Origin of the sequence: Taibaiella soli, from assembly GCF_003236175.1 — a bacterium.
In the GTDB taxonomy this organism is placed as follows: Bacteria; Bacteroidota; Bacteroidia; order Chitinophagales; family Chitinophagaceae; genus QKTW01.
On record NZ_QKTW01000016.1, the window covers coordinates 297,167 to 345,130 of the forward strand.

The following is a 47,964-nucleotide window of genomic DNA, read 5'->3' on the forward strand; positions in this document are numbered from 1 at the left end:
TGCTGCAGGAGCTGAGGAAGACGCACAAGGTTGCTGCAATTAAAAGCAGGCTTCCGGTGATTCGAGTCATTTTCATAAAAGGATTGTTTTTGTTTTCCTATAAAGTGCAACGCCCCATTTGAGTAAATGGGGCGATTGACACATGAGGTTTATGATTTTATCTTCAAGAGAAAATTTTAGAATGGCAGGTCGTCTACGCTTTCTGGAGACGGATTGTAGAAATTGCCGTTACCGCCATTGTTGCCGGCATTTTGATTCATGCCCTGGTTGTAGTTGCCACCGTTGTTATAACCGCCGCCGTTGTTGTTGTAGCCGCCGTTATTGCCGTTGTAACCATTGTTCATTGGCTGAGACTGCTGTTGCATTCCGCCGTTGTTCATGCCTGCTGCAGCTGGCTCAATGCGCCATGCATCCAGATTGGTGATGAAGTTTACTTTACCATCTTTTTCCCAACGGTTGCCTTTGATATTAAAGCTTACTTTGATTGGGTCACCTTCATTAAAACGGTCCAGGATATCACATTTATTTTGTACCAACTGCATTTTGGCGTAGTTGGTGTAAACATTTCCGTTGATTTCTTCAGAAAGCTCCATCACAAACTCGCGCTTACGGAAACGGTCGTTAACCTGCTGTGCATCATACTTAACGTGGAGCTTACCAATAACTTCTAAACTCATTTTAATAACTTTTAATAATGAAACTTAATTTTAATTGTCACAAAGATATTGAATATAAACACAGAATATGATTTACGGAAATCGGGAAGAGATTTTTTTAAGAGAAGGGATAAAAAAGAAAAAGCTGCCCGTTTTGCAGGCAGCTTTTGAAGACGTTTGGGAGATAAATGGGGGTCGAACCCACGACCTTCGGAACCACAATCCGACGCTCTAACCAACTGAGCTATTACCTCCGTCTGTTTTTCAGGAAGGCAAATGTACGATAAAAGTCCAGAAACAAAAGCTTCTTGAATAAATTTTTATAAAACAGGACATATTTTTATTTTGTAAAATCGTGAAAGGGAATAGATAGTGACATAGAAACGAAAACATTTTAACAATTTTTCCATCAGGTTGCTATTATATTTGCGCACTAATTTTTCTTTATGAAGAAATGCTTTGCCTTATTGGCCTTGCTTATTGTGCAGACAGCACATGTTTTTGCACAAGACACGGATGGCCCTAACAAGCAAACCGAAATACAAAAGCCGTCTCGCGACTTCGTGATGCTGCAGTTTACCTATAATGGCTGGGCTGGAAAGCCGGATAGCATTAAAACCGGTGGCTTTAGCAGAGGTTTCAACGGATATGTATGTTATGATTTTCCGCTCGGTAAGAAAAAATCAAACTTCAGCTTTGCCGCCGGAATTGGTATCAGTACCGCAAGCATCTATCTGGACAATCAGCAAATTAACTTTACCGACACAGGAACGAAAGGTGATCAGGTAAGTTTTTCAGCAGAAAGTAAAGACTACAACAAATATAAAATCACTACAGCGTATCTGACTGCGCCGTTTGAGCTCCGTTATTTCGCCAATAAAAATAACCGTAACAAGGGCTTTAAAGCGGCAATTGGTATGACGGTAGGAACATTGGTAGGAGCGCACACGAAAGGTGTGTATAAAGTGGATGGCACGAAAGTGGCAGACAAGGTAAATACTAAACGCTACATTCAGCCTTGGTCTTTTGCCGGTACAGCACGCATTGGCTGGGGCAACTTTTCTATTTTCGGAACGTACAACTTCACAACCTTATTTAAAGAAGGGCAAGGGCCGGACGTGACGCCTTATGCAGTGGGGCTGTGTGTTACCGGGCTGTAAGTCAAAAAATATTCTAGTATACAAAAAGCGTTTGTCTCGATGAGGCAAACGCTTTTTTATTTCAAGATAAAAAGTCAAACTGTGAGTTGTGAACTGGCAACTTACCACTCACAAAATCTATCATTAGATCTCATACGCGACCCCTTCCTGCGTCACCAGCACATTCGGAAAAATAGCGGCAGCTTCCTCGCGGAACTGGTCGAGTTCTTTGTATTTCGAAGAGAAATGACCGAGCAGCAATTGTTTGGCATTTGCCTTCAGGGCTACTTCGGCAGCTTCCATTGAAGTGCTGTGGAAGCGGGCATGGGCTTTTTCAACCTCAGCGTGTACATAAGTACATTCATGATAGATTGTGTCGGCGTCCATGATGTATGGAAGGTAGGATTCGGAATACCTTGTGTCGGCGCAAAATGCGTACTTTCTCGGAGAAGGCCCGTCTTCTGTCACCCATTCGTTTTTAACCACAGACCCATCTTTTTGGGTATAATCTTCCCCGGCTTTTAGGCGGTCATAGAAGTAAGCAGGAATTTCGTATTCTCTGCAGCGTTCCGGATCTATTTTGCGACCACGGGTTTTGCGTTCTATGAGAAAGCCGTGGCAGGGAATGCGATGCTCTACCGGGAAACAGCTTACTTTGAAGAACTCATTTTCAGTAAGTAGTGCGGCGCCTTCTGGCAATGGATGAAAGTAATAAGGGAAAGCAAGTACGGTTTCCGCCACATCGAAAATCTGTTGCATGATCGATTCCAGCCCTGCGGGGCCAAAAACGTGGAGCGGGGCAGTTCGCCCAAGTAAGCTCATACTGTTTACCAGGCCCGGAAGCCCGAAGTAATGATCGCCGTGTAAGTGACTGATAAAGATGTTTTCCAGTTTGCGCCAGCGAAAACCAAAGCGTTGCATTTGTATCTGAGCGCCTTCGCCACAATCCAGCATGATCAGTCCGCCACTAATAGAGACGATCTGACAAGTGGGGTGGCGGCCAAACGCCGGCAAAGCCGAATTATTACCGAGTATCGTTACTTTCATCTATTCTTCATTAAACAAATCTCGTTCCAGTATTTCCATATTCACAATATCTACAGCTTCAATCAATGTTGGTGCGATATTGAGTGTAAGGTGCAGCTGTTCCTGTTTCATTTTTTGCATCACATTGTCTTGTACATGAATGAAAACCAGCGACTGGCCGGAAGTATATGCGTGTTCATACAGATCAAGGAGCTTTGGGAAGCATGCCGTATCGGCATCTTTGCAGGCCTGTAAGTCAATAATGAAATTGGCGGCAGAACTTTCCTGCAGTTTTTGGCACTCGTCCGTTATCTGGTCTGCTAAATTGGCATTTAAAAGCGGTTCGACCGGCGTTATTAGCGTATAATTACTCTTGGTATCAATTTTGAAATCCATAAATAAGGGACCGTGTTTTTAAAATGGCAGTGCGGTAAAAATTGATCTTAAAAATAGCATTTCTATACAATAGTTTCTTTCGTACATTTAAGTTAGAGACTTGCAGCAAAGCTACATAAGAACAATACAGTTATAGCTAAGTCCAATAGAAAAACAACATCCCTTATCGTTAACTTTATTAAAACAAGGACCTGATTCATGGATTCTAATTTCTCACCAAAGGTTAAAGAAATCATTTCTTACAGCAGAGAGGAAGCACTCCGGTTGGGCAATGATTTTATTGGCACAGAGCATCTGTTGCTCGGTCTGATTCGCGAAGGCGACGGACTTGCCGTAAGGGTTCTCCAAAGTATGCAGGTAGACCTGTATGATTTGCGAAAAGAGCTAGAGATGGCCATAAAGGATAAGAACAATAAACCAATGGCCAATATCAATAGCCTGCCGCTTACCAAACAAGCCGAAAAGGTGATTCGTATTACGGTGCTTGAAGCAAAAGCGCTGAAAAGCCCGACGGTTGAAACGGAGCACTTAATGTTGTCTATTCTTAAGAACAAGGAAAACGTAGCCACTCAAATATTGCATCAATATGATGTTGACTATGACCGGTTCAAGAATGAACTGAGCATCTTGCAAGGCCATGCGCCAACCGCTGATTATGGCAGCGACCCGGGATCTGAAGAGTTTGAAGAAGATGATGAACGTCGCCAGTTTCAGCAGCGCAGACCAGCAGGTAATGCGAAGTCTAAGACGCCTGTGCTCGACAATTTTGGCCGCGACATCACTAAGCTCGCAGAAATGGGCAACCTCGATCCCATTGTTGGTCGTGAAGAAGAGATCGAACGCGTATCTCAGATTCTTTCACGCCGCAAGAAAAACAATCCGATTCTCATTGGGGAACCGGGCGTAGGTAAAACAGCGATTGTAGAAGGGCTCGCACTTCGTATCGTACAGCGCAAAGTATCGCGCGTATTGTTCGATAAACGTGTGATCAGCCTCGATCTTGCAGCGCTGGTAGCCGGTACCAAATATCGTGGCCAGTTCGAAGAACGCATGAAAGCAATCATGAACGAGCTGGAAAAAAACCGCGATGTAATTCTGTTCATTGACGAAATCCATACCATTGTAGGTGCGGGTGGTGCTTCCGGTTCGCTGGACGCTTCCAACATCTTCAAGCCGGCACTGGCTCGGGGAGATCTCCAATGTATCGGTGCTTCGACGCTGGATGAGTATCGTATGTACATCGAAAAAGATGGCGCACTCGATCGTCGTTTCCAGAAAGTAATGGTAGATCCGCCAAGTGTGGATGAAACGATTACGATTTTGAACAACATCCGCTCTAAGTACGAAGAGTTTCACAACGTTTCCTACGATCAGGAAGCAATTGAAGCCTGCGTAAAGCTCAGCGACCGTTACATGACCGACCGCCTGCTGCCAGACAAAGCCATTGATGTAATGGACGAAGTTGGCGCACGCGTTCACCTTAAGAACATCAACGTACCTCAAAATATCCTTGAGCTCGAAAAGAAAATCGAGGATATCAAACAGGAAAAAAACAAGGTTGTAAAAAGCCAGCGTTTCGAAGAGGCTGCTGCGCTTCGTGATAAGGAAAAAAGACTGGGCGAAGAGCTTGAAAAAGCTAAAGCAGACTGGGAAGAAGAAGCAAAGAATAAACGTTATCCGATTCACGAAGAAGATATCGCTGAAGTTGTAAGCATGATGACTGGCATTCCGGTAATGCGCATGGTGGAAGCTGAAAGTGCGAAACTGCGCCGCATGGGTGAAGATTTGAAAGGTGCTGTAGTCGGTCAGGACGAAGCGATCTCTAAAGTAGTAAAAGCTATTCAGCGTAACCGCGTAGGTCTGAAAGATCCACGCAAGCCGATCGGTTCCTTTATCTTCCTCGGTCCTACCGGTGTTGGTAAAACAGAACTGGCGCGCGCTCTGGCCCGTTACATGTTCGACAGTGAAGATGCATTGATCCGTGTAGACATGAGTGAGTATATGGAAAAATTCTCCCTCAGTCGCTTGATTGGCGCGCCTCCAGGATATGTTGGTTACGAAGAAGGTGGTCAGCTGACAGAAAAAGTACGTCGTAAACCATACTCTGTAGTGTTGCTCGATGAAATCGAAAAAGCACACCCGGATATCTTCAACATCATGTTGCAAGTATTGGACGACGGACAATTGACAGATGGCTTAGGTCGTAAAGTGGATTTCAAAAACACGCTGATCATTATGACGTCAAACATTGGTGTTCGCCAATTGAAAGACTTCGGTGATGGTGTTGGTTTCGCAACCTCTGCAAAAGCAGTGGCAGCAGAAGATTCAACACGCGGTGTAATTGAGAAAGCACTAAAACGTACCTTCTCTCCAGAGTTCTTGAATCGCATTGATGATGTCGTTATCTTCAATTCACTGGATCAGGGCCATATCAACCAGATCATTGACATCATTATGAAAGATGTAATGAAACGTTTGAACACGCTCGGATTCGGTTTGGAACTTACTGACGGTGCTAAAAAGTATATTGCTGAAAAAGGCTATGACCAGGCATTTGGTGCAAGACCACTGCACAGAGCCATTCAGAAATATCTGGAAGATCCGTTGGCCGAAGAGATCCTCAATCACCGGATTAAAGAAGGTGATGCTGTGATTGCAGATTATGATGAAGAAGAAAAGAAAATTGTATTTACAATTGACCATACCCCTGCGAAGAAAGAAACAACTTCAACGCAAGAGTAGTATAAAAAGGATTTAGATAAATATGAGCGCGTCATCTAACGGTGACGCGCTTTTTTTGTGCAAAAGTGAAATTTCACGGAACTTGCGCCCGATTATGAAGAGAACCAGAACCCTGGCCAGCGCTGCTCTTATCGCGCTGTTGTCAATTATTTTGCCGTTAAGTGTATTCGGAAAAGCCGATAAAAAAATAAAATTCATAAGCCTTCGAAGCACGCAATTAGATACCGCATCCCGGTTCGCCGGAATAAAAATTCTGAATTTTACTGCTCGCAAAGACACTATTGGTGAAGGCAACTTTGGTTTCAACGGAAGATCGACAATTTGTTTTGAACAGGCCGAAGAGTTGAATTCTTATCTATCGAAGCACCTTGTTTTCAATCCGTCAGCAAGTGATACCCTGGTTATTGCCTTATATGCTTATTGTTTCGAAATCGATCTGACAGGTGCTGGTATAAATGCCTTTCATTTTGATGCGGATTGCTATATCGGCAGTAATGGGAAATACCGATCTGCCGGCCCGATGCGATTCTGTCGTGAAGTAAAAGATCGTAGCAAAGTAGAGGAATATATTTCGGCTGTTACAGATAGTGTTGTGGTAAAGAGAATGCTCACCAGAGGCACCGTTGATGAGCAGGTAGTTGATGAACATTTTATTCGGAATGGCAGGGCTGCCGAGATTGCGAAGATTCCGGTTTATAACGAAACAGTAAAGAGCGGGCTGTATCGCACCGCTAAAGATTTTTTCAATAATACTCCTTCGGAAACCGGTGAGATCAGATGGGTTGGCTCAGACATGATGTCGTTTAATCTGACCACAGAGGACGGCTCAAAAACCCGGATGAAGGCTAAAGAGTTCTTTGCCATCTGCGACAAAGGAACTTTGTATAAAGCTTCTGGTAAAGGTCTCGTAAAAGTGAAGTTTGTGAACAGCAACTTTTATTTTCCTGTATTGCTGAATGGTGTTTCAGATCTCACTGCATATGACAAATATGGTGCGGGCATGGGACTTGGCAGCCTTGTATTGCTCCTGGAAAATCCGGCCAAAGAAACCAAGGCGTACAACTGCAAAATTGATTTCAGAACCGGAGCGTATTATCCGGTTTTAGCATCAGAAATGGCTTGGGAAACAACTTTGACCAAACAATAATATATAGTAATGCTGGGCGTTTCCTTAATAATTGGCACGCGAATTGATCTTTGGAAATCATGCAAAAAATTAAAACTCTATTTAGCGCGTTGTTAAAAGCGTTGCTATTAATTATTCTGCCATTAAGTGCATTTGGCAAGTTGAATAAAGAAGTAAAATACATCGGCCTGCCGCCAGCTCAGTTGCAGACTATAGATCGATTTGCGGCTATAAGAATCGTAGACTTCAGATCAAACAAAGATACCATTGGCGTTGGGCATTGTGGTTTGGGAAGGCCGGCGGCGATATCATTTTATCGTCCGAAAACTTTGAATTCTTACTTGTTAGAACGGATCGCCTTCAAAACATCTAAAATGGGCACGGTGCCAAAAGATACATTGGTGATTGCACTCTATGCTTACAACTTCGCAATCGATTTGCTTGGTCACGGGATTAAAGCCTTTCATTTTGATGCGGACTGTTATATCGGAGGCAATGGGAAATATAAATCTGCAGGGCCTATCAGAATTTATCACGAGGCAAGAGATTATAAAATAAGCACGGAAAATTATGTTGCCTGGATGACGGATAGTGTTATCAAAAAGGCATCACTTGCATGTTATGCATCTGACGAAAAAGACGTAGATGAGCAGTTTATCGTAAACGGGAGAGCTGCTGAATTTGCAAAAGTTCCGGTCTATAATGAAAAGATCAAAGATGGGCTGTATCGAACTGTAAAAGATTACCTAAATAACACACCTTCAGAAACGGGAGAGATCAAATGGATTCTTTCAGATAAACTGGATTTTAATCTTATTTCTGAAAATGGATCGAAGAGGCGAATGAAGTCTAAAGATTTTTTTCTTATCTGCGATAAAGGTCATTTGTACAAAGCCGATGGCAGTATAAATATTGCAACGGTGCTTCGGAAAGGGAATGAATATTATTTCCCGAGACGCTTTGAGGGTCCATCTACAAGAACGATAACCGAAAAATACGGGTCAATGGGGCTTTTGGGAATGGCGATGGGAAGTGCAATAGACGGTGACACAGAAATGAAACGCTACTACTGTAAGATTGACCCCAGGACGGGAGAATACTATCAGATTTTGGAGTTGGATTCTTTGTATTAAAAGAATTTAAAAATCCCGGCTTACACAGCCGGGATTTTCTTTTATGAAATAAGCGTCAGGAAAGGCTCGGCGAGCATTGCATAAGAGTCTTCGTGTGCAACGGCGACTTGCGCTCCGGGATATTTAAAATAATACGGTTTGCCCGTGATCACACCTTTTAAGATCAGCAGATCGGGGCCGGTGTATTCAAACAATCTTTTGGCTTTCGGTGTTTTTGCAGAAACGGTAGTCTCTGTACTGGTGTAGGTCGATGCATTTATTTCCTGCATCCAATCGATTTGTTTTTTACCGTAATGGCTCATGGCGTAGAAAAGTTATGTGGTGCTTAAATATTCAATTGCAAATTTTAATTGCAGATTAATTAAAGAACGTGGGTCTACCTTCAATCATAAATCTCCAATTTTAAAACGTTATTTGTTTCGGGTTAATGTGGTGACTTTGGTTCTGCTTGTAGCATCGGATGTACATTTGCTTTTCGCGATTTCGTTGATCTGTCCCGCGGGTGGAATATCATTTTGCGGCAGAGCAATATCGATTCGCTGCAGATTTGAGACATTGTGATAAGGAGTGGTTTCATAAGTGACATTGTAAGGGGATAGGTAATTCTTTAAAGTGAAAATAATATCCGGCAGTTTCACGGTCATAATATCGCCGGGGCTTTGGGCGAATGCTTCAGATAATTGATTCCAGCCAGTAAAGCGGAAAATATAATTGCCGTTCATGTCGGTTGTTGTAGCGCCTATAGATTGCCTGGCGCCTTTGCCGGTGTAGATGCCTGCCATTTTTTCTGGCGAAGTGCGTTCATAAGTTTCGAATGAAAGTGTTGTGAAAGAGGCAGGAACCGATGTTCCGTTATTACGATTTTTAGACAGATTTGTAGCGGCAACAGCTGCGTTTACGGGAAAGCTGTTCCGTGCTGAAACATTTGTCTTTAGCGTTTTTAAAAGATCGAAATGTTCTAGCTGTAAATCGCCATCCATTTCCAGACGTGCATTGTCTGAAATATGCATAAATGAATGCCCCGTGCGATCTGCAATTCTTTTGTACAGTAGTTGTACCTGTGAAGGGGCTAGCTCGTCGCTGAGATAGAGTACAATGGGGCGGAACGAAACAATCGTATCTGGAATAATACGGTCAGGATAATAGCGAACGATAAAATCTTTCAGCGCTTCATTTTTCATTGCCTCCTGCAAGCCGCGGGTTGTGTCAATCACAAATTGTCCTTTATGGCCAGGATTGAAAATATGATTTTTTGAATACGCTGAAGCATGTCCGTAAATAAGAAAATCGTGGATGGTAATGGGAGTAGAACAAGATAACGTCAACGTTTCATTGCCGCCAGTGGAAGATCGAATGTCAAATTCATAATGGAAATCATTTTTGACAGGAAACTTGATATGTGTTTCCGATTCCTGAAATCCATTTCCTGAGTCATGCTGGATAGAAAGAGTCCATTGCTTGCCGGTAACAGTCAGTGGAGTCATGTGGTCGATTACTGGATAAGTTCCATTGCCGGAGTTGGCCCCGGAAACAATAAAGCGCGATCGCAGCGCCGCATACAGAGACCTTACTTGTAAGGTCCATGTACCTTGCAGGGTGACTAACATGTGTGTGTGGTTTTGGCGGTGGACAATGAATTTTATTCCCGTGTTTCTACGGGAGAGCTTCCGTTTTTCAACTGAAACAAATATTCTATTTTTTGACTCGCCAAAAAATTATTTAAAGGAGCTTGATTCTGTAATCATTATCCGACACACGAAGACATTTGTTGATTTTTCTAATTCATAATCAACAAAATAAAAGGCTTTTTCGACAGGTGAAGTCTGAAATCGGGAAATCTTAGCCGTTGGCTAATAAATTGGAAATATGGTCTACTTCTGATTGCAACCCCTGGCTGTATTTCAGTTGCTTGGTTGCTTCCAGATATTTGGCTGCTTTTTCTGTTTGCCCTAGGCTATAAAAAATGCTGGCGAGGTTCAGCATCGCAATGGCTTTATCATTTTCAGTGCGCAGTCCGCTTCTGAGCGCCGTTTCAAACGCATTCGCCGCAGGCTGCAGATTTTCTTTATTAGCTTCAATACATCCGGTAATAAACCAGTAGTAAGCTTTTTGCGTACGGCCCAAGTATTTTGGGTGTTTCGTCATTTTTAATAATTCCTCTGCACGATCAAAATCGTTTTTGCCCAGTTTACGAAAAGCCAGATATACAGCGCCGTTAAGAAAATAGCCCAGTCCCATTAGTACTATGAAAGCGATAGCCGCGCCCATTTGCAGCCACAGACCTACTGTGCCGAAGAAAATAGCCACCAAAGCAGCGATCGAAATAAGGACAATGCGAACTGTATTTGAATACATTTAGTTAATTATGGGTGCAAGTTCTGTAAAAATCAATAATTCAATGCCACCGGCGCTTAATTTTATATTATTAATATAATCAGAATGAACAGGGAAACGGAAAGAAGCCGGGATGTGGCGCGGCATGTATTCTCGGGATCAACCACTATGATCGGCGTTTGTATTACCATTATCGCGTTGTTTCGCGTTATGAAAATTGGCATGAGAACTTATGCAGATGAGGTGTTGGGTCTTGATAACTTTATATTTATCGCTGCCGCTCTGTGTGCGTATTCGGCGATCCGGAAAGACAATAACATCCGTATGGAACGCGCCGCAGATTTGCTATTTTTTGCAGGAATGGCCGTAATGCTGGTTGTTGGGCTGATCATTGTTTTTTCAACCTATTAGATAAAAATCAAATTTTAACAAATAACCAACGTACCTTCATCTAACCACTGTCTTTATAAATCCTAAATATATCTTACTACATGAAGCTAAAAGCCCTGCTGATCATTTATCTTGGTCTTTTGTGCTTTTCCCGGTCCGCGGCGCAAAATCTTGTGCTGAACCCGGGCTTTGAACAATATAACAGTTGCCCTATCGGTTTGTCTGGCTTTGCATATGCGGCCGGCTACAATAATTTCCCTACGGCGTCAAACTGGGCCAATCCCGTACAACAAGCATCACCCGATTATTTTAATGTATGCAGTGCCGCCCCGGGCATTAAGGTCCCGAATTGCGTTTTTGGTTATCAGGATGCGCACGGTGGTTATGCGTACGCAGGTATGATTGCCTGGGAAGGGCAGTATTCCGGCAATACATTGCAAGTCGATTATCGCGAGTATTTGCAAACCCGGCTTGCTCATCCGTTAGCGGCAGGACGTAATTATTGTGTTTCTTTCTTTGTAAGTCCTACGATAGGCGTTTCGGGATTTAACTACGTAGCAATCGAAAGCTTTGGGATTAATCTTTCTAATACACAGGCGCTGCTGCCCAACGGTAATGGTAATGGTTATGTCTTATCTCTGCCTTATAATGTGCAGAATAGCCAGGGCAACTATCTTACGGATACTGCCAAATGGTATAAAATAACTGGTATATATACTGCTACGGGTGGTGAGGAATGGCTCACAATGGGTTGTTTCAAACAAGCGGTTCCTTCTTTTGTACAACAGTGGCCGGCGACGGCTGTGAATGGGCAGAATTACCGCAGTTATATTTATGTAGACGATATTTCCGTCGAGGAAATCACCGCGACCGATACAGTTAAAACGTATACTGATACAGTAGTTTGCTCTTTGAATAATCTTAACTATACTGTTTTTGCGCCTTCTGGATCCGCACATACCTGGAATACTGGTGCCACCACACAGCAGCTTACCATCCACGATACGGGCGTGTATTGGTGCAAAACTCCCGTTGAATGTATTTATCATGTCGATACATTCCGGATAAAATATCAGCCTTTTCGTAAGCTGAGTCTGGGTAGTGATTCCATAAATTGTAATAACACGCCGATAGTGCTAAAGGCTTCTTACCCGTATAAAAACTACATGTGGAATAATGGAAGCTCCGCAGATTCGCTGGTGGCGAGTGTTTCGGGGGTTTATATGCTCACCGTGTCCGATGCCTGCGGTGTGCAGCATGATACTGTTTCGGTAGCAATACAGCCGGCAACACCAGCACCAGTGGTTTCCGATACAACTATTTGCCAGTTTTCAAATCCGCCGCAGATCGCCGTTCAGGGAAATAATATTAAATGGTATGCGTATGTTTCTGATCCGCTCGGCATGACTACGCAGCCGTTTGTGCCAACTGGTACCCCGGGTACGCAAAAAATATATGTGACACAGACTTCAGGAAAATGCGAAAGTGACAAGACGCCGGTAACGATTACTGTAAAATACAAGCCTCAGGCTAAATTGGATAAATTCCTAAATATGTGTAAACAGGATACAACGACGATCGGCCATTCCTACCCGGATGTCAATTATGCCTGGAGTACCGGACAAGATGTTTGCTGCATTCATCCAGATCACAGCGGCATGTATTACCTCTCGGTTTACAACGATTGCGGTTTGTCAAGGGACACTGTGGACGTTGACATTGACCCATGCGATGATTGCTTAATTATACCAAATGCATTCACTCCGAATAATGACGGTAAAAATGATCAGTATCGTATTATTGCCCGTTGTCCGGTAAGTGGATATTCTCTTCAGATTTTCAATAAATGGGGTGAAGCGGTCTTTTCTTCTCATGATCCAAATGAGGCCTGGAGAGGAACAAGCCATGGTGTTATAGCCGAATCCGGTGTTTTTGTCTATGTGTTGGAATATGTAACCAAAGATTCTGGTCGCAGGCATTTTCTTAGGGGAAATATTACCTTGCTCCGGTAAGGGTTAATTAGTCAAAAAGTTAATTGGTTAACCGTTGCTATCTTTCAAACGGAAGAAGACGAACACAGTTCCTTCCATTTGAGTATTTGCATTTATAGGTTGATGTGTGACTGACCATTCAGCATTGACCTTTCACGCTTTGTTTTCATTTTCGGGAAAAAAATTGTCTCTTTCGGCAAAAAGCTCACTGGTTAGCCCGTTTATACCTCAGCCTTCTGCAAATCAGCCATCAGAAGTCGTACCTTTGCGGCCTGTTTCATGAAGCATCCGTATAAAATCGCACTCGTCGGAAATCCCAATAGCGGAAAAAGTTCCTTGTTCAATGTCCTGACTGGACTGAACCAGAAGGTGGGCAATTTTCCGGGTGTAACGGTTGATAAGAAAACGGGAACGGCTAAGATCTCGGAAAAACTTACGGCAAGTATTATTGATTTGCCCGGTACATATAGCCTTTATCCTAAAAGTGCTGATGAACAGGTGACTTACGAAGTGCTGCTTAATCGCAATAATCCCGATCGGCCGGACATGATTGTGGTAATAGCAGATGCTTCCAACCTGAAACGGAATCTGCTTTTTTGTTCTCAGATCATGGATTTGAAGATTCCCGTTGTGATTGCTTTGTCTATGATGGACATTGCGAAACAAAAAGGAATTACCATTGATCAGGAGGGGCTGGAACGAATGATGGGCGTGCCAATCGTGGCGATCAATCCGCGAAAGAATAAAGGCATTGCGCAACTTAAAAAAACGATTTCAGACGTACAACAGCAGGGAAGTAAATGGGTGCTGCAGCCAGATTTTATAGACACCGAAAAACTAGTAGGTATCTGGCTGGAGGATATTAAAATATTATGCGGACTGGAAAGTAACTACAGTGCACTCCACGTGGCTTGTAATTACCAGGAGCTTGGTTACCTCAATGCGGCGCAGCGCATCCGGATTGCAGCATTGCTGGATGAAATGTCATTCCAGAAATCAAAAATTCAGGCCGCGGAGATCATGGCCCGCTATCAGCGCATCGGAACGATCATGCAGCAATGTGTGGTAGAAGAGAGTCCGCTGAAACGGATGGTGATCAGTGACCGCATCGATAAAGTATTGTTACATCCGTTGTGGGGCAATGTCATTTTGCTGGCGGTACTATTTATTTTATTCCAAAGTATTTTCTGGCTGGCGGCATATCCGATGGATTGGGTAGAACAGGGATTTAGTGCCGTTAGTGGCTGGTTCGGCAGCATTTTGCCCGATAGTTTCCTTAAAGATTTATTCATCAACGGGATTCTTGCCGGTATCAGTGGTATCGCGGTTTTCATTCCGCAAATCATGATCCTGTTCGGATTTATTACTATCCTCGAAGACAGCGGTTATATGGCGCGGATTAGTTTCCTGACCGACCGGCTAATGCGAAGTGCCGGATTAAACGGACGGTCTGTAATGCCATTGATTAGCGGTATGGCTTGCGCCGTGCCGGCAATTATGGCTACGCGTACTATTCAGAATCGAAAAGAAAGGCTGATCACTATTCTGGTGACGCCACTCATGAGTTGCTCCGCCCGCTTGCCTGTTTATACGATCCTCATCGGACTTGTGATACCGGATAAAAAATTCCTGGGCTTCTTCAATTTGCAGGGGCTTGTCCTTATGGGACTTTATTTACTGGGCTTCTTTATGGCATTGATCGTTTCCAAAGTGCTCAACTTTATCGTCAAGTCAACCGACCGGACATTCTTCCTGATGGAGCTTCCTGTGTATCGTGCTCCGCGTTGGAAGAACGTAGGCATTACGATGATTGAGAAAGCAAAAATTTTCGTTTCTGACGCTGGTAAAGTAATTATGGTTATTTCGCTGCTGCTCTGGGCTCTGGCTACCTATGGCCCGCCGTCCAGAATGGAGGCAGTAAAGCAAGAATATAGCAAACGCGAAGCGCGGGCTGCATCCAATCCAGAATTGCTCAGCGAGATACAGAAAGAACATGCAACCGCCAAGCTCGAAAATTCATTTGCAGGGATTATGGGGCATGCTATTGAGCCAGGTATTAAGCCGCTGGGTTATGATTGGAAAATCGGCATTGCATTGATTACATCGTTTGCCGCCCGGGAAGTTTTTGTAGGGACAATGGCCACACTTTATAGCGTTGGCGATGATCAGGCCGCAAAAGAAACACTCCGGGATAAAATGAAAGCTGCGCGACGTAGTGACGGCACACCGGTTTATACATTGGCTGCCGGGTTATCCTTGCTGGTATTTTATGTATTTGCAATGCAGTGTATGAGCACGCTCGCCATTGTGAAACGTGAAACCCGCAGCTGGAAATATCCAGCCGTGCAATTTACTTACATGCTGTTTTTAGCATATTTCAGTGCGCTGATTGTTTATCAGCTATTCAGTTAAGGATCTCAGAAAATCAAGGGCAAAGACTGCAACAACCCTTCCAATTGCCTGTTCTGGGCGGTAAGTTCGTCTACCAGTGTTTTCAGTTTGTTGCGCATTTCCATGTCGGCAGTGACATCTTGCACAACGCCCAGGATCTTTGTGGTTTTCCCTTTGCTGATTTCCGGTTTCAGAATGATATGTGCCCAAACTTTGGTCTCGGCAGTAGTGATAAGTGGCAAGGTGAAATCGCTCGATATACCTTTCCCTGTTACTTCGTCTAATGCCTGCTCAAAACGGTTGCGCGATATATCGTCTTCACAGAAACGCAATAATGTTTCCTTTGTCGGGATATAGTCGTAATGCAATTCGTAGATGTCATAGATGGCTTTTGACCAAAGTAATTCGCCGTTGGTCACATCATATTCCCACGATCCGATTTTGGCAATGGAACCCACCTGATTAAAGAGTTTCTCCTTTTGTGCCAGTCCTTCTTTAATCTCTACTTCAATCGTAATGTCTTTCGAAATAGAAAAGAAACTTACCACATTTCCTGCTTCATCTCTGATGGGAAGGATTTTGCTCTTTAGCCAGATGTACTCATTGTTTTTATTGCGGAATCTGAATTCGATCTGGACGGTTTCCTTTCCCTCCAAAACGGGGAAGTGCGCGCAGTTTTGAATTCGTTCATGGTCGTCTGGATGAAAATAGTCATACGGGTTTTTGCCGATCAACTCTACCATTTCAAATCCGGTTACATTTTTGCAAGACTCACCCACATGCAAGTAGGTACCGTTTGCTTCATGTAAACAGATAAGGTTGTTGTCATGGCTCTTACTGTATGTTTCAAAATCAATTAATGCTTGCTCAAGGCACATAATTTATTAAAAATGAAGATGTTTAAAGAACACGATTTTAGAGGGTAAAGCAAATGTAGCTTTAAGTACTCCAATCTGCAAATGGCTCAAAGACGCTAACAGCAAAAAAATGATGCCATAGATATTTATAATAATGTATAAATAAAGACTTAGTGAAATAAAACGCTATGCGTAGCCAAGTAATGATTTACTAAAATTTAACTTTTGATATAAATAGGGAGTGTTTTAAATCCAAATAAAAAAATAATGTGTGGTATGTTTTTGGCATAATTCGTATTAATTCCACAATTTTGCCGCCCATGAGATATGTTTTCCCTTTCGTTTTGTTCTTTGTTTTGTTCTTTTCTGAGAGTATGGCTCAGCGAAAATTTACGCTTAATGGATATCTCGCAGTGCGGGGAGGCGAATCATATCATTACCGTCTGGTGTTTACTGATACCGGAGAGATTTTAAAAGGATACTCTCTTACTTACGACGACGAAAACAAAGACACGAAAGCACTGATAGAAGGACGTATTGACCGCAAGGCCAGAATGCTCAGTTTCCATGAAACAGAGATTACTTACAACCACGGCTTTGAAAGCAATGTTACCATTTGTCTTGTTGATGCTACATTGAAATATGATGCGGCAAATAACGCACTCGCCGGAAAGCTCTCCAGTAAAGACATTGGTAATGCATCTTGTGGCAGCGGTTCCATCAATTTTATCAACGAGCAAGAATTGAAACAACTCTTTTCGGAAGAGCAAACAAAGAAAGATACCGTGGTAAAGTCCGTGCCAGTTCAGGCTGCAGCAGTGCCAAAGAAAAAAATGACGATCATTTATGACACTGTCCGGACCGTAAAACCTGCTGTTGCTGCGGTGTCTGTGCCGGATAAAATTACGGTTGGCGTAGAAAAAGAATACGAATGGATAAGCGATACATTGAAGCTTGATGTCTGGGATGGTGGCAAAATCGATGGAGACATCATCTCTATTATGATCGATGACAAACCGTTACTGACACATCACACATTGACACAGTCAAAGAAGCGGATTGAAGTTCCGGTTCCTGGCAGTGATAAGAAGTATACGATTACTATCATCGCACTGAATGAGGGAAATGAAGCACCCAATACCGCGGATATTTTATTAATTGACGGAGAAAAATCGTATCATGTGATTGCATATAATGAGGTCGGCAGAAAAGCTGTAATCCGCTTACGCAAACCATAATTTGGTTTATTCTTCTTTAGTTACTTCCACGGGATATTTCGGTTGCAAACACCGTATAAAAACGGAGAAAAAATAATTTTATTCAAAAAAATTATTGAAATTTTTCGTTTTAAAAATAGCGCTTCCGTTTGTTGATCATTTCGATATATATTAATAGATTCTCTTTCAGTTTTTTACCTGTAGTTATTTTCGTATAGTGCCCATAGATTCGCCTCAGTTTATATGAAATAATGAATTTCAAGAGGGAACTTAATATTCCCTATCACCATGAAACGGCCGCCTGCTCTCCAACCAGGCGGCTTTCTTTGTAGGTATCGCCTGATTTTTTTACCATTTCTTTTTCTTCACAAATCGGGCTTATACAGTCAAAAATCTGATATTTGTATTGTTGTTAGCATTTTAAAACGGATCGTTATGAAGATGAAAATGCAAATTCAGCAGCAGATCGCGAAACCTGTACATGAGGTTTTTAACGCGATTGTGGATCAGACACAGTTATCGGGCTATTTTACGATCGATGGCAAAGGGAAAATGGAAGAAGGTAAAACGATTACCTGGCGTTGGGAAGATTACGACGGTTCCATTGATATCCATGTAAAACGTGTAGAAACAGACAAATTCATTTCTTTCAACTGGAGTGGCAGCGGCTCCGAAACCACCGTAGAAATACATTTTGAAGAGCATGACGGCATCACTACAGCCAAAATCAGAGAGTACGGCTGGGACAAAGATGACAATGGTATTGCGCGCCTGGTAGAACAGACACAAGGCTGGACGCAAATGCTTTGTTGCCTGAAAGCATATCTGGAATATGACATTAATTTAAGAACGATAAAACACAAGGAAAACGCCTGATTTTAATGCTTGTCAGCCATTGTCTAGCTCCATAGGAAAAAGGAGTCCGGGTACCGGAAGTGAGTTTTTACCAAGCAGAAAGGCTTCAGTAACCAATTGCTGAAGTTCGGTATACAAACCATTATTGTGAAGTGGGCTCGCCAGTCGCGAAAAGGCCTGTCTGACCAGTTTTTCCAAAAGAAAAACAGTTTCTTCGTTATCAGCATTCACTAGCGATATTTTTGCGATTTCGGCGGTGTTCATAATAAAAAGTTTGTAGAAGAAATACAATAAAACATCGTGCCAGACACGGCAAACTTTAGATCTTCATTCAATCGCTAATTCCTAACTTTGCCGCCATGCAACTAACAGCACCGGCACAAATTTCAAACTATATCGGCGGCGCATTTAAAGCACCGGCGGAAGGTAAATATATAGAAAATATTAATCCTGCAACAGGGGAAGTTTACAGTCAAATTCCAGATAGTACAATCGAGGATGTAAACCAGGCAGTTGCTGCTGCACAGGCTGCTTTTCCTAAATGGAGCACTACGCCGGCAGAAGAAAAATTTAAAATTCTGAACCGCATAGCGGAATTAATTGATCAGAATCTGGATGCTTTGGCACTGGCCGAAACAAATGATAATGGTAAACCGCTTTGGTTGAGCAAAAAGGTAGATATTCCGCGTGCATCAAGCAACTTCCGTTTTTTTGCAACCGGATTGATGCATTTTGCCACAGAAAGCCACAATATGGAAGACAAGGCAATCAACTACACATTGCGTCAACCTGTAGGTGTAGTGGGTTGTATTTCTCCGTGGAATCTGCCATTGTATCTTTTTACCTGGAAAATAGCACCGGCTTTAGCTGCAGGTAACTGCGTGGTGTCAAAACCAAGTGAAGTAACCCCGATGACCGGTTATTTGCTGAGCGTAATCTGTAAAGAAGCGGGTCTGCCCGACGGCGTACTGAATATCGTACATGGTAATGGTCCGAATTGTGGTGCTGCAATCGTTTCACATCCGCAGATCAAAGCAATTTCATTTACCGGAAGTACGCGCGCGGGCAAAGAAATCGCAGCTACAGCGGCTCCGATGTTTAAGAAAATATCGCTCGAGCTCGGTGGTAAAAACCCGAATATCATTTTTGCTGATTGTGATTGGGAAAAAATGATGCGTACAACTATCCAGTCTTCATTTGCTAATCAGGGACAGATTTGTCTTTGTGGCAGCCGCATTCTGGTTGAAGAAAGTATTTACGAGAAATTCAAAACTGAGTTTATAGAACGAGTTAAAAAGTTAACTGTAGGCGATCCGCTGGATGAAAACAGCAAACAGGGGGCAATCGTCAGCAAGATGCATTTTGACAAAGTTTTAGGTTGTATAGAGCTGGCAAAACAAGAAGGTGGCAGGATTCTTCTTGGTGGGAATGTGGTGAAACCAGAAGGCCGCTGTGCCAACGGTTATTTCATTGAGCCGACAATCATCGAAGGCCTTGGCCCGGATTGTCGCACAAATATGGAAGAAATATTTGGGCCGGTAGTGACGCTGCAATCCTTCAAAACAGAAGAAGAAGCACTGACTTTGGCGAATACAAGCGATTACGGTTTGGCGGCTACTATCTGGACGCAGGACGTAACCAGGGCAAACCGTGTAGCTGCAAAAGTAGGCAGTGGTATTATTTGGGTAAACTGTTGGCTGCTGCGCGATCTGCGTACGCCATTCGGTGGTTTTAAAAGTTCTGGTGTGGGCCGCGAAGGTGGTTGGGACGCAATGCGTTTCTTCACGGAGCCAAAGAATGTTTGTATCGAATTATAATCGCTGATTTCTTGATCGCTGATTTGTGATGATGAATCAGACATAAAATATAAAAGCCAGTTTGCTGAAATTAGTTTCGGCAAACTGGCTTTTTTAGTAATTGCAGCTTTATACTTAGTACTTAACGATTGATTGATTCAACAACGTATTCCCTGAATTGTCTGCAATGCTGATCCAGTAAACGCCTGCCTGCAGATTGGCCATTGATAAGTTTTCTATTGTTTGTCTCCAGCCGAAAGATTCTGAATGGACGGTTTGACCGGCGGCATTTATAATACGGATAGAAACCGGTGTGCCAGCTTTAAAATTATCCCAGCGGATGTTTAGCATATCTGTTGATGGATTTGGATAAACGTTGATGTTTGCAGTGGCTTTTGGAATATTATTTACTGCGAGATCATCGTAATCTTCGTAATAATAGTTCGTAATATAAGTGTTTGTATCTACCATATCCTGTTCCAGGATTGGGTTGTTGCTGGAGTTGTATGTGAAAACTTGCGAACCGCTTTCTCCCAGGAATGGAATGTCGATATGTGTCGTATCAGGGAGGCCTTGGGTATTTAAATGCTTTTCATAGAGAAATGCAGGCACGAGTGGCATAGACGGTAATTGGAAGTAGAGCGGATTTATGGAACTCAGCCAATATGTACAGAATGCGGAGTTGTTTGTGTAGCCAAAGGAGTCTGCCGACATCGGGACTAGTAAAGTACCGCCTGTGTCCACGCTGTATGCGGAGGTCTGCAGTTGATTGCTGGCGGTATACGTATTGACATATTGCTGTGTTAACAGCCAGGAGCTGCCGGTGAATTCATACATGTTGATTTGGGTCAAGTTATTGTTTGTGTAGCTATAGGCAATTGCGCCAACAGGCAACCAGGCTCCGGAATCATAGAATGTCAGGGTGTCCGTTTGCTGTATGCCTTGGGCATCATAATAAATCGTTCTCTTATCTGCCGTATCCCAGTTATTATTATTCCAATTCATGCGGACAACAGTGGCAACTCTGCCCTGGGCGTCATATGTACTGAGATATCGATTATTGCCCATTGGCGTTCCTGTCGACAGATCATAAGTAGCATAGTCCGCTATTTTATTATTGTTTACATAGCTGCCGGTTATTCTGCTTAAAAGCACAAGGTTATTATTGGAGTCGAGTTGGAAACTGATAGTTGAATCCGTCAGCGTCAGCGGTTGGGCAACTGAGGTAAATCCAAATTGCGATGGTGCATTAAATGTGGGCATATCATCTGGTTCATAGTTGAAGTCATAGCTCATCATGTTATAGTCAAAAGTAGAACCACGGTAATTATTGCCATTGTAGTAGAAATAACTAGAGTCCGTAATGTCATATACACCATTTGTGGCATTATAGTCGGACGAAGCTATAAGGCGCTGTTTAATTACCGTCGTTTTCATTTGTGCTGCACGTATCGCCTGCTGATTCATAAATGAAAAAATTGGCTGGTAGTGGCTAGGATTTTGCTTGATATAATCTTTTAAGGTGACCTTTTTAGTTTGTGCAGTCACTGGACTTATAGCAATCCCGGCAAGAAGTAATGTGGAAAGGAATTTCATAAGATTATATTTTCAAATTAATGATATTAAAAATAAATCTTTTCCATTAATGATGAGTAATCCCATAAAAAAAGTCCTCACAGTAACGTGAGGACTTCTATAAAAAGATTCAGACTAAAATTAGCCGATAGCTACGCGTTTGAAAGCAGTAACAGTAAGATCAGCATTTACAGATTTCAGATAATCTGCGATTGATTTGCTAGGATCTTTTACGAAAGCTTGAGCCAACAGTGTGTTTTCTTTGAAGAAAGCATTCAGTTTGCCATCAGCGATTTTCGCAACCATATCAGCTGGTTTGCCAGCCATTTTAGGATCTGCCTGAATTTGTTCAGTAACGATCGCTCTTTCTCTTTCAACTACATCAGCAGAAACGCTGTCAGCATTTACAGCTACAGGGTTCATTGCTGCGATTTGCATAGCAACGTCGCGGCCAGCTTCAGGAGCTTCGGTAGTCAAAGCAACCAGTACACCGATACGGTTTGCACCGTGGATATATGCAGATACAAAAGGAGCTTCAACGCGTTCGAAAGCTACGATACCGATTTTTTCACCGATAGCAGCCAGTTTATCGTTTACGAGATCAGCAACTTTAGCACCGTTGATAGTTACTTCGTTCAGTTCTTCAGCGGATTTTACGTCGTTTGCAACAGCGGCATCAGCGATGCTCTGAGCAAAAGCAACGAAATCAGCGTTTTTAGAAACGAAGTCAGTTTCAGAGCTTACACAAACGATGAAACCAGTTTTGTTATCAGCTGAAGTTTTAGCGATAACAACACCTTCGTTTGCTTCACGGTCACTGCGTTTAGCAGCAACTTTCTGTCCTTGTTTACGCAACCAGTCGATCGCTGCTTCAAAGTCACCACTTGTTTCAGTCAATGCTTTGCGGCAGTCCATCATACCAGCACCTGTTTGCTGACGCAGTTTGTTAATTTCTGCTGCAGAAATAGTTACGCTCATTTTAATTTCTCCTATTATTTGAGGTTAATGTTATTAATTGAAATCGGGTGCAAAAATCGTAAATTATGTTTAAAGCCCCAAATATGGGGCTTTAAGACACTATTAATTTAGATTATATGCTGTGATTAGCGCTTTGGACCACCCGGACGGCTACCTGCGCCTTGGCGGTTACCACCACCACCTGGACGGTTGCCTGAACCCTGACGGTTACCACCGCCTTGACGGTTGCCACCACCTGGGCGATTATTGCCACCACCAGCACCTTGACGACCGCGACGTTCACCTTTACCTTCTTCTTCGTCGTTCATGTCGAGACCGTGCATTCTTGTTTCTTCTTCTTCCACTACTTCTTCTTCACCAGCTTCTTTAGCTGTAGCGCGTTCCTGAAGACCTTCCAGGATAGCTGCAGTCAGATAGTTAGTGATGATAGCGATTGATTTTGTAGCATCGTCGTTAGCAGGGATTGCGAAGTCTACTTTAGTAGGATCGCTGTTGGTATCAACCATAGCGAAAGTAGAGATACCGAGGCGTTTTGCTTCTGCCAGAGCGATGTGTTCGTGGCTGATATCAACCATGAACAATGCAGCTGGAGTGCGACCCATTTGAGAGATACCGCCCAGTACTTTTTCCATTTTCTCTTTGCTGCGGCTCAGTGTCAGGCGCTCTTTTTTAGTAACGCTGTCCATTGTGCCGTCTTCCAGCATTTTTTCGATGCTCTGCATCTTCTTAACGCTCTTGCGGATTGTCTGGAAGTTTGTGAGCATACCACCTAACCAGCGTTCAGTAACATAAGGCATGTTAGCTTTTTCAGCTGCTTCGGCAACGATTTCTTTAGCTTGTTTTTTAGTAGCTACGAACATGATTTTCTTACCGCTTTTTGCGATAGATTTCAGTGCAGCAGCAGCTTCTTCAAGACCTTCAATTGTTTTGTTCAGGTCAATGATATGGATACCGTTCTTTTCAGCAAAGATGTACGGCAACATTTTGGGATTCCATTTTTTCTTCAGGTGGCCAAAATGTACACCAGCTTCCAGTAACAGCTGATGAAGGCTTTTATTTTCTTCCATTGTAATTTTTTCTTGTCGGTTAAAAAAATAAAGAATACAACCAGGCTGCGATTAACGTTTAGAGAACTGGAAGCTACGACGAGCTTTGCGTTTACCGAATTTCTTACGTTCAACAGAGCGAGGATCGCGGCGCATCAGTCCTTCTTTTTTCAGAGCTGGACGGAATTCCGGATTTACTTCGCACAGTACGCGTGCAATAGCCATTTTGATAGCTTCTGCCTGGCCTTTAGGACCACCACCTTGTACATTTACTACGATGTCATAGCTGCTTGCACCATCAATTGTCTTCAGAGGAAGCTCTACCTGATTTTGCAGGTACATGATAGGGAAGTATGCTTTGTATTCTTTGCCATTAACCGTGATGTTGCCGGCGCCTTTGCTCAGATACACACGTGCTACCGCTTCTTTACGGCGACCAACGGCGTTTTTTTGTTTCTCCATTTATTATGAAGGTTATAACTGTTTTACAAAAGTTGATTTAAATACCCAGTTGAATTAGAATGTCAATTCTACTGGTTTTTGTGCTGCGTGTGGATGTTCTGCACCTTCGTACACGAACAGTTTCTTGTACATAGCACGACCCAGACGATTTTTAGGGAGCATACCTTTTACAGCGCGCTCGATAACCAGGTTAGGACGGCTGTTCAGCAGGATTTTTGCTGTAGCAGACTTCTGACCACCAGGGTAACCTGAATAGGTCAGATATTCTTTGTCTTCCAGTTTGTTACCAGTCAACTGTACTTTACCGGAATTGATTACGATTACATAATCGCCACAATCAAAATGCGGAGTATAGTATGGCTTGTTTTTACCACGCAGGATAGACGCAATCTTAGTCGTCATACGACCCAGCGTTTGGTTGGTAGCATCTGCCACGTACCAGTTACGTTGTACGATCTTCTCGTTAGCAGATTGTGTTTTAAAACTAAGGTGTCTCATTTCCTTTTTAATATTTTCTATTGAATATCTGTGCTTTAAAAGGTTGAGTGAGGAACAACTCAATGCGGGCACATAAATTTTTGGACTGCGAAGGTAGCCCCGATAATGCATTGTGCCAAATAAATCATTAAGATTTTTTTCTACACCTCTATAACTTATTGATTTGCAATAAAATTTTCGTATCAAAAAAAACATAGAAATGCCAGAGTGAAAATCGGCACGGAAATTGATCTTAAGAGATTTATCCAAATGCGTTAAAAATGTGTGAATGTTTTGTTGCTGGTTTCATAAAAAGCATTTAGCGTATTCCGTTTCGTCGAATGTGCTCATAAAGAGTCAGTCATCCAGCCGCTAGATTAAAAATTTGGAACCATCAATTGTCTGTTGTGACTATGGCGAGTTGGGGAATTGAGATCTCATTTAACGTAATCATTATGTAGAAAATCAAGTGTTTAGTTCCCCCAAGCGGTATGTATTAACAGTAATTGCCTGAAAATGAATAGTTGGCATGGATTTTGTTGCAAGAAAAAATATCGAGATACGTTAAAGTCACGTGAATGTATTGTTATTATTTTCATAAAAAATATTTGCATGTTAGCTTTATTATCAATAAATTCACTAATAAAATCACCCTCTAATATATTGTCAGGCACTAAAGGAAATATTATTAAACATTAAATCTTAGAGTATGAAAAGAATTCTGTTACTACTTATCGTGCTGCTTACAGTAAGTGCGGAGGCTGTAATGGCCCAGGCCAGGAAAGTAAGCGGTCGGGTGTTAGACGAACGAAATCAAGGATTGCCGGGGGCGGGTGTAGCTATTAAGGGAACAACGCTTGGTACGGTAACCGATGTGGACGGTAACTTCTCAGTAGATGTGCCAGCGGAAAATAAAGTGCTGACAATACAGTCGGTCGGTTATGCAACACAAGACGTAAATATTACGGGAGGAACAATTGTGGTGCGTATGCAGCCAGCATCCAACGAGTTGAAGGAAGCGGTTGTGACCGGCGCCTTGAACATCAGACGGGAGAAAAGGGATATCGGTTACTCCGCAACAACTTTATCTAGTCAGGATCTCACAGCGGGTAACAACGTGAGCGCCTTGTCTGCGATTCAGGGTAAAACTGCCGGTGTTAACATTACCAGTGCTACCGGTGGACCTGGTGGTTCAACCCGTGTGGTACTCCGTGGTGAGAAATCTCTAGGTAATGGTAACAATGCACTTATCGTTGTAGATGGTATACCGATTAATAACAGTAGCCGCCTTGAAGGGGTGAGTGATTTGTCCCAGATTGACTTCGGTAACCAGGGTAATGATATTAACCCCGATGACATTGAGTCTATTACGGTGTTGAAAGGTCCGGCGGCGGCAGCGCTTTATGGATCAATTGCCGCTAACGGTGCCATCATGATTACGACAAAAAGTGGCCGTACGAAAAAGCAAAAAAGTAAAACGGAAGTATCATTCCAGACACGTTATACATTATCAAACATTCTGAAATACCCGGATTTCCAGAATTCTTATGGACAGGGTAACGTATATGACGGTATCGCAGACGATCATAGGGAAAATTTTAGCTGGGGCGAGAAATTCGACGGACAGCTTCGTCCCTGGGGTCAGGTAATCGATGGTCAGCAATTAGTAAAACCTTATTCTGCTCAGCCGAATAATATTAAAGATTTCTTCAACACAGGTAAGACTCTTGAAAATAATCTTTCTCTGGGTGGTGGTGATGAAAAGAATGCGTTTTACCTTTCTTTGAATACATTAAACAATACCGGTGTTACTCCGAATACTTTCTACGATAAATACAGTGTTCGTTTTAATGGAACGCATGATTTTTCCAATAAAGTATATGCCAGTCTCAATTTCAACTATCTGAATATTAGTCAGCGTGTAGAAACTCAGGGACAGTCCGCCAATGGTCAGGGTGCGGTTTGGGACAACCTGCTGCAAACTCCGCGTGATATTCCTGTACAAGAACTGAAGAATTTAGATAATCCTTTTTATGGATATGGCTTCACCGATCCGAATGGTATTCAACGTTATGGTTATTATGGCGCCTACTCACTGAACCCATATTTTGTTGCGGATAAATTTGACAACCGTGATAAAACAGACCGCATCATCAGTGCCGTTACTGTTGGTTATAAACCAACCAGCCACTGGAATATTTACGATCGGGCAGGTGTAGACGTAATTTCTGACCGGACTTTCCAGAAAATACCAAAATACTTTTATCAGCCATTCGATGAAGTTTATTATTCAAACCCAGACGGTACCACACAAAATCAGACTAACAATGGTGGTTACTTCCAGGGAAGTGACGCTCGTCTCAGCTTTTACAACGATGCGATCGCCAATTACAATAATCAGTTGAGTCAGGACATCGGTATCGATTTGACAGTAGGTAATAACATTCGTTATAGTGCGGAAAACATTCTGACATCAAACATCGATCCGAACACAAATGGTCTGGTAATTCCCGATTACTACAATTTTGGTAATGCGCAAAGTAATGTGGCCTCTGTAAACAGTTATTTCCGTTCCGGCCTTGTAGCTGCCTATGGAGATCTACGCTTAGATTATAAGAAAACTGTTTTCCTGGAAATGACAGGCCGGAATGACTGGTCTTCTACGTTAGCTCCGGGGCACTGGTCTTTCTTCTACCCAAGTATGACAGCCTCATGGGTGTTTACCGAGACTTTTAAAGGTAATTTCACTGATAAAGTACTGACTTATGGTAAGCTTCGCGGTGGTTATGCGTCAGTAGGTAATGGTGCTGGAATTTATCAAAACAATGCAGCAGGTTTTGCGCGTGCAACATCTTCCACACAGTTTGGTAGTGTCACATTCCCATTCGCTACGCCGGCCGGCGGCTTGATTCCGGGCTATACTCTGGGTAATGTAATTGGTAATCCCGATCTGCGACCTGAAAGAACGAATTCTTGGGAAGTAGGTACAGACCTGCAGTTCTTTCAAAACAGAGCGAGTGTTGAATTTACTTACTATGACAACATGACCGTTGACCAGATCACGACTATACCAGTTGCGCCATCTTCTGGTTACACCGGTAAGGTTGTCAACGTAGGTAATGTGCGCAATAACGGTGTTGAATTAGCGATCCGTGTTACTCCGATTTCCACAAGATCAGGTTTCCGTTGGGAACTCTTCGGTACTTACTATAAAAACAACAGCATGGTGGAACGCCTGAATGAAGGTACTTCCCAGATTTCTCTGGGCGGTGCCAGCGACATGCAGGTTACAGCTACTGTAGGAAAACCTTATGGTGCTTTTTACGGAACTGACCTTCAGACCGACGCCCAGGGCCGCACTGTTGTAGACAGCGCGAGTGGTATGCCGAAACTGAGTTCAACAGCTGTTTATAAAGGTTCTTTTCAACCGAAGTTTATCGCATCATGGGGTACAACACTGTCTTACAAAGGGTTGACATTTAATGTGTTGTTCAACACAAAACAAGGCGGTGTATTCTATTCAGCAACAAAAGATCTGATGGATTTCACTGGTACATCTGAAGAAACAGGAAAGAGAGATCCTTATGTATTTCCGAATTCCGTTTACATCAACTCTCAAGGACAATCAGTTACCAATACGACCAATTTTTCACCTTATAGCTATTATACTCGTGTAGAACCAGCTGGTCAGAATATTGTTAACGCGAGTTATGTAAAATTACAGGAAGCAAGTTTGTACTATACGTTACCTGCAAAATGGTTTAACCGTGCATTTCTTGGGTCAGTTATGGTAGGTGCTTATGGTAACAACCTGTTTATCTGGACTGCGGGTTCGAATAAATATGTAGATCCAGAAGTAAATGCTGCTGGTGCCACAGACGTACAAGGATTTGATTTCAGAGCTCGCCCTTCTCTGCGTAACTATGGTTTCACTGTAAAAGTTACCTTCTAAATTGAAAAATGTCAGACTATGAATACAAGAAGTATAATATCAACAATAATCTTGGGAGGTTCTTTGGTTTTGGCCAGTGGTTGTAAAAAATACCTCGACGTAAATCAGAACCCGAACATTGCTCAAAACCCACAAGTTTCATTAGTGTTGCCAACTGCGGAAATGTACCTGGCATCTGCCATGGGCGTTACTTTCGAGATAAATGGCAGCATGTGGGCTCAGTACTGGACGCAATCACCGGTGAGCAATCAGTACAATGTTTTAGATCAGTATGCACCGCAAGGTACTTTTTATGATAACGTATGGGGGTCGTTTACTTCCAGCGCTCTGGCGGATTTGCAGTATATTGATACTACAGCATCGGCCAAAAATTTCAAGCAATATGTAGCAATCTCAAAATTACTACAGGCTTATGCATACCATGTGATGACAGATGCCTGGGGTGATATTCCATTTTCGCAAGCAATAAAAGGTGATCCGTCGATGGGGGGTATTATCTCTCCGGTCTATGATAAGCAACAGGCAATTTATGATGGATTGTTGACGATGATTGATCAGGCTTCCGCACTTATTGATCCGTCCGATCCGAATCTGCCAGGTTCAGACGATCTCATCTATCATGGCGATATGACTAAATGGATGAAATTTGCGAACACACTGAAGCTGAAAATATTGATGCGCCTTTCTGAAGTAAATCCTGGAAAAGCACAAGCCGGAATTGCGGCGCTGGGTGCCGGTCCGTTTATCGGAGAAGGTGATGATGCGCTGATTAATTTCTCTTCAACACCGGGTAGCCAAAACCCGTTGTATGCAGAAGGGGTTGCGCTCAGCAAAACACAAAACCTTGTAGCGAGTAAAACAGTGGTTGACTCCATGAATTCAAACGGAGATTTGCGCGCTTATATTTTCTATACAACAGTTGGTGGTTTAGTAGTTGGTATTGCACAGGGTAATTATAGCAACCAGGTGTCTGCATCTTCCCCTTCTGCTGTTACCGGAGCTTTGTTTTCAGATGCCAATTCTGCAACAGCTCCCGTTAAATTCATAACCAGTTATGAAAGTCTGTTTCTTCAAAGCGAAGCAGCAGCACGTGGCTGGGGTACTGGAGATGCGCAATCATTATTTGAGCAAGGTATTCATGCCAATTTTGCCGCGTACTCAAGTGTAATTGACGGTTTTGAAATAGTATTAAGAGATTCACCTTCTACGTTTGTTGTTACCGCCGATTATGCAGCTTATGCTTATATACATGGAGACACCGTTACCGGATATTTGGGTGGCGATCCAGTACAACAAGCACCTCCTGCTTATTGGGGTGAATTCCCTGCCGGTGGATCAACGGACCAAAAAGTACGACACATCATCACACAGAAATGGTTTTCTATGACAGGCAACCAAGGCTTTGAGGCGTGGACAGAATGGAGAAGAACTGGTTACCCTGATTTCTTCACTTATTCCGTGCACTCTTTGATTGGTAAAAACTTCCCGCAGCGATTCTTGTATCCGAATACTGAGCTAACCCGGAATCAAAACTTCCCTGGACAGAAACAGATTACAGATAAAGTTTGGTGGGATATTCATTAGTAAAATCATTAAAAAGGAAAAAGATGAAAAGAATCGCATTGTTTTTAGTCCTGGCAGGCGTTGCGTTTGCTGGTTGTAAAAAGACGGCAGACGTCTCTAAAGAGGTTACGGTGTCTTATCCTGTAGTGACCATTACAGGTAGCCCGTTCTATAGTATTCCAGTAGGAGGAACGGTTCCAAGCGCTACCGCAACAGCATACGACTCAACTTTGCAGGAATCATATCCTGTAGATTTTGACCTTGCATCGGTAGATAATAATACACCTGGGCTATATGTAGTGACCGCTACAGCCAAAAACAAAAACGGTTACACCGGCACCAACGTTGTGTATATTGCTGTAACCAATGTACCTGCAAGCACAGATTTGTCCGGTACATATATACGTTCGGCGAATGGCGCAGTTGTTCATGTTACTAAAATTCTTACAGGGCTGTATTCAACCGATGACGTAGGCGGTGCGCCAACATTGCCTGTGTTGGCCTACTTCGCGCATCTTGATGACGTAACAATTGTTGTTCCGCCTCAGCCGACATCAGTAGGTACGCTTTCTTGCGACAATGCCAGTTTGCATATGGCGGCTGGAGATACAAGCTTCTCATATGTTGTGGTTAACGGAAATTTTGGTACGGCACTCAGAACATTTGTTAAACAATAATTCCTAACCCAAAAACGATGATTATGAAAATAAAATTTTTATTGCCAGTATTATTGTTGTGCTCGTTTTGGGCTAACGCTCAAAAAATGCAGGGGATAGGAATTCATTTTGGCGGGTATGATTTCTACGGTCCGCAGACCAATAATTACCTTTTTTCAGATCAGTACCATTATTCGTACAATAGTGAAAAAGGGGCTTATGATACGAGTACCAGAAGCCATCTGTTCTGGAACCCGATGGTAAAATTTACCTATTGGTTTCAGTTGAACAAACATCTCGATCTGAATTTGGGTTTATCGCTGGCCAATCTGGAATATCCAACCGATCGTCCGGATTCTGATTACATCAACAAATACCATTACAACACAGCAGGAACGAGAAATGAAAAATTCCTTGGTGAGTTTGATGCTCGTATCAACTACAACATTATTCCGAAGGAAGATTATCTGTTTTCTCCCTACGTGTTTGCGGGCATCAATGCCTCTTATCATGATATTTTCTGGGGAGCAGACATTCCGTTGGGTATAGGTGTAAACGTAAATCTGAGTGGTAAAAAGACCAATCCGATTTATCTGAATCTCGAATCAGGGTATAAAATTGCAGGCACCGATCATGATCAAAACCACTTGCAGCATTCAATTGGTATCGTATACTGGTTTAAGCCTGGATACAAACCACCTAAAGCTGTTACTCCGCCGCCACCAGTAATTATTAAAGACACTGATAATGATGGTGTGCCAGATGATGAAGATGCATGTCCTACTATTGCTGGACCTGCGGCGCTGAATGGTTGCCCGGATAGTGATAACGACGGTATTGCAGATAACAAGGATGAATGTCCGCTGGTGGCAGGTTTGCCGCAGTTTAACGGCTGTCCTGATTCTGATGGCGATGGTATTCCAGATAACAAAGACAAATGTCCGTACGTAGCCGGTCTGGCTCAATACGATGGTTGTCCTCCGCCAGATGCGGATAAAGATGGCGTTCCGGATACAGAAGATAGATGTCCAAATGATCCTGGACCTGCATCTAACCAGGGTTGTCCTGAAATCAAACAGGAAACAGTTCGTCAGGTAGAAAAAGCTGCAAAAGCTATATTCTTCGAAACTGGTAAAGCAACCATCAAGAAAGCATCTTACAAACAACTGGATGTTGTGGTGAAAGTGATGAAAGATAATCCTTCTTACTTTGCAGACATCGAAGGTCATACTGATAATGTAGGCAGTCATGACTTGAATATGGGATTGTCTCAGAAACGCGCTGAAGCGGTGAAAAACTACTTCGTGAAAAAAGGTATCAGCGAAGATCGCCTGACAGCACAAGGCTTTGGCGAAACACAACCGATTGCAACGAACGAAACGGCTACAGGCCGCGCTGCAAATCGTCGCACAGTGATCAAGCTGCGAAATTTCAAAAAATAGCAGTTATTTATTAAAGAAGCGAAAGGCCGGAAATTTTCCGGCCTTTTCGTTTTGGACTAATGGTCGGACGGCTTTGAGTCCGTCTGATCATTAGTCTTTACAAGCTTTCATTGCCTTGATTTAACTACTTGTTCTTTTCATCATGCGGCAGAATCTCTTTTCTCCTACTTTTTTTCTGCAAAAAAAGTAGGGCAAAAAAGGCAGTCTTCATCCGATCACCTCGGGGTTCAGACGGTCGCTCGATCGATTAGGCAGCATTACTACTGTGCTGCCGGGCTAAGAGCCTTGATTTGAACTTATTTGCGCAATGTGTCATTGGCTCTCGTGGGGATAATTCACGGAGAAAAACACACCACAAGGGTCATCACGATGATGGGGAACGACGTGGTGATCTGATTTCGCGTTTAGTGCTTGCGTTGTCTTGCTATTTGCACGTTAGGAGGCTGCTCACGATAAATGGACCTACATTACGCGGGACGTCTCCTTGGGTCGACGTGACATAAAGGAACAAACATCAGATGTTTTCTATGAATTGAAGAAATGCGGCGTCTTGTTCGGTTTTGTTGAACATGCCTTGGGCGCATTCACGGCAGGCGTTGAGAATGGTATTGTATTGAGCTTCGGGAAGTGTGGCAAATGTGGCGATATTGGCCGAAAGCTTTTTGTAGTCTTCGGGGTCATTCACCCAGCCCAATTGATGCATATGGATCAATCCTGCACCTTCACCGCTACCGCTAAAAAAAACGGGTAATTCATTGGCCACAGCCATAAAAACTTTCGAAGGTAAAGCTCCGCGAATGTTTGTTTTAAGCGGAATGATCGTTGCATGGTATTGCCGTAACATAGCTGGCATTTCGGATGCGGGAATGGATTGATGATAATAAACGCCCCGATCTGGATTGCTTTTGATGAACGCTTCTATCTTTTCCTTTTCGAAGCCGTCCCCATAAATATGAAACTCTACACCTAGTTCTGCGAAGTGAACGTGCTGACAAATGTCAAAAACACCTTGCGCAACGCCTAAGAGCCCAGCGTAGACGATTTTTCTTTTTCCTTCAGCTTTCTCAGTGATCGTTTCGCCGTTCCGCGTTGATTGCAGATTGTAATACAAGAAGGATCTGGTGTGCGGTACGTGTTGTTTAATATGCGCCAGAATTTCTTTTGACTGACCAACAATCGCGTGTGCGGATTTGTACATTGTACGTTCCATATACTCCAGCATATTGTAGGTAGTTCCTTGTTTGATGGCGCCGAGTTCCAATGCGGACATAGGCCACAGATCACTTACGTTGAGAATCGATTTACAGCCTGCGCGTTTGGCCAGCATCATGCTGATATAGCCGGAAAACAGCGGCGGCGTATTGATGATTACAATATCAGGCTTTTGCTTTTTCAGATAGGAATAAATAAAACTGCCGGCTGATGTTGTGTAAGTGCAAAGACTAGCTGCCCGCTTAAAGATATTCCTGGCATTGGAAGGATATAGCCAGGTGCGGTAAACATTGATACCATCTGCCAATTCCTGCATGCGCCATTTGCTTTGATATCCGGGAAATATTTTTCCTGTAGGATAATTGGGCATGGCGGTAATCACGGAAACATCGTTACCCGCGCGCAATAATGTTTGCGCAAGATTGTATACCCTTGTCGGGGCTGCTCCTTTTTCCGGCGGATAAGCCGATGTTATGATGGTTATGCGTTTCGACATTCGTGTTCGCCAAAAATAATGTAAAAGCCGATGTGCTGATCGCTGATGTCTGATTTCCTGAAAGGAATGGCCCGCATTCTCGAATTTAGCAAAGCTTTAAATCTTCAGCATTTAGTTTTAGGCTTATAAAACCAGCCCTTTGATAAAATATGCTATTGCCCTGCTTGCGCTGATCTCCTCGGTCGGTTGTCATCGAAAATCTTTGAGAGATAATCCAACTTACAAGTATTCAAGAGAAAAAGGCATTGTAGCGGATTCCTTATTTTTATTTCTCGCGTCTGCAAATCCCAATATGTCCTGGCCAGATGTTCATTGTTTTGATTCGGATGGAAAAGCTGTGATGCCATACAATTGCGCAAATTCACTCAGCAAATTCGTCAACGATATAGGGAATGGTCAGGTTCGTTATCTGGATACAATGCAGGACTTGAAACACTTTCTGGATAACAACAATTATTTTAATCCGGATGGAGAAAGAGTGCTGGCTTCGAATTTGCCGAAACGAAAATTTTATGTTTTTTATCACTATCTCTATGTGATGATCGAGGGTACGAAAACAGATTCTACCATTTTGCAACGAATTCGGAGTGCACAGAAAATTGCTTCTGAGAAAAATGTTTTATTATTCCTCGCGACGCAGACATCGGAACATATGTAGTCACAAAAAGAAATGGTCAGATGACTTTGAGTCGTCTGACCATTTTGTTTAAGTTATAATAGCTTTCTACTTAATACTACTAAGGCATTTGTTCAGGCAGCGTGTACTTGCGGCCTTTGTTTTGTTCTTTCAGCCAATTGACCAACGGTTCAAAATAATCCAGCATCGCTTTCGCATTCAGATCATCACCGGTAGATTCTTTCAGCACGGTACGCCAATCTTTCGAAGATCCCGTATACATGATCTTTTTCAGGAAATCACCGATGCCTTTGTTGCCATAATAATTCGTGGCACGTGGATCCTGGTGCAGAATGTTTTTTGCGATGTAATTGTGCAGCTGGTAAAGGATCACATAGGACAATGCATAGTCGTAGTATTGCGCCGGATCGTCGTTGATATGTGTTTTGGTAGCGGCATCGCAGAATTCTTCGCCACGCGCAGATGGTGGCACAATACCCTGGTATTTCTTCGCCAGATCCCACCATTTCTGGTTGAATTGATTTGCCGGCAGACTATCAACATACATTGCTTTTTCGAAATTGCTCATTGTTCCCGAAGAGAAGAAGATAAACACAACGGAGTTCATTGCTTCTTTCAGCAGAGACTGAATGCTGTCGGTTTTTACATCCGTGCCGATCAGGCCACGACCAACCAGAAATGGTTTCTGCATGGCTGCAAGCCCCATCATTGATCCAATTGCCTCATGGTACGCGCGATTAGCGCCCTGACGCAACAATGGCGGCACATCAGGATTGGTGTATGTGATGTAGTAGTAGATATGGCCCAGTTCGTGGTGCGAGGTCTCAAACCATTCTGCATTTGGCTCTACGCTCATAAGGCTGCGTACATCTTTGTTGAGGTCCATATGCCAGGCAGAAGCGTGGTTGTTTTTCTTTACGCTTGAGTCTGGCGGATAAGGGTAGAGGCTCGATTTATCCCAGAATGTTTGCGGCAGTTTCGGGAATCCGATACTTACATACATGTCCTCACCATCCTTCACGATCCACTGTGCTGATTTTGCCTGTAATACGCTGTCGAGGTTCAGGCCCTCCACGCTGATAGTAGAACTCCAATCTTGCCCCCAGCGGTTTGGTAGCCAATGCGCCGGCAGATAGTCAGGGACAGTGCCAATGCCATATTTTTTTGCCGCTTCGTAACGCATATAGGTGTGTAACTCGCGATAAAGTGGCCACAGCTCGCGCATCAGGCGATCCATGAGCTGCATCATCTCGTCGGTTTTCATGCCATAATCCGAAACCTGGTAAGTAAAGAAATCGTGATAACCCAGCGCTTGCACCGTTTGGTTGCGGAGATTACGCAAATTGATCAATCCATTTTTCAGCTTCGGACCTACTTCTTTACTTGCATCCCAGGCAAGCAGCCGTTTGTTGACGTCTGTTTCTTTTTTCAGAATATCATCCAGCTGATTGGTGCTTACTTTTTTGCCCTCCAGCATGTATTGAAAACCATAGAGCACCTGCGTCTGCTCGTTTTCGGCTTTGATGCGTTGCTTTACAATGTCAGCAACCGTTTGCGGGTTGTTGGCCGCATTGTATAAAATAAAATCGAGTTGTTTTTTCTGAATATCACTAAGCTGCTCTTTCTGGTCGAGAAATTTCTTTGCGTTTTCAATGTTCTCTTTGCTTCCCGTAAAATCGGCCATTGCCTGATCCGCTTTTTCAGCGGCTACCTGATTGGTACTGTCGCCGGCTTTGATTTCGGTGTTTGATTTCCATTGCGCTTCTTCCTGAGCGGTATACAGCTTTACATATTCGGTCGTATAGCTGTCAATGAATTTCTGAGCGTCTTCATTTTGACCGCCTTTTTTTGACCCGCCACCGCAGCCAGATAAAATGGCAAGGGCAGCAGCTGCTGTCAGCAATGTTTTTTTCATTCTTAGTGATTTTGACAAATAAAAATAAGGATTAATGTAAGAAGCTATAACGCCGGAATAAAATCCTGTATCAATTTGATGACACCGTCAATGTTTGTCAATGACAATTCGCTTGCTTTATCAAACACATCGTGGTAATAACCTTTACCCCCGTTCGAGTAAATAAAAAATGCAGGCACTCCTTTTTCGGTGAACCAATAATGGTCGCTATTGGCGGCTTTTCCGCGGCTTCTTATCTGTGGCAGGTTGCTCTTAGTCTGATTGATGGTTTCCAGCAGTTTGAATTCTCTGGGAAACTCTGTTGCATTAACTACAGTAACGCCATCAGTAGCATCACCCATGATATCGAGATTTACAAGGAAACGAATATTGCTGAGCGGTACTGCCGGATGTTCTGTGAAATATTTAGAGCCGAGTAAACCGGCTTCTTCACCACTGAATGCAACAAATACCAGGGTGTAACGTTGCGGATGGCTGGCAAAATACCGGGCAAGGTAAAGCATCATCGCCGATCCGCTTGCATTGTCGCTTGCTCCTGGAAACACAGCGTCATGGCCCATTTGGCCGAGGTGGTCGTAATGTGCAGTGATAAAAATAAAAGAATCTTTCACCGTACCGGGTACCATCCCGATCACGTTTTGATTTTTGACCGAAGGTGAAAATTTGTTTTGAATATGGATGGAGGCATACTTTAATCGTTTCGGGAAAACGCTGTCTTGTACATAAAGTACGGTGTTGCTGGTTGTATCTGTTGCAACCGTCCAGGTCATCTTTCCGTGAACAGGTACGATAAAACAGCCTTTGGGGAGATTTTCGGACAATTGATGACTGCGGATGCTCATTCTGCGACAGAAGCTATCCGCATTTTTGAGCAGGTAAATCTTGCTTAGGTCACCCATTTCCAATTTTAACTTTTCCCACTCTTCTTTCGTCCGTGCTTTGTCGAGATTTATTTTTTTGACCTTGGTCTTATCGCCATCGAAACCGATACTGGCGGCATCAACAAGATACTCGGTGCCTGCGGCAATCTCTTTTTTATTTAGCGAAACAGACATTTCTCCGGGGAAACTATTTACCGGGAACGTATAGACCTGCATATAGCCGCTATCGGGGAGGACGGGTTGGAGTCCAAATTCTTTAAACTCCCGCTGGATATACATTGCAGCCCGCTCGCGACCTTTCCCCACATATCCGCGACCGTCCATGGTGGTGCCGCTCAATATGCCGATCTGGTGTTTGAGCCAGCGCATGTCTTGTGCGTTTGCATGAATTTGAAAAATCAGAAGAAAGGAAAAGAATAAGAAAGTCCGGTTAAGTAGCATTGCCAAAAAATAAAACGCGAAGTTAATATCCTGCGAAATGATGAAAAGCTATTTTTAGTTGGTATGATTTTGGTACCATATAGGTCCCATTGTTTTCACAAACATTGTTTTACGTTTTTTTAAATAGTAATTCCCTTATTTTTGACATCCAGAATTTCATTATTATGAAGAAAATCCTCGTAGCTATCTTAGGTTTTGCCGCAATCGGCACCGTCTCTTCTTGCAAGAAAGACGACAATTCTACCCCGACAACTGCAAAAATGATGTTCTTTAACGGAACGGTTGCAGCTGCAAATGTGGACGGTACTATTAACAGTGCCAAAGTTTCCAGTGCGTCAAATATCGCGTATCTGAATAAAACCGGGTATGTGGACGTGGCTACGGGTGGCGTAAGCGTGGGTTATTTGTTGACTATTACACAGACAAGCCTCGTCAATAACGCAGAAAATCTTGCCGTAAGTAAATATTACTCTGCATTCGCCGGTGGTATTGTTACGAAGCCATCATTGGTATTTACTTCAGATGATCTGTCTGCTCCATCTGCGAATATGGCTAAGATTCGTCTGGTAAACCTGAGCCCGGATTCTTTGAATGAAGCCATGTACATTGGTACAAACAACAATCCGATTGTTCAGAATGTAGGTCCTCAAACGGCTTCTGATTTTTCTGAGACAGCTGCAGGAACTGTAAAAATTACGTTGCAGGATCCAAGCAAACCAACACAGCAAGTAACTATCGCAAGCCAGAATCTCGCTGCGGGTAAAATCTATACTATTGTACTGACAGGTTCTGCCGTAAGCACAGGAAATTCTGTACTGACAGCAAACGTGGTAAACAACAACTAGTAACAGTAATTAATAAAGTGATTTCCTTTCACTGTGGGAACTGCCGGCGTCGGAGAGCGCCGGCTTTCTTATTTTTATGGCTGATGTCTGATTTCTGATTTACTCGCGAGTGCGCACTAATGGGAACTCTTAACTGACCACTCACAACTCACTCCGTCGACTCCGCTCAGGATGATATCACTTCCATTTCCGCACAATCAGCGATGAATTAGTACCACCAAAGCCGAAGGAATTGCTGAGGAACAGGTCAAATTCTTGTTTGTGTGTTTCTGGCAGGATATTGATTTTAGCAGAATGCTCATCCGGGTTTTCGAAATTGATATTCGGTGCCATAAAACTATGCTGCATCATAAGCATCGAGTAAACTACTTCGCTAGCACCCGCCATCCAGCATTCATGACCGGTCATAGACTTGGTAGAACTTACTGGTGTTTTTCCGCCGAATACTTCAAAGATTGCTTCTGCTTCGCTGCCATCGCCAGCTGGCGTGGACGTAGCATGCGCGTTGATATATTGAATATCTTTTGCTGACACCCCAGCATCTTTCAGTGCTTTGTTGATAGAACGAACCTGACCTTCTACGCTTGGATTAGAGATGTGTTGTCCATTAGAAGAAAAACCATACCCGATTACTTCAGCAAGAATGTTAGCGCCGCGAGCCTGCGCTGATTCCAGACTTTCCAGAATTACAGTCGCAGCACCACCACCCGGTACCAGTCCGTCGCGGCCGCGATCGAATGGGCGGGAAGCTTTTGCCGGTTCGTCTTCTCTTGTAGAAAAAGTACCGAGCGCATCGAAATTTGGCATCGAGTAGATATTGATCTCCTGCGCGCCGCCACAGATTACCCGTTCCTGTAAGCCTTGTTTGATAAATAAATAACCGAGACCAATAGCATGTGAGCCGCTTGCACACGCCGCACTAATGGAAAAGTTGATGCCACGCAGTTTAAAGATCGTGGCCAGATTCATGGTAACGGTAGAGTTCAGTACCTGAAATACAGAGCCAGAACCCACCATCATGGTATCTTTTTTTTCACGGATCAGATCAATTGCCTCAATGACCGGTTGCGCGCAGCTATCATTACCAAAGACAATACCCGTTTCATTCTTCTCAAAATATTCGGTATCCATGCCCGCCTGTTGTAAGGCTTCGATGGTAGACATATACGCAAACTCGGCATGCTCCGGCATCATAATGCGCGAACGTCTGTCCAGCAAGCCTTTCAGTTGCGGACGCTCTACAAATCCCGTCAACCCGGAACGGTAACCCATTTCTTTTCTTTTGGGATCGAGGATAATGCCCGAACGACCTTCAAACAAAGATTGGGAAACAGCTTCTTTATTTTTTCCGAGGGAAGAGTAAATGCCCATTCCCGTAATCACAACACGTTCCATGAATACTGGTATTTTTCGAAAACCTTAAGTGTAAAGGCCGCCGTTTATTGAAATAACTTGTCCGGTAATATAAGATGACTGTTTAGAAGCCAGGAAACCCACGAGATCCGCTACCTCTTCTGCAGAGCCGAAGCGCTGCATCGGAATCATTTTTGCCAGATCTTTTTCGTTAAGTTCTTCCGTCATATCGGTTTTTACAAAGCCCGGCGCTACTGCGTTGACCGTGATATTGCGCTTCGCAATTTCTTGTGCGAGCGCTTTGGTAGCACCGATCATACCAGCTTTTGCCGCCGAATAATTTACTTGTCCCGGCATGCCTTTCAGTCCGCTCAATGAAACCATATTGATGATGCGGCCATAACGATGCATCAGCATGGGGTTCAGCACTTGTTTCGTGACATTGTACATGCCTTGCAGGCTTGTGTCGAGCACATCATCCCATTGCTCATCAGTCATAGACATCAGCAAAGTATCCTGACGGATGCCGGCGTTATTCACCAACACTTCAATGATGCTTTCTTTGTTTGTCTCCTGCCAGTTGCCAATTACCGTTCTTACTTCTTCTTTGTTGGCAACGTCAAATGCGAGCACTGCTGCAGAGACACCGTGAGCTTTTACGAGTGCTGCTGTTTCTTCTGCGGCGGCTTTGTTGCCTTTATAATTGATCAGTACAGAATAACCCAGGCTTGCGAGTTTTACGCAAACTGCGCGGCCAATGCCGCGGGAGCCACCTGTTACTAGTGCAAATGTTTGCATCGTGATGCTTATAGTTGTTTATGAAAATGTCCGGTAATGTCTGTTTCCGTCAGCCAGTTTTTCACTTCGCGCATTTTCTGCGATGGAGCAAAATCTTCTTTGAAATAAGGGAAAATGCTTCTTGCTCCGTTGTATAACCATTTCGTTGCCGGAGAAAGTTTGCTGGAAATTCCTCTGATATCAATGGCCTGAACGAGTGCAATTAATTCTACCGCGAGCACTTCATATGCATTATCGATAACACGGCTGCACATCACTGCAGCGTTGCAGCCCATACTTACAATATCCTGGTTATCGTTATTGTTCGGGATGCTGTGAATGTACATTGGCGTACTCAGCGATTGGTTTTCTGCAACCGTAGAAGTAGCCGGATACTGCATGCCCTGAATACCAAAGTTCAAACCCAGACGGCCAGCATTTGCAAAAGGCGGTAGTTTGCCGTTTAAGGCTGGATTCAGAATAAAGTTCAGTTGACGATCTGCCAGCATAGACAGTTTGGTCACTGCTATTTTCAGCTTATCCATTTCCAGTGCTACATAATCACCATGGAAATTACCACCGTGGAAAATGTTTTTATTCTTACGATCGATGATCGGATTGTCGTTTACGGAATTGATCTCGTCGATGATTACTTTTTCAGTATTGAGTACAGTATCATAAATCGGACCGAGAATTTGTGGAACGCAACGCAGTGAATAATATTCCTGCACTTTATCGACCAGCACATCCTCCGTTACTTTTTTGTCGTAGAGATATTCATGACGTTTGCGGAGCAATTTGCTTTTATCACCGAATGCTCGCATCCAGCTGGCGATTTGCTGCTGTCCGTTATGTCTTTTTACACCGTTTAGTTCTACTGAAAAATGGTCGTCGTACGCTTCCATCATTTCATTGATCATCAGCGAGAGTAATGTTGACCAGATTACCAGACGATGCGCCATGATTACATTCACGCCGCCGATGCCGTTCATCGCTGAAGTACCGTTGAGAATTGCCAGACCTTCACGAATATGAATACTGAGCGGTTTCAGTTTCAGCTTTTTGAAAACTTTATCAGCTTTCTGTATTGAACCTTCAAACCAGAATTCCCCTTCACCAATAAGGCCAAGGGCGAGATGTGCGAGCTGTACCAGATCGCCGCTTGCTCCTACGCCACCGTGCGCATATACGCAAGGATAAGCTTCGTTGTTGATAAGATCCGTAATCAGTTGTACCGTTTCTGGATGAATACCGGAATAGCCAAGCAACATCGTATTGAGGCGGGAAAGCATCAAAGCACGTGTATGCAGCGGCGACAGCAATTGGCCCATACCCGAGCTATGGCTGCGGATGAGGTTGTATTGAAGTTCTTTCCGGTCATTATCATCAATACGATATTGAGCCATCGGCCCGAAACCGGTATTGATACCATAAATCAGCTTGTCTTTGGAGAAAGACTGCAAAAACTGGTAGCTGCGTGTTACCTCTTTGATTGCGGTCGCAGAAATGTTGATGTCTTTCTGGTGCAGCACAATCTGTTCAAAAGCGGCAATATCTAAAGGCTTACCCCCAAGGGAAATCATATCGTTATGGAATGTCTGGTAAAGGGTGCAAAAATAGAAAAAAGAATTGGGGAGTGTTATAATGTGAGGCTGGGCATTAGAATGATGGGTAAAAACAAAAAGCTCCATATGAGGAGCTTTTGCAAAGTGATATAAAAAATATTAAATCAAGGCGATTTTAGAGTACATCCTGCAGTATCAGGTAGTAGCTACTGAGCCGGTCATTCCAGTATTGCGTAGGAGACCACCATACGGCCCACATTACCACATTGTGGACGTTCATGCCCACAGTAATCGACGGATCGTTAGGGTTTGTAAATATAAAATCTGTTGCACACCCTCCAAAATTTTGGTCCTGATAAAATCTTACGTCTATTTGGGGTGTTGTCATAGACCCTAAGCCGTCATTAAAATTAACAGAGAAAGAAGATGTAAGGTCGTTAAAGGAATTGCCGATATAGCTTTTTGTACCATAAGCACGGGCTATATTGGCGAGGATGGATACGGCTATATTATCGCAGCCATTAAGCGTTGCGGCATAAGATCTGCCTCCAAAATTGATATTTTCGTAAAACGTCGCATAGGCAAAGTCTTTTTTGGCAGCTCTTTGTTGTGAATAATAGTTGTCTATCTTAAAGTAAACTAAGTTATTATCAGTAATACGCTCAAGACTTGTGTTAAGTTTTTTTTGAGCTTGGAGATTTACCTGAATTTTCGGACTAATATATTTTTTGAACTGTTCGTTTATGGTAGCCGGGTTACTGGAAGAATCATGCAGGATATAAGTTCCGAAAGCCTGCGGTGCCTGTGTGATGGAGTAGTTCTTTCCTTTGATTGCTTGCAAGAAATCATTAATATCTTTGCTGTCCGTTACTGGTTCAACAACCATTTTACCTTCTGAATTCTGATAGTATTTTACGTCTACCTTATAGACTTTGTCATTGATAACATAGGTTTGCTCGTATATTCCGGGTTTCGTAACAGCCTCGTCTGCTGTCAATGCAGTTTGGCGTGTTAAGTGAGTACTGGATGGTTCGGTTCTGTCTCCCTTGTTGCAGGAACTGACTGCAAAAACCATCATTAAAATCGCTGCGGCCTTTTTGCCGTTCAGCAGTTGTTTTCTTAGCATGTAACTATTTGTTTTTCAGTAAAAAATGGCGGCGAATATATAGCAAAAATATTCCCAGCATAATTTATTTAAACAATTGAAAGTTAATGCTTTATGTATTTTTGTGTTTGTTAAGTAGAGGGGGCTATTGTTTACTGATCAGCCCTGTAAGCGGATTTCTAAGCTTGTCGTAACCTATCAGGTCGACTTTGATACTGCCCACAAGAATGGGGCTGTCTACCCGCACTGGCAGATGGTTATTATCGTCGGTTACCCAAACTGCCATTTTCTCGCCACCTTTAAAGATGGTTCCTTCGATGAGTAAAGGAGTGATTTTGATAGCGTTAAACGTGCCGTAGCGCGTTTCGATTTTTTCTTTTCCTACATAACGGATGTATAGATTGTATACCTGATCATCCAGAAACATGCTGAAAGGGATTTTGGCACCGGGCTGATATTTGTTGTAATCGATATTACGGGCATAATAAATGGCCGAAAGTACATCCTGCACACATTTTGGGACATCGTAGATTCCGTGGGTAGAGACTGCCTGGCCGATATTATGATTGAAGGAAACATTATTGTAGATCTTAAAACCACCCTCATTTACATTACGCACAAACTTCAGTGGCAGCATGGTTTCTGCGTCAATATAGGTTTCGTAAATATCGCGCACTTTGTAAAACCATTCGTACGATTTTTGAGTTCTGCCGTCGCCGACCACATGGTAAACTTTCCGGTTGTTATAAGTTTCGAGTGTTGTAGTGAAACTGGCATCACCGGCGCCTACCCATATGCGTCCCATATTGTAGTAGACTTTAAAGAAGAGTTTTTCGCCCTCCTGAAAAGAGATATTTGTTAGCCCGCAAAACTCGTTCTGAGCAATTGCAGGCAACGTCATCATAGTGCATAAACAAACTGCCAGGCTAATTTTTAAAAACCAATTCATAGGATGAATTTTTCGAATGAAAATGCCATTATAAATATAGCACAAATGTGTCAGCGTAACCACCGCATTCTAAACAGTAAAATACTGCCTAATAATGCAGGAATTACGAGATTTATTGCCCATAATGAGAATGTAGCAATAAGGATGCCAATAGAGTTTGGCGAAAAATGATTGAACAGAAAAAGTCCTACCTGACCACGTACGCCCAGTTCTGCAAGCGCTACCGAAGGAATCATCGCCATAGCCCAGAAAAAAAGCGTAGTCATCAGAAAGCCTGAAACCAGTGGAATCGAAACATTCATCCAGGTAAGCAGCAGCATAAATTGAGCCGAAAAAATAAGATAGCGCAGCAAGGAAAGCAGCAAGATGTTTACCTGATCTTGCATGGAAAAGCGTTTCAGCAGCTGGCCATAGGTTTTAAATTTTCGGAACCATTTTATTTTTTGCAGTTTCGGCGCCCATTGTTCAAAGCGCAGATAGAAATAAATTACACCAATGGTGCATCCCAGGCAAACGACAAATAATACTTTTTCCCAGAAACCCGGATAGGCAATATTGTAGTATAAAAGCCCCACTACGCCGAAAAAGAGTACCGCAAACAACTGCGCGAACGCACCTAAAACAGATACACTGATCAGTCGCAGTGTATTTTTTCTTTTCAGGTAGAGAATGCGCCCCGGATATTCACCAATGCGATTTGGTGTAACGATCGAGAATGCAATGCCGGCAAGATAACTGGTGCACGCTTTGCGGTAATTCAACGGTTGCGCTGTATCCGCCAGAAGCTTCCATTTATAGGCTTCCAGGCCAAGGTTCACAGGCATCAGCAGCAATGCGAAAACGAGAAAAATAGTATTACCCGCCCACGAAAAACCGGGTGTGCCGATATGGTTCAGCTGAGAATAAACCTGACGGTAGAGACTCCAGATCAATAGCGCAGAAACGGCACCGCCGAGCAGATAATTGATCCATATTTTGGTACTTTTGTTCAACAAGCCTTTAAATTCATTTTGCAACAAGATCCTAAAATTATTCTTGGTATCGATCCCGGGACCCTTGTTATGGGTTATGGCCTTATAGCCGTGGACAAAAATAAGATTTCACTTGTGGAAATGGGTGTCTTGCAGCTTGCTAAACGTCAGGACCATGCCGAACGTCTGGAAATGATCTTTCGCAAAATGGAAGCATTAATGAAAATGCATAAACCGGACGCTGTTGCTATTGAAGCGCCGTTCTTTGGAAAAAACGTTCAGAGTATGCTAAAGCTGGGGCGTGCGCAGGGCGTAGCGATTGCTGCCGCGATGATGCATGGGTTGCAAGCCACTGAATATGCACCGAGAAAGATCAAGCAGTCGGTAACGGGTCGTGGTAACGCCACCAAAGAACAAGTCTGGCAAATGTTGCAGCATACTTTAAAGTTTGAAGAAGATCCACGTTTCATGGATGCCACCGATGCGGTAGCAGTTGCACTATGTCACCATTTTCAAAGTCGTTTTCCTGAAATTACGGCGCCGGTAAAAACGCCAAAAACGACAGCTAAAAAAGGAACGAGCTGGGAAGCATTCATCGCTTCAAATCCCGATAGAATCCGTTAGCGTATACATAGCCATTAGCATTAACATATCGTTTTCAAAACAAAAAAACAGGAATGAGGTCGTAACGGACGATCGCTGAAACATAATCCTGTAAGGCATTTCAGCATTCGTGTTACTACGTATATACATTTCGGAAAACAGTCCGAAGAAGCTTTAATGTCATATGTTGCATTAAGGTGCGATTATTGGGTTGTTGTGGCGGCTATCTTTGTTTACAAGGTATGAAAGTCGCTAACATCCGTATCATAATAATGTCTGCACTGTTTGTCTGCATCGGGCTTATGTCTATTCAGATATATTGGAGTATGCATATGGGTATGGTCGGGCGGACAATTGGCTGGATGATGATGAGTGTTGCAATGATGACGGTGTTGGGCGGACTTATGCTGGTGCTTTTTAAATTGCTTCGCCAGAAAATGCTTCATGAAGTACAGAAAGATTTTGTGAGCAACATTACTCATGAGTTTAAAACGCCACTTTCTGTTATTCACCTTTCTGCCGAAGTTTTGAAAGATCCAAAGATTATTACTACCCCGCAACGGTTGTTGAATTATGCAGGGATCATTGCACAAGAATCGAAACATCTGTCTTCGCATGTAGAAAAAGTCTTTCAACTCTCCGAAATAGAATCGGGTGGTTTAAAAATGAAACCAGATACGATGGACTGGGGCGAATTGTTGCAGGAGAATGTCAAAATATTCGAAAAAATAATTCAGGAACAGAGCGGAGAAATTAAACTACATCTGTCTGACAGTCAGATTGATTTTTATGGTGATTATTTTCATTTAAATAACGTAATTTCAAATCTGATTGACAACGCAATAAAATATTGTGACAATACGCCAGTAATTCATATTTTTCTGAAAATTAGGAGAAAGAACCTACACATTTCAGTGAAGGACAACGGTATTGGCATCGGAAAGCAACACCAAAAACTGTTATTCCGAAAATTTTATCGCGTTCCCACCGGAAACGTGCATGATGTAAAGGGAGTAGGGTTAGGTTTAAACTATGCAAAGTTTATAGCCAAAGCTCATGGCGGAGAAATCCGGTGCTCTAGTAACCTCGGAAAAGGAAGCACCTTTACATTAGTGTTCCCGATAAAAAACTAGCTAAAAATGGCAGAGCGTAGTAAAGCGAAAATCTTATTGGTGGAAGACGATCCAACTTTGGGCTTTGTTGTGAAAGATAACCTGGAAGTACACGGTTACGATGTAGTTCATTGCCTGGACGGGGAAACCGGCTGGCAGCAGTTTATGAAACACAATTTTGATATCTGTCTGCTCGATGTAATGCTGCCGAGAAAAGATGGCATGGCATTGGCAACTCAGATTCGTAAAAAGAACGATACGGTACCTATTTTGTTGCTCACCGCAAAATCGATGGACGATGATAAAATCGCCGGTTTCCGAAGTGGTGCGGATGATTACGTTACGAAGCCGTTCAATATGCAGGAACTATTGCTGCGCATTGAAGTGTTTCTGAAACGTACACGTAAAGTAGAGGACAGTCAACCTGTAGAATTTAAGGTCGGTGGTCTGAACTTTAACTTCAACGATCTGATTCTTTACAATGATCACGAAAAACATCAGCTTACACAACGTGAGGCAGATCTGCTCCGCTATTTGTGTCTGAATGCAAACCGTGTTTTGAAACGTGAAGAAATCCTGCTGAACGTTTGGGGTAAAGAAGATTATTTCCTCGGCCGCAGCATGGATGTATTTATAACAAAAATCCGTAAGCACCTGAAAGATCAGGCTGGCGTAGAATTACAGACGATTCACGGCATTGGTTTCAAGTTTATTTTGCCATAACAGACGGTAGAAAAACCTGCCAAAAGATATCACAGAGGCTGTCGAAAGACGGCCTCTTTTTTTATAGTTTGAATAGTCCTGAAAAAAGTTGACGGATTTTAAATAGTCCCGGTTGCCTCAAGTGGCCGGGATTTTTTATGCACCTGTTGTGGCGTTTTCATGCCTAAAGAAAGATGGGG

The 47,964-nt window shown here is 43.1% G+C and carries 42 protein-coding genes and 1 tRNA gene (1 of these 43 running past the window's edge); 19 read left to right on the forward strand and 24 right to left on the reverse strand.

Annotated features, from left to right (window positions below; translation table 11 throughout):
* The 3 genes from DN068_RS11285 to DN068_RS11295 all read right to left on the reverse strand — a co-directional run.
* Positions 1-76: the 5' portion of a DUF4836 family protein gene (locus DN068_RS11285; protein ID WP_110999018.1), read on the reverse strand. 1,673 nt of this gene lie to the left of the window's left edge; the window shows 76 of its 1,749 coding nt (coding positions 1-76); its start codon is at positions 74-76; its stop codon lies beyond the left edge, outside the window.
* 100 nt (positions 77-176) lie between these two features.
* Positions 177-677: a DUF3127 domain-containing protein gene (locus tag DN068_RS22270; protein ID WP_110999019.1), complete on the reverse strand. Its 501-nt coding sequence runs from the start codon at positions 675-677 to the stop codon at positions 177-179.
* Positions 678-836: 159 nt separating this feature from the next.
* Positions 837-910: transfer RNA gene (locus DN068_RS11295), tRNA-His, on the reverse strand.
* Positions 911-1,102: 192 nt separating this feature from the next.
* Between DN068_RS11295 and DN068_RS11300 the strand changes: the two genes are divergently transcribed.
* The gene (locus DN068_RS11300; RefSeq protein WP_110999020.1) at positions 1,103-1,816 is read left to right on the forward strand and encodes an outer membrane beta-barrel protein; all 714 of its coding nucleotides are present in this window, start codon (positions 1,103-1,105) and stop codon (positions 1,814-1,816) included.
* 123 nt (positions 1,817-1,939) lie between these two features.
* Here DN068_RS11300 and DN068_RS11305 read toward each other — a convergent pair whose 3' ends face one another.
* On the reverse strand, positions 1,940-2,842 hold the full coding sequence (locus DN068_RS11305; protein WP_110999021.1) for a ribonuclease Z: 903 nt from the start codon (positions 2,840-2,842) through the stop codon (positions 1,940-1,942).
* Complete coding sequence (locus DN068_RS11310) at positions 2,843-3,217, reverse strand: STAS domain-containing protein (protein ID WP_110999022.1); 375 nt, start codon at positions 3,215-3,217, stop codon at positions 2,843-2,845.
* A gap of 198 nt (positions 3,218-3,415) precedes the next feature.
* Here DN068_RS11310 and DN068_RS11315 point away from each other — a divergent pair, with 198 nt between their 5' ends.
* From DN068_RS11315 to DN068_RS11325, 3 genes are all read left to right on the forward strand, one after another.
* Positions 3,416-5,959 (forward strand): ATP-dependent Clp protease ATP-binding subunit, encoded by a 2,544-nt coding sequence (locus tag DN068_RS11315; RefSeq protein ID WP_110999023.1) that lies wholly within the window; start codon positions 3,416-3,418, stop codon positions 5,957-5,959.
* Between the two features lie 94 nt (positions 5,960-6,053).
* Complete coding sequence (locus tag DN068_RS11320; RefSeq protein ID WP_110999024.1) at positions 6,054-7,106, forward strand: hypothetical protein; 1,053 nt, start codon at positions 6,054-6,056, stop codon at positions 7,104-7,106.
* A 50-nt stretch (positions 7,107-7,156) separates the two neighbouring features.
* Entirely contained in the window at positions 7,157-8,218 is a 1,062-nt protein-coding gene (locus DN068_RS11325) for a hypothetical protein (protein WP_123985318.1), read from the forward strand.
* Positions 8,219-8,259: 41 nt separating this feature from the next.
* Here the strand turns inward: DN068_RS11325 and DN068_RS11330 are convergent, their stop codons facing one another.
* The 3 genes from DN068_RS11330 to DN068_RS11340 all read right to left on the reverse strand — a co-directional run bounded on the left by DN068_RS11330 (position 8,260) and on the right by DN068_RS11340 (position 10,573).
* Positions 8,260-8,520 carry a hypothetical protein gene (locus DN068_RS11330; RefSeq protein ID WP_110999026.1) on the reverse strand — a complete coding sequence of 87 codons (261 nt, stop codon included), beginning with the start codon at positions 8,518-8,520 and terminating at the stop codon, positions 8,260-8,262.
* Positions 8,521-8,628: 108 nt separating this feature from the next.
* Positions 8,629-9,825 carry a hypothetical protein gene (locus tag DN068_RS11335; RefSeq protein WP_110999027.1) on the reverse strand — a complete coding sequence of 399 codons (1,197 nt, stop codon included), beginning with the start codon at positions 9,823-9,825 and terminating at the stop codon, positions 8,629-8,631.
* A gap of 232 nt (positions 9,826-10,057) precedes the next feature.
* Positions 10,058-10,573 carry a tetratricopeptide repeat protein gene (locus DN068_RS11340; protein ID WP_110999028.1) on the reverse strand — a complete coding sequence of 172 codons (516 nt, stop codon included), beginning with the start codon at positions 10,571-10,573 and terminating at the stop codon, positions 10,058-10,060.
* 84 nt (positions 10,574-10,657) lie between these two features.
* On the opposite strand from DN068_RS11340, the gene DN068_RS11345 reads away from it, so the two are divergent.
* The 3 genes from DN068_RS11345 (at position 10,658) to feoB (ending at position 15,345) form a co-directional block, all read left to right on the forward strand.
* Positions 10,658-10,963 carry a hypothetical protein gene (locus DN068_RS11345; protein ID WP_110999029.1) on the forward strand — a complete coding sequence of 102 codons (306 nt, stop codon included), beginning with the start codon at positions 10,658-10,660 and terminating at the stop codon, positions 10,961-10,963.
* Positions 10,964-11,043: 80 nt separating this feature from the next.
* Complete coding sequence (locus DN068_RS11350) at positions 11,044-12,954, forward strand: gliding motility-associated C-terminal domain-containing protein (RefSeq protein WP_110999030.1); 1,911 nt, start codon at positions 11,044-11,046, stop codon at positions 12,952-12,954.
* Positions 12,955-13,212: 258 nt separating this feature from the next.
* Positions 13,213-15,345 carry a ferrous iron transport protein B gene (gene feoB, locus DN068_RS11355; RefSeq protein ID WP_110999031.1) on the forward strand — a complete coding sequence of 711 codons (2,133 nt, stop codon included), beginning with the start codon at positions 13,213-13,215 and terminating at the stop codon, positions 15,343-15,345.
* 5 nt (positions 15,346-15,350) lie between these two features.
* On the opposite strand, the gene DN068_RS11360 is transcribed toward feoB, so the two are convergent.
* Positions 15,351-16,202 carry a PAS domain-containing protein gene (locus DN068_RS11360; protein ID WP_110999032.1) on the reverse strand — a complete coding sequence of 284 codons (852 nt, stop codon included), beginning with the start codon at positions 16,200-16,202 and terminating at the stop codon, positions 15,351-15,353.
* Between the two features lie 353 nt (positions 16,203-16,555).
* Here DN068_RS11360 and DN068_RS11365 point away from each other — a divergent pair, with 353 nt between their 5' ends.
* Together DN068_RS11365 and DN068_RS11370 are read left to right on the forward strand one after the other, a co-directional pair.
* Positions 16,556-17,419 (forward strand): hypothetical protein, encoded by an 864-nt coding sequence (locus DN068_RS11365; protein ID WP_110999033.1) that lies wholly within the window; start codon positions 16,556-16,558, stop codon positions 17,417-17,419.
* Between the two features lie 420 nt (positions 17,420-17,839).
* Entirely contained in the window at positions 17,840-18,274 is a 435-nt protein-coding gene (locus DN068_RS11370; protein ID WP_207798912.1) for an SRPBCC domain-containing protein, read from the forward strand.
* Positions 18,275-18,286: 12 nt separating this feature from the next.
* On the opposite strand, the gene DN068_RS11375 is transcribed toward DN068_RS11370, so the two are convergent.
* On the reverse strand, positions 18,287-18,517 hold the full coding sequence (locus DN068_RS11375) for a hypothetical protein (RefSeq protein ID WP_110999035.1): 231 nt from the start codon (positions 18,515-18,517) through the stop codon (positions 18,287-18,289).
* Between the two features lie 95 nt (positions 18,518-18,612).
* On the opposite strand from DN068_RS11375, the gene DN068_RS11380 reads away from it, so the two are divergent.
* Positions 18,613-20,070, forward strand: a complete 1,458-nt coding sequence (locus DN068_RS11380; protein ID WP_110999036.1) for an aldehyde dehydrogenase — start codon at positions 18,613-18,615, stop codon at positions 20,068-20,070.
* A 114-nt stretch (positions 20,071-20,184) separates the two neighbouring features.
* On the opposite strand, the gene DN068_RS11385 is transcribed toward DN068_RS11380, so the two are convergent.
* From DN068_RS11385 to rplM, 5 genes are all read right to left on the reverse strand, one after another.
* Positions 20,185-21,645, reverse strand: a complete 1,461-nt coding sequence (locus DN068_RS11385) for a T9SS type A sorting domain-containing protein (protein ID WP_110999037.1) — start codon at positions 21,643-21,645, stop codon at positions 20,185-20,187.
* A 120-nt stretch (positions 21,646-21,765) separates the two neighbouring features.
* Entirely contained in the window at positions 21,766-22,602 is an 837-nt protein-coding gene (gene tsf, locus DN068_RS11390) for a translation elongation factor Ts (RefSeq protein ID WP_110999038.1), read from the reverse strand.
* Between the two features lie 125 nt (positions 22,603-22,727).
* The gene (rpsB, locus tag DN068_RS11395; protein ID WP_110999039.1) at positions 22,728-23,669 is read right to left on the reverse strand and encodes a 30S ribosomal protein S2; all 942 of its coding nucleotides are present in this window, start codon (positions 23,667-23,669) and stop codon (positions 22,728-22,730) included.
* A gap of 51 nt (positions 23,670-23,720) precedes the next feature.
* Positions 23,721-24,110: a 30S ribosomal protein S9 gene (gene rpsI, locus DN068_RS11400; protein WP_110999040.1), complete on the reverse strand. Its 390-nt coding sequence runs from the start codon at positions 24,108-24,110 to the stop codon at positions 23,721-23,723.
* Between the two features lie 54 nt (positions 24,111-24,164).
* Positions 24,165-24,608: a 50S ribosomal protein L13 gene (gene rplM / locus DN068_RS11405; protein WP_110999073.1), complete on the reverse strand. Its 444-nt coding sequence runs from the start codon at positions 24,606-24,608 to the stop codon at positions 24,165-24,167.
* A 688-nt stretch (positions 24,609-25,296) separates the two neighbouring features.
* Between rplM and DN068_RS11410 the strand changes: the two genes are divergently transcribed.
* The 4 genes from DN068_RS11410 to DN068_RS11425 are packed head-to-tail and all read left to right on the forward strand — an operon-like array spanning position 25,297 to position 32,200.
* Positions 25,297-28,539: a SusC/RagA family TonB-linked outer membrane protein gene (locus tag DN068_RS11410; RefSeq protein ID WP_110999041.1), complete on the forward strand. Its 3,243-nt coding sequence runs from the start codon at positions 25,297-25,299 to the stop codon at positions 28,537-28,539.
* Between the two features lie 18 nt (positions 28,540-28,557).
* Entirely contained in the window at positions 28,558-30,123 is a 1,566-nt protein-coding gene (locus DN068_RS11415) for a SusD/RagB family nutrient-binding outer membrane lipoprotein (protein WP_110999042.1), read from the forward strand.
* Between the two features lie 23 nt (positions 30,124-30,146).
* Positions 30,147-30,779, forward strand: a complete 633-nt coding sequence (locus DN068_RS11420) for a hypothetical protein (RefSeq protein WP_110999043.1) — start codon at positions 30,147-30,149, stop codon at positions 30,777-30,779.
* Between the two features lie 23 nt (positions 30,780-30,802).
* A complete protein-coding gene (locus DN068_RS11425) occupies positions 30,803-32,200 on the forward strand; it encodes an OmpA family protein (protein ID WP_165836368.1) in 1,398 nt (465 codons plus the stop codon).
* 514 nt (positions 32,201-32,714) lie between these two features.
* On the opposite strand, the gene DN068_RS11430 is transcribed toward DN068_RS11425, so the two are convergent.
* Positions 32,715-33,908 carry a glycosyltransferase family 4 protein gene (locus tag DN068_RS11430; protein WP_110999045.1) on the reverse strand — a complete coding sequence of 398 codons (1,194 nt, stop codon included), beginning with the start codon at positions 33,906-33,908 and terminating at the stop codon, positions 32,715-32,717.
* Positions 33,909-34,047: 139 nt separating this feature from the next.
* On the opposite strand from DN068_RS11430, the gene DN068_RS11435 reads away from it, so the two are divergent.
* Positions 34,048-34,566, forward strand: coding sequence for a hypothetical protein (locus DN068_RS11435; RefSeq protein ID WP_123985319.1), 519 nt, complete (start codon positions 34,048-34,050; stop codon positions 34,564-34,566).
* Positions 34,567-34,645: 79 nt separating this feature from the next.
* On the opposite strand, the gene DN068_RS11440 is transcribed toward DN068_RS11435, so the two are convergent.
* Positions 34,646-36,460 carry a M2 family metallopeptidase gene (locus tag DN068_RS11440; RefSeq protein WP_110999047.1) on the reverse strand — a complete coding sequence of 605 codons (1,815 nt, stop codon included), beginning with the start codon at positions 36,458-36,460 and terminating at the stop codon, positions 34,646-34,648.
* 44 nt (positions 36,461-36,504) lie between these two features.
* Positions 36,505-37,710 carry a M28 family metallopeptidase gene (locus DN068_RS11445; RefSeq protein ID WP_165836369.1) on the reverse strand — a complete coding sequence of 402 codons (1,206 nt, stop codon included), beginning with the start codon at positions 37,708-37,710 and terminating at the stop codon, positions 36,505-36,507.
* A gap of 236 nt (positions 37,711-37,946) precedes the next feature.
* On the opposite strand from DN068_RS11445, the gene DN068_RS11450 reads away from it, so the two are divergent.
* On the forward strand, positions 37,947-38,627 hold the full coding sequence (locus DN068_RS11450; protein WP_110999049.1) for a DUF4397 domain-containing protein: 681 nt from the start codon (positions 37,947-37,949) through the stop codon (positions 38,625-38,627).
* A gap of 177 nt (positions 38,628-38,804) precedes the next feature.
* Here the strand turns inward: DN068_RS11450 and DN068_RS11455 are convergent, their stop codons facing one another.
* The 6 genes from DN068_RS11455 to DN068_RS11480 form a co-directional block, all read right to left on the reverse strand.
* Positions 38,805-40,022, reverse strand: coding sequence for a beta-ketoacyl-[acyl-carrier-protein] synthase family protein (locus DN068_RS11455; protein WP_110999050.1), 1,218 nt, complete (start codon positions 40,020-40,022; stop codon positions 38,805-38,807).
* Positions 40,023-40,046: 24 nt separating this feature from the next.
* Positions 40,047-40,778, reverse strand: coding sequence for a 3-oxoacyl-ACP reductase FabG (fabG, locus tag DN068_RS11460; protein ID WP_110999051.1), 732 nt, complete (start codon positions 40,776-40,778; stop codon positions 40,047-40,049).
* A gap of 8 nt (positions 40,779-40,786) precedes the next feature.
* Positions 40,787-42,340 carry an HAL/PAL/TAL family ammonia-lyase gene (locus tag DN068_RS11465; RefSeq protein WP_110999052.1) on the reverse strand — a complete coding sequence of 518 codons (1,554 nt, stop codon included), beginning with the start codon at positions 42,338-42,340 and terminating at the stop codon, positions 40,787-40,789.
* Positions 42,341-42,497: 157 nt separating this feature from the next.
* The gene (locus tag DN068_RS11470; RefSeq protein ID WP_110999053.1) at positions 42,498-43,448 is read right to left on the reverse strand and encodes a hypothetical protein; all 951 of its coding nucleotides are present in this window, start codon (positions 43,446-43,448) and stop codon (positions 42,498-42,500) included.
* A gap of 124 nt (positions 43,449-43,572) precedes the next feature.
* A complete protein-coding gene (locus DN068_RS11475) occupies positions 43,573-44,376 on the reverse strand; it encodes a DUF3108 domain-containing protein (RefSeq protein WP_110999054.1) in 804 nt (267 codons plus the stop codon).
* Positions 44,377-44,426: 50 nt separating this feature from the next.
* Complete coding sequence (locus tag DN068_RS11480; protein ID WP_165836370.1) at positions 44,427-45,395, reverse strand: lysylphosphatidylglycerol synthase domain-containing protein; 969 nt, start codon at positions 45,393-45,395, stop codon at positions 44,427-44,429.
* On the opposite strand from DN068_RS11480, the gene ruvC reads away from it, so the two are divergent.
* From ruvC to DN068_RS11495, 3 genes are all read left to right on the forward strand, one after another.
* Positions 45,387-45,971: a crossover junction endodeoxyribonuclease RuvC gene (gene ruvC, locus DN068_RS11485; protein ID WP_110999056.1), complete on the forward strand. Its 585-nt coding sequence runs from the start codon at positions 45,387-45,389 to the stop codon at positions 45,969-45,971. The two genes, DN068_RS11480 and ruvC, sit on opposite strands and share 9 nt — an antisense overlap.
* A 251-nt stretch (positions 45,972-46,222) precedes the next feature.
* The gene (locus tag DN068_RS11490; RefSeq protein WP_165836371.1) at positions 46,223-47,083 is read left to right on the forward strand and encodes a sensor histidine kinase; all 861 of its coding nucleotides are present in this window, start codon (positions 46,223-46,225) and stop codon (positions 47,081-47,083) included.
* Positions 47,084-47,089: 6 nt separating this feature from the next.
* Positions 47,090-47,785 (forward strand): response regulator transcription factor, encoded by a 696-nt coding sequence (locus DN068_RS11495; RefSeq protein WP_110999058.1) that lies wholly within the window; start codon positions 47,090-47,092, stop codon positions 47,783-47,785.
* Positions 47,786-47,964 lie beyond the last annotated feature (179 nt).

What these genes read in the sequence shown, in the direction of transcription:
- DN068_RS22270 (WP_110999019.1), bottom strand. Translation starts at nt 677, where the DNA reads ATGAGTTTAGAAGTTATTGGTAAGCTCCACGTTAAGTATGATGCACAG.
- DN068_RS11300 (WP_110999020.1), top strand. Translation starts at nt 1,103, where the DNA reads ATGAAGAAATGCTTTGCCTTATTGGCCTTGCTTATTGTGCAGACAGCA.
- DN068_RS11305 (WP_110999021.1), bottom strand. Translation starts at nt 2,842, where the DNA reads ATGAAAGTAACGATACTCGGTAATAATTCGGCTTTGCCGGCGTTTGGC.
- DN068_RS11310 (WP_110999022.1), bottom strand. Translation starts at nt 3,217, where the DNA reads ATGGATTTCAAAATTGATACCAAGAGTAATTATACGCTAATAACGCCG.
- DN068_RS11315 (WP_110999023.1), top strand. Translation starts at nt 3,416, where the DNA reads ATGGATTCTAATTTCTCACCAAAGGTTAAAGAAATCATTTCTTACAGC.
- DN068_RS11320 (WP_110999024.1), top strand. Translation starts at nt 6,054, where the DNA reads ATGAAGAGAACCAGAACCCTGGCCAGCGCTGCTCTTATCGCGCTGTTG.
- DN068_RS11330 (WP_110999026.1), bottom strand. Translation starts at nt 8,520, where the DNA reads ATGAGCCATTACGGTAAAAAACAAATCGATTGGATGCAGGAAATAAAT.
- DN068_RS11335 (WP_110999027.1), bottom strand. Translation starts at nt 9,825, where the DNA reads ATGTTAGTCACCCTGCAAGGTACATGGACCTTACAAGTAAGGTCTCTG.
- DN068_RS11340 (WP_110999028.1), bottom strand. Translation starts at nt 10,573, where the DNA reads ATGTATTCAAATACAGTTCGCATTGTCCTTATTTCGATCGCTGCTTTG.
- DN068_RS11345 (WP_110999029.1), top strand. Translation starts at nt 10,658, where the DNA reads ATGAACAGGGAAACGGAAAGAAGCCGGGATGTGGCGCGGCATGTATTC.
- DN068_RS11350 (WP_110999030.1), top strand. Translation starts at nt 11,044, where the DNA reads ATGAAGCTAAAAGCCCTGCTGATCATTTATCTTGGTCTTTTGTGCTTT.
- feoB (WP_110999031.1), top strand. Translation starts at nt 13,213, where the DNA reads ATGAAGCATCCGTATAAAATCGCACTCGTCGGAAATCCCAATAGCGGA.
- DN068_RS11360 (WP_110999032.1), bottom strand. Translation starts at nt 16,202, where the DNA reads ATGTGCCTTGAGCAAGCATTAATTGATTTTGAAACATACAGTAAGAGC.
- DN068_RS11365 (WP_110999033.1), top strand. Translation starts at nt 16,556, where the DNA reads ATGGCTCAGCGAAAATTTACGCTTAATGGATATCTCGCAGTGCGGGGA.
- DN068_RS11370 (WP_207798912.1), top strand. Translation starts at nt 17,840, where the DNA reads ATGAAAATGCAAATTCAGCAGCAGATCGCGAAACCTGTACATGAGGTT.
- DN068_RS11375 (WP_110999035.1), bottom strand. Translation starts at nt 18,517, where the DNA reads ATGAACACCGCCGAAATCGCAAAAATATCGCTAGTGAATGCTGATAAC.
- DN068_RS11380 (WP_110999036.1), top strand. Translation starts at nt 18,613, where the DNA reads ATGCAACTAACAGCACCGGCACAAATTTCAAACTATATCGGCGGCGCA.
- DN068_RS11385 (WP_110999037.1), bottom strand. Translation starts at nt 21,645, where the DNA reads ATGAAATTCCTTTCCACATTACTTCTTGCCGGGATTGCTATAAGTCCA.
- tsf (WP_110999038.1), bottom strand. Translation starts at nt 22,602, where the DNA reads ATGAGCGTAACTATTTCTGCAGCAGAAATTAACAAACTGCGTCAGCAA.
- rpsB (WP_110999039.1), bottom strand. Translation starts at nt 23,669, where the DNA reads ATGGAAGAAAATAAAAGCCTTCATCAGCTGTTACTGGAAGCTGGTGTA.
- rpsI (WP_110999040.1), bottom strand. Translation starts at nt 24,110, where the DNA reads ATGGAGAAACAAAAAAACGCCGTTGGTCGCCGTAAAGAAGCGGTAGCA.
- rplM (WP_110999073.1), bottom strand. Translation starts at nt 24,608, where the DNA reads ATGAGACACCTTAGTTTTAAAACACAATCTGCTAACGAGAAGATCGTA.
- DN068_RS11410 (WP_110999041.1), top strand. Translation starts at nt 25,297, where the DNA reads ATGAAAAGAATTCTGTTACTACTTATCGTGCTGCTTACAGTAAGTGCG.
- DN068_RS11415 (WP_110999042.1), top strand. Translation starts at nt 28,558, where the DNA reads ATGAATACAAGAAGTATAATATCAACAATAATCTTGGGAGGTTCTTTG.
- DN068_RS11420 (WP_110999043.1), top strand. Translation starts at nt 30,147, where the DNA reads ATGAAAAGAATCGCATTGTTTTTAGTCCTGGCAGGCGTTGCGTTTGCT.
- DN068_RS11425 (WP_165836368.1), top strand. Translation starts at nt 30,803, where the DNA reads ATGAAAATAAAATTTTTATTGCCAGTATTATTGTTGTGCTCGTTTTGG.
- DN068_RS11430 (WP_110999045.1), bottom strand. Translation starts at nt 33,908, where the DNA reads ATGTCGAAACGCATAACCATCATAACATCGGCTTATCCGCCGGAAAAA.
- DN068_RS11440 (WP_110999047.1), bottom strand. Translation starts at nt 36,460, where the DNA reads ATGAAAAAAACATTGCTGACAGCAGCTGCTGCCCTTGCCATTTTATCT.
- DN068_RS11445 (WP_165836369.1), bottom strand. Translation starts at nt 37,710, where the DNA reads ATGCGCTGGCTCAAACACCAGATCGGCATATTGAGCGGCACCACCATG.
- DN068_RS11450 (WP_110999049.1), top strand. Translation starts at nt 37,947, where the DNA reads ATGAAGAAAATCCTCGTAGCTATCTTAGGTTTTGCCGCAATCGGCACC.
- DN068_RS11455 (WP_110999050.1), bottom strand. Translation starts at nt 40,022, where the DNA reads ATGGAACGTGTTGTGATTACGGGAATGGGCATTTACTCTTCCCTCGGA.
- fabG (WP_110999051.1), bottom strand. Translation starts at nt 40,778, where the DNA reads ATGCAAACATTTGCACTAGTAACAGGTGGCTCCCGCGGCATTGGCCGC.
- DN068_RS11465 (WP_110999052.1), bottom strand. Translation starts at nt 42,340, where the DNA reads ATGATTTCCCTTGGGGGTAAGCCTTTAGATATTGCCGCTTTTGAACAG.
- DN068_RS11470 (WP_110999053.1), bottom strand. Translation starts at nt 43,448, where the DNA reads ATGCTAAGAAAACAACTGCTGAACGGCAAAAAGGCCGCAGCGATTTTA.
- DN068_RS11475 (WP_110999054.1), bottom strand. Translation starts at nt 44,376, where the DNA reads ATGAATTGGTTTTTAAAAATTAGCCTGGCAGTTTGTTTATGCACTATG.
- DN068_RS11490 (WP_165836371.1), top strand. Translation starts at nt 46,223, where the DNA reads ATGTCTGCACTGTTTGTCTGCATCGGGCTTATGTCTATTCAGATATAT.
- DN068_RS11495 (WP_110999058.1), top strand. Translation starts at nt 47,090, where the DNA reads ATGGCAGAGCGTAGTAAAGCGAAAATCTTATTGGTGGAAGACGATCCA.